Source organism: Pseudomonas sp. 8AS (assembly GCF_902506505.1).
In the GTDB taxonomy this organism is placed as follows: domain Bacteria; phylum Pseudomonadota; class Gammaproteobacteria; order Pseudomonadales; family Pseudomonadaceae; genus Aquipseudomonas.
Genome location: NZ_LR733406.1, coordinates 3,398,509 through 3,453,418, shown reverse-complemented (window position 1 = coordinate 3,453,418; position 54,910 = coordinate 3,398,509). Strand labels below are relative to the sequence as shown.

The window sequence follows — 54,910 nt, the reverse complement described above, 5'->3', positions numbered from 1 at the left end:
GCCGCTGGTCGGTGCCAGGTTCTGCTTCAGAACGTCGGCCGCAGACCGGCGATCGCCACCAGGGTCAGGCCGATCAGCAGGTTGATGCCCACCAGTTTGCGGATGCGTCCCAGCGCTTCACCACCGGCTGGCCAGTTCTGTGCGGCGATGGCACGGCGCAGCTCCGGCAACTGGAGGAACTGGATGCGCAGGAACAGCGCGAGCATGACGATATACAGGCCGATCATGATGTGCACATAGCGCGGCGCGGTCTCGAAGCCGGCGAAGCGCAGGTGCAGCATGCCCACGCCGGATATCGGCAACACCAGCACGGCGAGCCACACCCACTGGAAGAAGCGGCGGAACACCTCGGCCCACAGGGTCAGGCGTGCCGGTGCCTCCAGCACGCTGACGGCAGCGGGGCGGAGAATCATCCAGGCGAAGAACATGCCGCCGACCCAGATCAGGGCGGCCAGCAGGTGCAGGGCGTAAACAGCAGCAAAGGCAGTCATCGGGTTCTCCGTATAAGGGGGCGCTTAAGCATGGCGCGGCATCATAACCTGCCGGTAAACTACTGAGAATTTATCCAGTCTCTATTGCGCGCCCATGCTCAGTCCCGAACTCAAGTCCCAGATCCAGGGCGCTTACAGCCGTTTCCTCGAGGCCAAGAGCCTCAAGCCGCGCTATGGCCAGCGCCTGATGATCGCCGAGATCGCCAAGGTGCTGGGGACGGTCCGGCATAACGACGAAGGCCAGCGCGATGGCGAGGCGGCCGTGGTGGCGGTGGAGGCGGGCACCGGTACCGGCAAGACCGTGGCCTATGCCCTGGCCTCGATTCCCATCGCCAAGGCCGCCGGCAAGCGCCTGGTGATCGCTACTGCGACCGTGGCCCTGCAGGAGCAGATCGTGCACAAGGACCTGCCGGACCTGATGCGTAACAGCGGCCTCAACTTCAGCTTCGCCCTGGCCAAGGGCCGTGGCCGCTACCTGTGCCTGTCCAAGCTCGACATGCTGCTGCAGGAAGGCGAGGCCCAGGGCGCCACTGCGCAGATGTTCGCCGAAGAAGGTTTCCGCCTGGATGTCGACGAGAGCAGCCAGAAGCTGTTTACCGGGATGATCGAGAAGCTTGCCGGCAATCGCTGGGACGGCGACCGCGACAGCTGGAGCGAGGAGCTCGACGATGCAGTGTGGAGCCGCCTGACCACCGACCACAGCCAGTGCACCAACCGCCATTGCCCGAACTTCGGCCAGTGCGCCTTCTACAAGGCGCGCGAGGGCATGACCAAGGTCGACGTGATCGTCACCAACCATGACATGGTTCTGGCCGACCTGGCTCTGGGCGGCGGCGCGGTGCTGCCCGACCCGCGCGAAACCCTCTATGTGTTCGACGAAGGTCATCACCTGCCGGACAAGGCCATCGGCCACTTCGCCCACTTCACCCGTCTGCGCTCCACCGCCGACTGGCTCGGCCAGGTGGAGAAGAACCTGACCAAGCTGCTGGCGCAGAACCCGCTGCCCGGCGACCTCGGCCGGCTGATCGAGACGGTGCCGGAGATGGCCAGGGAGCTCAGGACGCAGCAGCAATTTATGTTCAGCGCCTGCGAGCAGCTGGCCGACTTCAAGGCCGGCGAGGACATGGAAGGCCGCGAGCGCCCGCGCCACCGATTTGTCGGCGGCCTGGTGCCGGAGCACCTGCGCGAGCTGGGCATCGAGCTGAAGAAAGGCTTCTCGCAGCTGACCGACGTGTTCACCCGCCTCACCGAACTGCTCAAGGAAGCCATGGACGGCGAGGGTGCCGTCGGCATCGCCAGCCACCAGGCCGAGGAGTGGTACCCGTTGTTCGGCAGCCTGCTGGCCCGCGCCCAGGGTAACTGGGAGCTGTGGACCGCCTTCACCGTGGAAGATCCGGAAGACAGCCCGCCCATGGCGCGCTGGCTGACCCTGGCCGAGAGCGGCGCGCTGTTCGATATCGAGGTCAACGCCAGCCCGATCCTCGCCGCCGAGACCCTGCGCCGCAACCTGTGGAATGTGGCCTACGGTGCCCTGGTGACCTCGGCCACGCTCACCGCGCTGAACAGCTTCGACCGCTTCCGCATGCGCGCCGGCCTGCCCAAGGCGGCGGTCACCGCGGTGGTGCCCAGCCCCTTCCTGCACGCCGATGCTGGCGTGCTCAAGGTGCCTGACCTCAAGGCAGACCCGCGCGATGCGGCGGCTCACACCGCGGCGATCATTCGCGACCTGGCCGATCTGGTGGCCGGCTCGCGCGGCACCCTGGTGCTGTTCTCCTCGCGCAAACAGATGCAGGACGTGTTCGACGGCCTCGACCGTGACTGGCGCAAGCGCGTGCTGATCCAGGGCAACCTGTCCAAGCAGGAGACCCTGAACAAGCACAAGGCCCGCGTCGACGACGGCGAGGAAAGCGTGCTGTTCGGCCTGGCCAGCTTCGCCGAGGGCGTCGACCTGCCCGGTGCCTACTGCGAGCACGTGGTGATCGCCAAGATTCCCTTCGCCGTGCCGGACGACCCGGTGGAAGCGGCGCTGGCCGAGTGGATCGAGGCGCGAGGCGGCAACCCGTTCATGGAAATCGCCGTGCCCGATGCCTCGCTCAAGCTGGTGCAGGCCTGCGGTCGCTTGCTGCGCACCGAAGAGGATCGCGGCACCATCACCCTGCTGGACCGGCGCGTGGTCACCCAGCGCTATGGCAAGGCGATCCTCAATGCCTTGCCGCCCTTTCGCCGGGAAATCAGCTAACAGGCCGTTTTTAACGCAGTATCGGCAACGCAGGTAGTTTTTCAACGGCCTGCTAACCCCATCGCCTAGGAGAAAGCTCAGTGCCCGAGCTTTGCGGTTCCATCCTGATCACCGGTTGCTCCACGGGCATCGGTTATGCCACTGCCGTGGCCTGCCGTGCCGCGGGTTGGCGGGTCTTCGCCTCGGCGCGGCATGCCGTGGATGTCGCCCGCCTGCAGGCCGAAGGCTTCAACGCCGTCCAGCTCGACCTGAGCGACCCGGCCAGCATCCACAGTGCGCTGGCCGCGGTGCTGGCGCAGACCGACGGCCGCCTCGATGCCCTGTTCAACAACGGCGGCTACGGCCAGCCCGGCGCCATCGAGGACCTGCCGCGGGCTGCCTGGCGCGAGCAGTTCGAGACCAATGTATTCGGCCCGGCCGAGCTGACCGCCGCGGTGCTGCCGGTGATGCGTCGCCAGGGCCACGGGCGCATCCTGTTCAACAGCTCGGTGCTGGGCTATGCCGCCTTGCCGCTGCGCGGTGCCTACAACGCCTCCAAGTTCGCCATCGAAGGGCTGGTCGATACCCTGCGTCTGGAACTCACCGGCAGCGCCATCGAGGCCGTATTGATCGAGCCCGGCCCGATCATCGCGCGCTTTCGCGCCAACAGCCTGCTGGCCCTGCGCAAGCATGTGGATACCAGCCAGGGCGTGCATGTCGCGGCCTATGCGCAGATGGAGGAGCGCCTGGCCAGGGAGGGCGCGGCAGTCAAGTACACCCTGCCGGCCCAGGCGGTGGCCGAAGTGGTCCTGCAGGCGCTGGAGCGCCGCGTGCCGCGCACCCGCTATCCGGTGACGGTGCCGGCCAAGCTGTTCCGCGTACTCAACCGTCTGCTGCCGGATCGCTGGCTCGACCGCATGAAGCGCTCGACCCTCTAGATGCCAGCGGCCTGCCGGCCTGTGACTTGCGCCAAGCCGGCGGCGGCCACGGGCTGCTAATCTGCGCGCAGTCCGACCGGACATGAACGAAGTGTTGGCTGCGCCTGCAGCCCGGGAGCAAGGATGAGCCTGAATGAACTGGCCGCGCGCACGGCCCTGGTACTGGAAACCAACAACCTGCGCGGCGGCGCCGACCTGCAGCGGGTGGCCGCCAGCCTCGCTCGCCTGTTCCAGCACCTGAAGGGGCAAAGCCTGCCGCTGAAGCAGCTGGCCCAGGTGGTGGTGACCCATGACGGCCTGCCCGATGCGATGTGCGAGGAACTGGCCCAGGCCGCCGGCCTGTCGCTGCAGTTCGTCCCGATCGATGCGCAGACCGGCTACTACGCGGCGAAGAACCTCGGTTTTGCCGCGGTACAGTCCGAGCGTTGCGATCACGTGGTGTTCGCCGACGCCGACTGCATCCCGGCCGCCGACTGGCTGGAGCAACTGCTCCTGCCGCTGTGCGCCGAGCAGCCGCCGGCGGTGGTGGCCGGGCGCACCAGCTACAGCAGCAGCCTGGCCGGCACGGCGCTGACCACCATCGACTTCATGTACTTCCCCAGCCCGCTGGCCGCCGGTGCCACGCGCAACTTCTACGCCAACAATGTGGTGTTCCGCCGCGAGGTGTTCGCCGAGCATGCCTATCAGGCCCTGGATGGCGTGTATCGCGCCCATTGCCAGGTGCTCGGTCTCAACCTGCAGGCCGCCGGTATCGCCCTGCACTATGCCGCGACGGCGCATACCGAGCACCGCCTGCCGGATACCCGCGGCGAGGCCCTCAAGCTGCGCTGGATGCGTGGCCAGGACTCGGTCGGCCTGACCCCCTACCTGCTGCGCGCCTACCTGCCGCAACGCCTGCAGTGGCTGGACCGCAGCGGCCCGCTGGCGCCGCTGGGCATCCTCCTGGCGCGTCTGTACTTCAGCCAGCGTGCGCTCAATCACCAGGACCTGCCGGCCCTGCATGGCCTGCGCGGGCTGGGCGCCCGGGGCCTGATCCTGGCGTTCTCCCTGGTCGACATGGCCGGGGCACTGGCTCGCGGTGTAGGCATCAACACCCTGGGGCGCGCCGCGGCCGATGCCCAGGCGCTGTCCTATCACCGGGCCTGAGTGCCCCTCGCGAACGGAAGGGATTACCGTGAACGCATCTTCTACCTCTCGTCTTGTTTTCCCCCAGCTGGCCGTGCTGCTGGCCCTCGGCCTGGGCGGCGGTTCCGCCCAGGCCGAGGAGTTCGGCGGCCGCGGCGTGTTCCAGTTCGCCAGCGCCAGTGGTTGTCCCCTGGCCAGCGCTGCCACGCCGCTGAGCGACTGCAACCGCATCGCCCTGGACGATGGCCATTCCCGCGCGCGGCTGGACAGTGCCGGCAAGACCCTGGTGCTGCGCAACGAGCAGGATTACGCCGATGAGACCGTCATCGCCGATGTCCTGCTGCATGGCCGGGCGCGGGCGCAGAATGGCCAGGCGGTGCCGGTCAGCCTGCATCTGCTGATCAGCAAGGACGGCCAGGCGTGGAACACCAGCCTGCACGCCCATGCGCCGGTGGCGGGCGATCTGCGCGAGGTGCAGGTCGATCTCTATCAGGTGCAGGCCGAGGTGCAAGGCAAGCGCCAGACCTTGCTGCAGCCGGATCATGCCCTGCAGGTGCTGAGCTCGCCTTCGACCGCGGCGCGGCTGGCCAAGCAGTTCGTCCAGGTGCGCGACAACCGGGTCGAGGCGGCCAGGGCCGAGTATGCCGACATCACCATTGCCCTGGGCGTCGGGCCGGCCGCGCTGCCGGCGTTGCGCGCCAGCCTGCATGTGCCGGGCGGCCATGCCGAGCTGGCCAAGACCCTGCACGAGGGCAGCTGGACCCTGGAACTGCAGGTCCTGCGCAGCCGCCTGCCGCTGTCGGTGATCCGCCGCGACCTGTTCCTCTTCGGCCTGGAGCGGGTCGCGCTGCTGCAGCCGCTGCAGGCCGAGGGCTTCGCCAAGCACGAGAAGCTATTGCTCGGCGCGCGGGAGGGCAAGGGCTACCTGAGCTATCGCGGCCAGCGGATCGATTACCCGCAGGCCGGCGCGGCCGCCCAGGCATTCCTCCAGGACAGCTTCATCGGCCTGGTCCTCAGTGCCCAGCAGCACGACGTGGCGCCATGAGCGTCGTGCCCCTGGCCTTGTTCGCCGCGCCGCAGCTGCGCGGCTGGCCACGCCTGCAGGCCTTCCTGGTCGATCGCATCAAGCGTGCCGCCCTGCGCCAGCTGCATGCCAGCCGCGCCGGCGAGCTGCTGTTGCTGCGCATCTACCTGATCGGCGAAGAGGCGACCGAGAAGACCCTGCAGCATGAGCTGCTGGCCAATCCGCCGGCCTGGCTGGAGCGCCAGGTGCAGCAGCACCTGCAGGAGGAACAGGAGCACAGCGCGCTGTTCGCCGCGGCCCTGCGCGAGCGCGGCATGCAGCCGCCCAGCCAGCTGCGCCCCGATCGCCTGAGCCAGGCCAAGATCCGCCGCTGGCAACGCATCGCCCGCCGGCATGCCGCGCATTTCCAGCAGGGCCTGCTGGTGCCGGCCTATGCCATCGGCCTGTGCGCCGAGCAGATGGCCGAGCGGGTACTGAGCCGCCATTGCGCGGTGCTGCCGGCCGAGCATCCGCTGCAGGGCCTGCTCGGCCGCGTGCTCAACGACGAACGCAAGCATGTGCGCATGTGCATGCGCACCCTCGGCCTGAGCGTGGCCGAGCACGAGTTGCCGCGCCTGCAGCAGATGCTGGCCGAGGCCCGCGCGGTGGACCGCGCCTGGGGCGTCAGCGGCGCCCTGGGCCTGTACCTGGCCGGCGTCGCCTTGCGCCTGCGCGCCGCTTGGCGCAGCTGATGGCCGCGCGCATTCTCTACCTGGCCACCGCCGATGCTCGCGGTCACCTGATGCGCGCCCAGCTGCTCGCCCGGGCCCTGGGCGAGCGTGGCGCCGAGGTGGAGCTGCTGACTACCTCCGACGAGGGCGTGGCCTTCCTCGCCGAGTTCGGTAGCGCCGCCGAGGTGCTGTCGCGGCACTACGCCGTGCAGTTCGACGAGCAGCAGAACATGCAGCGCGGGGCGACCGACCGCACTGTCGCCCGCTACCTGTTCGACCCGCGCCACATGCTGCGTGATATCTGGCGGCTGCGCCGGCGCCTGGCCCGCGTTGACCTGCTGGTCAACGACTCCTTCCACCCGGCGCTGCTGGTGATGGGCTGCCTGCCGGTCTGGCGGCGCAAGATCGTCCATGTGTATGGCGCCAGCCTGCGCCAGGCCCTGCAGGACAATTTCCACGGGCGCCTGCCCGGCTGGCTGGCGCGTGCTTTCGCCGCGGCCATCGGCTTCGAACTGGGGCGTGCACGGGCCCGGCTGCAGCATGATTTCGCCTATGCCGAGGCCCGCGAAAGCGCGCCGGCCAGCTTCGAGCTGCCGACTCCGGTGGCCCTGGCAGAGCGCCCGGCGGCCTTGCCGCAGTCTTGCGCGGCGGTCTACCTCAACCCGCATTTTCGCGATCCGGCCCTGGCCGCTGGCCTGGAGCAGGGCCTGGCGCAGGCCGGCCTGGCCAGCCTGCGGGTGGGCGAGGGCTATGCCGGGCGGGACGGCTGGCTGGCGCGCGATCCGCGCTGGATTGATGCGGCGGCGCACAGCGCGCTGATCATCTCGGCGCCGGGCATGGCCGCGCTGTCGGTGGCACAGGTCTACCGGCGGCCGATCCTGCTGCTGGTCAGCGATCAACCGGAGCAGCTGAGCAATGCCCGGCGCGCCGCCGAGCTGGGGTTGCGCCACGAGGTGCTGGTCTGGCGCGGCGATGGGTCGCAGTTTGCCGAGCAACTGGCGGCGGCCAGCCGGCGCCTGCTCGCGGCCGGCGCGGGCGAGCCGGATGATGCGGGGCTGCACCATGCCCGGCGGCGCCTGGAGGCCTGGGTCGAGTGCCTGCTGGCCCTGGCCGGCACGGCGGCGCAACGGGCCGGCTAGAGCGCTACGCAGAATAAAGTCGGGCTGGCATCCGGCGCCCGACCTGTTGTCTACTGGCACGTCGTTTCGGAGTGCTGTCCCATGATTCGCCGCTCGCTGCCTGCCGCTTTTGCCCTGTTGCTGACCCTTCCCGTTGTTGCCGCCCCGGCGGAACCGCAGACCCTGTTCAACTTCGTGCGCCCGCTGGATGCCGTGCAAGTCAGCACCGAGCAGGCCAGCCTGCCGCAACTGACCGCCGAGCCCACCGCCGAAGGCGAGGTGCTGCGCCGCGTGCTGTTCAATGCCGGCGAGCGGCCGACCCTCAGGCTGACGCCGCAGAGCGCCGACTGGGACTGGTCGCAGAGCGGTGCCATGAGCCTGCGCATCCAGAATGCGATGGACTGGGCGATCAGCCTCGATGTGCAAATCACCAGCCGCGACGGCAAGGTCCTGCACAGCCGCATCGCCCTGCCGGCCGGCCCGGCGCAGACCCTGCTGGTGCCGCTGGCGGCCAGCTCGCCGCTGGCCCGCGGCATGCGCGCCGGCCCGCCGATGCCGATCAGCGTCAACGGCCAGCGCATCCTCCTGGCGGAAACCGTAAGTGGGGAGCTGAACGCGGCCCAGGTCAGCTCGGTCAGCCTGTCCCTGGAGCGCCCGAATGCGCCGCAGAGCGTGCTGCTCGGCCGCTTCGGCGTGCAGGCGGCGGATGCCGCGCAGCAGGCCGCCTACCACGGCATCATCGATGCCTGGGGCCAATACAGTCGCGGCCACTGGCCGGAGAAGATCGGCAGCGACCAGCAGCTGCGCGAGGCCGCCAGTCGCGAACAGGCGCAGTTGCAGGCCTGGCTGCAGAAGCGGCCGAACCAGGACCGTTTCGGCGGCCTGCTGGAAGGCCCGCAGTTCGAGGCCAAGGGTTTCTTTCGCACGGAGAAACAGGCGGGCCGCTGGTACCTGGTGACCCCGGAAGGGCACCCGTTCTATTCCCTCGGGGTCAATGCGGTCAGTGCCTGGCAGAGCCGCACCTATGTCGAAGGCCGCGAAGCGATGTTCAGCGCCTTGCCCAAGGACGGCGAAGAGCTGGCCCGCTACTACGGCAAGAGCGACAGCCGCAGCGCCACCGGTGCCAACCGGGGCCGTGACTTCGCCCAGGGCCGCTGGTTCGACTTCTATCAGGCCAACCTGCAGCGCAGTTATGCCCAGCCGTGCCCGCCGCTGGTCACACCGCCGCTGGCCGCCTCGCCGGCCCCGGCCGAGCAGCAGGCTAGCGCATGCCCGCCTGCCGGCCTGGACGCGGCGCGCTGGACCGCGCACAGCCTCGACCGCCTGCAGGCCTGGGGCTTCAACACCCTCGGCAACTGGAGCGACGACACCCTCGGCGCGGCCCAGCGCATGCCCTACACGGTGCCGCTGTCGATCTCCGGTGACTACGCCACCATCAGCACCGGTCTCGACTGGTGGGGCGGGGTGCCCGACCCGTTCGACCCGCGCTTCGCCATGGCCGCCGAACGGGCCATCGCCATCGCCAGCCGCGACCGCCGCGACGACCCCTGGCTGCTCGGCTTCTTCGCCGACAACGAACTGGCCTGGGCCTCGCCCGGCAGCGATGCCAAGGCGCGCTATGCCCTGGCTTACAACACCCTGCGCCTGACCACCGATGTGCCGGCCAAGCGTGCCTTCCTCAAGCTGCTGCGCGACAAGTACCGCAACCAGAACGGCCTGTCCAAGGCCTGGGGCATCCAGCTGAGCGCCTGGGAGCTGATGGAAGACCCGGGTTTCGAGGCGCCGCTGCCGAGCGCCGAGCACCCGCAGATCGAGGTCGACCTGCAGAACTTCCAGCGTCTGTTCGCCGACACCTACTTCAAGACCATCGCCGACTCGCTGAAGTGGCACGCGCCCAACCACATGCTGCTGGGCGGCCGTTTCGCCATCACCACGCCGGAGGCGATTGCCGCCTGCGCCCAGTACTGCGATGTCATGAGCTTCAACTTCTACACCCGCGAACCGCAGCACGGCTACGACTTCGCCACCCTGCGTGCGTTGGACAAACCGCTGCTGATCAGCGAGTTCCATTTCGGCTCCCGTGACCGCGGCCCGTTCTGGGGCGGGGTCAGCGAGGTGTACAAGGAAGAGGAGCGCGGCCCGGCCTATGCGCACTTCCTCGACAAGGCCCTGGAAGAGCCGAGCATCGTCGGCGTGCACTGGTTCCAGTACCTCGATCAGCCGGTCAGCGGACGCCTGCTCGATGGCGAGAACGGCCACCTCGGCCTGCTCGGCATCACCGACCGGCCCTGGCAGGGCTTCGTCGAGGCGGTGCGCAAGAGCAACCTGCAGGTTGCTGCGAAACTGCTCAAGGCCAACCCGGCGCCGACTGCGCCGCAACTTTGAGGGGCACCGTTGGTCTGACCGACGGCGCTGGCTGAAGCGTCAGGATTCACATGCGCGGCTGCGGCTGGAACAATGCCGGCCAGTCTGACCGAGGAGTATCAGGTTGCAGATCCAGGGCCATTTCGACCTGCGTTTCGAAGCGCTGAAAGACGCCTTCGCCGAGTTGTTCAACGATCCCCAGGAACGTGGCGCCGCCCTGTGCGTGCAGATCGGCGGGGACACCGTGGTCGACCTGTGGGCCGGCGTGGCCGACAAGGACGGCGAGCAGGCCTGGCACAGCGACACCATCCTCAACCTGTTTTCCTGCACCAAGGCCGTCGCCGCAGTGGCTGCCCTGCAACTGGTCGGCGAGGGCAAGCTCGACCTGGACGTGCCGGTGGCGCACTACTGGCCGGAGTTCGCTGCGGCCGGCAAGGCGCGCATCACCACGCGCCAGCTGCTGGCCCACACCGCCGGCCTGCCGGCCCTGCGCCAACTGCTGCCGGCCGAAGCCCTGTACGACTGGGCACAGATGACCACGGCCCTGGCCAACGAACAGCCCTGGTGGACCCCCGGCACAGGCCATGGCTACGCGGCCATCACCTACGGCTGGCTGATCGGGGAAGTGCTGCGCCGCATCGATGGCCGCGGCCCCGGCGAGTCCATCGCCGCGCGCATCGCCAAACCCCTGGGTCTGGATTTCCATGTCGGCCTGGCCGACAGCGAGTTCGTCCGCGTCGCCCATATCGCGCGCAAGAAGGGTGAACTGGGCGATGCCGCCGCGCAGCGCCTGCTGCGCTGCATGATGAGCGAGCCGACGGCGATGAGCACGCGGGCTTTTGCCAATCCGCCGTCTATTCTTACCAGCACCAACAAACCCGAGTGGCGGCGCATGCAGCAACCCGCAGCCAATGGCCATGGCCATGCCCGTTCGCTGGCCGGTTTCTATGCCGGCCTGCTGGATGGTCGCCTGCTCGAAGCCGAGCTGCTCAACGAGATGACCCGCGAGCACGCCTGTGGCGAGGACCTGACCCTGCTCACCCGGACCCGCCTGGGTCTGGGCTGCATGCTCGACCAGGCCGAGGTGGCCAACGCCACCTACGGCCTCGGGCGCAAGGCCTTCGGCCACCCCGGCGCGGGCGGTTCGGTGGGTTTTGCCGACCCCGAGCGGGAGGTCGCCTTCGGTTTCGTCACCAACAGCCTCGGCCCCTATGTATTGATGGACCCGCGCGCGCAGAAACTGGCGCGTGCGCTGGGCCAATGCCTTTGAACCCCGTTTCGTGGATACCCGACATGCCTAAACACTCGCTCGCCCTGCTGTTCTGCCTCAGTCTCGCCGCCTGTGCCGGCTCTGCCGACAAGCCCGCGGAAAAAGCTGCCGACAAGTCCAGCGCCGGCAGCTGGTGGTCGTTCGATAGCGCAGAGAAGGCCAAGCAGCCGGCTGCCGTACCGAAGGTCGACCACCGGCTCACCGATGCCTGGCTCGACGAATACGAGCCGCGTCTGCGCGAGGCGCTGAAGGGCAGCAAGCTGCAGCTGGAACGGCAGAAGAACGTGCTGGTGGTGACGGCGCCAGTGCAGAGCTCGTTCAACCCGGACCGCCCGAGCATGCTGATGCCGGCGGTGCTCGGCCCCTTCACCCGGGTGGCCAAGCTGCTGGAGAAGGACCCCAGCACCGCCGTGCTGATTCTCGGCCACGCCGACAGCAGCGGCCAGGTCGAGGCCAACCGCAAGCTCAGCGAAGACCGCGCCCGGGCCGTGGCTTCGATCTTCCGCCTCAGCGGCCTGCAGCGCGACCGCCTGCTGCTCAAGGGCCTGGGCTCGGTGATGCCGCGCGCGGCCAACGACAGCGCCGAGGGCCGGGCCCTCAACCGCCGGGTGGAAATCGTGCTGACGCCGCAGCCGACCCTGGTCGCCTTGCTGGCCAAGTACAGCCAGCCGGCCGCCCCGGCACAAACTGTCGCAGATCAAGGTAAGCAGGTGGCGGTCGAGTAAGCTGGGGCTGTCATTTTCAGGAGGCTTCACCATGGCCCATACCCTGGCCGACATGCGCCGCGATTACACCCGCGATGGTCTCTGCGAGACCCAGGCTCCGGACGAGCCCTATTCCCTGTTCCGCCAGTGGTTCGCCGATGCGGTGAAAACCGAGCAGCCGCCGGTGGAACCCAACGCCATGACCCTGGCCACGGTGGACGAGGGCGGTCGCCCGCATTGCCGCGTGCTGCTGCTCAAGGGCCTGGACGAGCGCGGCTTCACCTTCTTCAGCAACTACGACAGCGCCAAGGGCGAGCAACTGGCCGCCCGGCCGTTCGCCGCGATGACCTTCTTCTGGCCGACCCTGGAGCGCCAGGTGCGCATCGAGGGGCGGGTTGAACGGGTCACGCTTGAGGAGTCGGATGCCTACTTCCAGGTGCGCCCGCTGGGCAGCCGCCTGGGTGCCTGGGCCTCGCCGCAGAGCCGGGTGATCCGCGATCGCGGCGAACTGGAAGGGCTGCTCAGCGAAGCCGAACAGCGTTTCCTCGACAAGGCGCCGCATTGCCCGCCGCACTGGGGCGGCTACCGCCTGCTGGCCGAGCGCATCGAGTTCTGGCAGGGCCGCTCCAGCCGCCTGCATGACCGCCTCAACTATCGCCTGCAGGATGCTGCCTGGCTGCGCGAGCGCCTGGCGCCCTGAGCCGCGTCCGGCGCCTGGTGCGGTTGCCATGAAAATCGTTATCGCTCCCGACTCCTTCAAGGAGAGTCTCGGCGCTGCCGCAGTGGCTGAGGCCATTGGTCGCGGCTGGCGGCAGGTGTTTCCGCAGGCCGAGATGGTCCTGCTGCCCATGGCCGATGGCGGCGAAGGCACGGTCGATGCGCTGCTCGCCGCAGTCGGTGGCGAACGCCGCGAGTGCCAGGTGCGTGGCCCGCTCGGCACGCCGGTACGCGCGCACTGGGGTTGGCTGGACAACGCCACGGCGGTGCTCGAGATGGCTGCGGCCAGCGGCCTGCACTGGGTCGCGCCCGCCCAGCGGGATGTCACCCGTTCCTGTACTTACGGAACCGGCGAACTGATCCGCCAGGCCCTGGATGCGGGCGCCACGCGGATCATTCTTGGCCTGGGCGGCAGCGCCACCAACGACGGCGGTGCCGGTCTGCTGCAGGCGCTAGGCGTGCGCTTGCTCGATCGGCATGGCGGTGAACTGGCACCCGGCGGGGCGGCGCTGGCCGAGTTGGAGCGACTGGACATCAGTGGCCTGGATCCACGCTTGCAGCAGGTGCGGATCGAGGTGGCGGCCGATGTCGACAACCCGCTGTGCGGGCCGCGTGGCGCTTCCCGGGTATTCGGCCCGCAGAAAGGCGCCAGCCCGGCCCAGGTGGAACGCTTGGACGCCGCACTGGCGCACTATGCGCAGTGTGTCGCCACCGTTCTTGGCGAGGATCACCGCGATTTTCCGGGTGTCGGTGCGGCGGGTGGGGTGGGTTTTGCCTGCAAGGCTTTCCTGCACGCCAGCTTTCGTCCCGGCATCGAACTGGTGGCCGAGCTGTCCGGCCTGGCGCAAGCGCTGCAAGGGGCCGATCTGCTGATTACCGGAGAAGGGCGCCTGGATGCGCAGAGCCTGCACGGCAAAACCCCGGTTGGTGTCGCCCGCATCGCCCAAGCCGCCGGAGTCCCGGTGATCGCCCTGGCGGGTAGCCTGGGTGAGGATTACCAGGCGCTGTACGGCGCCGGCATTGCCGCGGCCTTCAGTCTCGCCCCCGGGCCGATTACTCTGGAGCAGGCCTGTGCCCGCACGGCCGCCGAACTGCAGGCGCGCAGTGCCGACCTGGCCCGTCTGTGGCGCCTGGCTCAGGTGGCGCGATAAGCCTCGGCGGCGCGCTGCAGCCAGGCCGGCAGTTCGCCGCGCTTGACCCCGGCGGCCTTGGCCGCGTCGAGGCGTTCGAGCATGTAGGCGCGTTTGGCCGCATCGTCGCCGGCCAGTGACAGGGCCAGGTCGCGGTCGACCCAGCGCTTGATGCGCACGTACAGCCACCAGTGAAAGTACAGGCCGGCGGCGGTGGTAATGAAGATGATGAAGTAATCCATGCGGCGCTCTCGACGTGGCTGATGGCGTCACCTTAGCCAAATCGACGCCCGGCGAGAACCGGACCTATTGTCGCGACCAGCCGCTAAACTAGTGGAACAAGGTGCGAGTGACATCCCTCGGTCGGCAGGGTCTAATGTTCACTGCCTTTCACGGAGAGAATCAAATGCGTAAATCCATGCTGTTGACTGCGACCGTTGCCGCCCTGGCACTGACGCTGGGCGGTTGCGTGTCCAACCTCAGTGGCGACAGCTACAGTCGCGACGAGGCGCGCAAGGTGCAGACCGTGCGCATGGGCACCATCGAGTCGCTGCGCCCGGTGAAGATCGAGGGCACCAAGACGCCGATCGGCACCGGTGCCGGTGCGGTGGTCGGCGGTGTGGCCGCCAGCGGTATCGGCGACGGCCGCAGTTCCGTGGTGGCGGCGGTGATCGGCGCGGTTGCCGGTGGTCTGCTCGGCTCCATGACCGAAGAAGGCCTGACCCGTACCCAGGGTGTGGAAATCACCGTGCGCGAAGACGACGGCACCCTGCGCGCCTATGTGCAGGAAGTGCAGGAGAACGAAATCTTCCGTGTCGGCGAGCGCGTGCGCATCATGAGCGTCGACGGCACCAGCCGCGTCGCCCACTGAGCCTCCGCTGGCGGCGCTTTCAGGGGGCTGCCAAGACGATTCTGAGCAGGCTCTGAGGCCCGGCAAACGCCGGGCCTTTTTCTGTGTGCCGGCAATTTCTGCGGCGTAGACACAGCTTTGGTAATAATTCCTCCATGACGTCGCCGCCGCTGATCGCGATAATCGGCCAATAGTTCTGTGCAGACAAAGGCTTAGGCCAAGCACGGAAACATCTTGGAAGATCCTTCGCCTATTCTGTCGCCATCCACAGGGCGCCTTACGGCGAACCAGTACCGGGGGATTCATGGAGCTCTTGCTCATCGTCGCTTTGCCATTTCTCGGCGCCTTCCTGCCTGTCTTGTGCGAGCGCTTTGGCCGACTGCCCTGTGTCCTGGCTGCGGCCTTGGCGCCCGTGCTGGCGCTGACCCTGTTGCTGTTGCAGGCGCCGCAGGTGTTCTCCGGCGAATTGCTCCTGGTAACCCAGCCCTGGCTGCCGCAGCTGGGGCTGAACCTGGCGCTGCGCCTGGATGGCCTGGGCTTCCTGTTTGCCCTGCTGATCCTCGGCATCGGCCTGCTGGTGATCCTCTACGCCCGCTACTACCTGGCCGAGAATGAGGCCGTCGGCCGTTTCTTCAGCTACCTGCTGCTGTTCATGGGCGCCATGCTCGGCGTGGTGCTGTCGGAAAACCTGCTGCTGATGATGGTGTTCTGGGAGCTGACCAGCCTGTCGTCGTTCCTGCTGATCGGCTTCTGGGGCCAGCGTGGTGATGCCCGCAAGGGCGCGCGCATGGCCCTCACGGTGACCGGTGGGGGAGGCCTGGCCTTGCTCGCCGGCGTGCTGCTGATCGGCCATATCGTCGGCAGCTTCGAGCTCAGCGTGGTGCTGGCGGCTGGCGATGTGATCCGTGCCCACGCCCTCTACCCGGTGGCTCTGGTGCTGGTGCTGCTGGGCGTGTTCACCAAGTCGGCGCAGTTCCCGTTCCACTTCTGGCTGCCCCACGCGATGGCAGCGCCCACCCCGGTTTCCGCCTATCTGCACTCGGCGACCATGGTCAAGGCCGGGGTATTTTTGCTGGCGCGCCTGTACCCGGCGCTGGCCGACTCCGAGCTGTGGTTCTACCTGGTCAGCCTGACCGGCCTGGCGACCCTGCTGGTAGGCGCGGGCATGGCCCTGTTCCAGCATGACCTCAAGGGTCTGCTGGCCTACTCGACCATCAGCCACCTGGGCCTGATTACCCTGCTATTCGGCCTGAATACCCAGTTGGCGACGGTGGCGGCGATCTTCCACATCATCAACCACGCCACCTTCAAGGCCTCGCTGTTCATGGCCGCGGGGATCATCGACCACGAGACCGGCAGCCGCGACATGCGCCGCATCAACGGCATGTGGAAGTACATGCCGCACACCGCCGCGCTGGCCATGGTGGCGTCCCTGGCGATGGCCGGGGTGCCGCTGCTCAACGGCTTCCTGAGCAAGGAGATGTTCTTCAGCGAGACCCTCGGCCAGCACCTGCTGGGCAGCTTCAGCTGGGTGATTCCGGCGGCGGCGACCCTGGCCGGGGTGTTCTCGGTGGCCTATTCGCTGCGCTTCATCCACGACGTGTTCTTCAACGGCGAGCCGATCAACCTGCCGAAGTACCCGCCCCACGAGCCGCCGCGCTACATGAAGGTGCCGGTGGAGATCCTGGTGTTCCTCTGCCTGCTGGTCGGCATGCTGCCGGCTTACACCGTGGCGCCGCTGCTGGCGGTGGCGGCTTCGGCCAGCCTGGACGGCGCACTGCCCGAATACAGCCTGGCGATCTGGCACGGTTTCAACCTGCCGTTGCTGATGAGCGCCGTGGCCACCCTCGGCGGGGTGCTGGTGTATGTCTGCCGCAAGCCGCTGTTCAGCTGGTACGCCGGCTTGCCGGAAGTGGATGCCAAGGAGGTGTTCGAGCGCGGCGTGCGTGTGTTGGTTCGCCTCAGCGCCGCGCTTAGCGGGCGCCTGGAAAGCGGTTCGCTGCAGCGCTACCTGGCCCTGATGCTGCTGGCGGCGCTGGTGGTGCTGGTGTCCGGGCTGACCCCGCTGGAGCGCCTGACCGGCTCCCTGGGCCTCAGCCCGATCGATGGCGCGGCGCTGCTGGGCAGCCTGATTCTCTGCGGCGGCGCGCTGCTCACGGTGATCTTCCATCGCCAGCGCCTGGTGGCCCTGCTGATGCTCAGCGTGGTCGGCCTGATGGTGGCCCTGGTGTTCGTGCGCTACTCGGCGCCGGATCTGGCCCTGACCCAGCTGTCGGTGGAGGTGGTGACCATCATCCTGCTGATGCTGGCGCTGTATTTCCTGCCGGCCCAGACCCCGGCGGAAAGCAGCAGCCTGCGCGGCCTGCGTGATTTCTGCGTGGCGCTGGGCAGCGGCGGGGTGGTGGCGCTGCTGACCTATGCGGTGATGACCCGCCCGCTGCAGAGCATTTCCGGGTTCTTCTTGGAAAACAGCGTGCCGGGCGGTGGTGGCAGCAACGTGGTCAACGTGATTCTGGTGGATTTTCGCGGTTTCGATACCCTCGGCGAGATCAGCGTGCTGGCGATTGCCGGCGTGGGCATCTATGCCTTGCTCGATGGTCTGCGCCTGACCCAGCCCGGCACCGATGCCGCCGGCCACCTGTGGGCGCGGGACCGCCATCCGCTGCTGCTGGCCACCCTGTCGCGGGTGCTGTTGCCGATGGCGCTGCTGATTTCGGTGTTCATCTTCCTGCGCGGCCACAACCTGCCGGGCGGCGGGTTCATCGCCGGGCTGGTCACCGCCGTGGCGCTGATCCTGCAATACGTCGCCAGCGGGGTGAGCTGGACGCAGAGTCGCCTGCCGCTGAATTACCACTACCTGGCCGGCCTCGGTGTGCTGATCGCCAGTCTCACCGGCCTGGGCAGCTGGGCCTTCGGCTATCCCTACCTGACGACATCTTTCGGCCATTTCCACTGGCCGCTGGTGGGCGAATTCGAACTGGCCACCGCCATGCTCTTTGATCTGGGCGTCTACCTCACGGTGGTCGGCGCCACCCTGATGATTCTTGCCAAGCTGGGCAAACTGACCCGCAGCGACAGCACACAGGAGGCACTCTGATATGGAAGCGCTGTATGCGCTGGTTCTGGGCGTGCTGATTGCCAGCGGGGTGTACCTGCTGTTGCGCGCGCGCACCTTCCCGGTGGTCATGGGCCTGACCCTGATCTCCTACGCGGTCAACCTGTTCCTGTTCGCCATGGGCCGCCTGCAGAGCGGCATGCCAGCGGTGATTCGCGAGGGCGGCCAGTACACCGACCCGCTGCCCCAGGCGCTGGTGCTGACGGCCATCGTCATTGGTTTTGCGATGACTGCCTTTGTCGTGGTGCTGGCCCTGCGCAGCCTGGGCGAGCAGGGCAATGACCATGTCGATGGCGAGGAGTCGCCCCGATGAACCATGGCTTGATCCTGCCGATCCTGATCCCGCTGTTTGCCGGCTGCCTGCTGTTGCTCGCCAGCGGCGCCGGCCTGCGTGTGCAGCGCGGCCTGTCGCTGCTGGCGACCCTGGCCCTGTTGCCGTGCAGCCTGTGGCTGCTGGTCCAGGCCGACCTGGGCAGCGTGCAGACCTATGCCCTGGGCAACTGGCCGGCGCCCTTTGGCATCGTCCTGCTGTTCGATCGCCTTAGCGCGCTGATGCTGCTGCTCACCGCCGTGCTGGCCCTGTTTGCCCTGTTGTATGCGCTGCGCGGCGACGACGAGCGCGGGCGCAGTTTCCACGGTCTGTTCCAGTTCCAGTTGCTCGGCATCAACGGCGCCTTCCTCACCGGCGACCTGTTCAACCTGTTCGTGTTCTTCGAGATCCTGCTGATCGCTTCCTACGCGCTGCTGCTGCATGGTGGCGGGCGCGAGCGGGTGCGCGCGGGCCTGCATTACGTGGTGCTCAACCTGCTCGGCTCGGCGTTCTTCCTGATCGCCGTGGGCGCGCTGTATGGCGTCAGCGGCACGCTGAACATGGCCGACCTGGCTGTCAAGGTGGCCGCCGCCGATGCCGACCAGGCGCCGATTCTGGCGGCCGCCGGGTTGTTGCTGCTGGTGGTGTTCGGGCTCAAGGCGGCGTTTCTGCCGCTGTATTTCTGGCTGCCGCGCGCCTATGCGGCGGCGACCGCGCCAGTGGCGGCCCTGTTCGCGATCATGACCAAGGTCGGCCTGTATTCGATCCTGCGCGTCTACACCCTGGTTTTCGGCAGCGAGGCCGGCAGCCTGGCCAACCTGGCCCAGGACTGGCTGTGGCCGCTGGCCCTGCTGACCATCGCCATCGGTGTGCTCGGTGCCTTGGCGGCCAGCAGCCTGCAGCGCCTGGTCGCCTACCTGGTGGTGGTTTCCGTCGGCACGCTGCTGGCCGGCCTGGCGCTGGGTACGGCCGAGGCGCTGCAGGCCGCGCTGTACTACTGGCTGCACAGCACCTGGGTGGCGGCGGCGCTGTTCCTGCTGGCCGACCTGGTGGCGCGTCAGCGCGGGATCAAGGGCGGCGATCTGGTGCAGGGGCCGGCGCTGCAGAATCCGCATCTGCTCGGCGGCCTGTTCTTCCTCGCCGCGATTGCCGTGGCCGGCCTGCCGCCGTTGTCCGGTTTCCTCGGCAAGCTGTTGCTGCTGCAGGCGGTCGAAGGTCAGCAGGCGCTGTGGCTGTGGCCGCTGCTGCTGATCGGCGGGTTGGGCACCCTGGTGGCGCTCAGCCGGGCCGGCAGCACGCTGTTCTGGCGCGTCGGGCTGGATCAGCTGGACAGCGCCGAGCTGGATCATGGTCGGCTGTGCGCCTGCCTCGGCCTGCTCCTGCTCAGCCCGCTGCTGGTGCTGCTGGCCGCGCCGGTGCTGGAGTACCTGGCGGCGACCGTCAGCCAGCTGCATGACCTGGCTGCCTACCGGCAGACCCTGCAAACCGGAGGTGGCCTATGAAAACTTGGCGCTGGTTGCCCCATCCACTGCTCAGCCTGTGCCTGCTGGGGCTCTGGCTGCTGCTGGTGAACCAGTTCAGTGTCGGCCATCTGCTGCTCGGCAGTCTGCTTGGCTGGCTGATTCCCCTGATCAGCCGGGTGTTCTGGATCAACCCGCCGCGGGTCGAGCACCCCTGGTTGCTGTGCAAGTTCCTGCTGCTGGTGCTCGGCGATATCGTGGTCGCCAACCTGCAGGTGGCACGGCTGATCCTCAACCCGCGCAGCCAGCTGTGCCCGGCCTTCGTCGAGATTCCCGTGCTGCTGGAGGATGAACTGGCGCTGACCATGCTCGCCAGCATCATTTCGCTGACCCCGGGCACGGTGTCGGCCGACCTCAGCGACGACCGCCGCACGCTGTTGCTGCACTGCCTGAATGTGCCGGATGAGGAGGCCCTGGTGGCCGAAATCAAACAGCGCTACGAAGCGCCCCTGCGCGAGGTGTTCGCATGCTCGGCTACGTGATTCCGCTGTGTCTGGCGCTGCTCGGGCTGGCCCTGCTGCTGACCCTGGCGCGCCTGGTCAAGGGGCCGAGCCTGCCGGACCGCATCCTCGCCCTCGACACCCTGTACATCAACGCCATCGCCCTGATCGTGCTGCTCGGCATCTGGGAAGGCTCGGACCTGTATTTCGAAGCGGCGCTGCTGATTGCGGTGATGGGCTTCATCGGCACCGTGGCCATCACCAAATACCTGCTGCGCGGCGACATCATCGAATAGGAGAACCGCGATGAACTTGTGGATCGAAGCCCTGGTGGCGTTTTTCCTGTTGAGTGGCAGCGTCTTCACCCTGGTCGGCGCCGTGGGCCTGTACCGCCTGCCGGATTTCTTCACCCGCCTGCATGGCCCGACCAAGGCCACCACCCTCGGGGTCGGCAGCCTGGTGATCGCCTCGCTGGTGTTCTTCGGCAGCCGCGGCGATGGTCTCAGCCTGCATGAGCTGCTGATCACCCTGTTCCTCTTCATCACCGCACCGATCAGCGCGCACATGCTGGCCAAGGCGGCGCTGCAGCAGAAACTGCCGATTCATCCGGATACCCGCGGCAAACCCTGGGAGTCTTGAGCGTTCGGCTGTCAGGTTCTGAGATCACACAGTTTTGCTGCCTGGCTGTGCCTGTCGGCACCGCTGCCGAGCTTCTATGCTGGGCGTTTTCCGATTGGAGCGTGCAATGACGCTGCAGCATAGCCGCGGGCTGGCGATGGGTTGCCTGGTGCTGGCCATGGCCCTGTGGGGCAGCTCGTTCATCGCCCTCAAGTTCGCTTTCAGCGAACTGCCGCCGATGTGGGTGATCTTCGGCCGCATGGCCCTCGGCAGCCTGGTGTTCCTGCTGGCCTGGCGCTGGCGTGGGCGGCTCGACTACCGCGCCGGCGACTGGAAATACCTGCTCGGCCTGACCGCCTGTGAGCCCTGCCTGTACTTCATCTTCGAAGCCCTGGCCCTGCAGAACACCAGCGCTGCCCAGGCCGGCATGATCACCGCGCTTTTGCCGCTTTTAGTGGCCATGGGCGCCTATGTGTTCCTGCACGAGCGCATCACCCGCACCACCCTGGCCGGCTTTCTCCTGGCGGTGGTCGGCGCGGTGTGGCTGAGCCTGGCCGGGGAGGCCAGCAGCAGCGCGCCGGCGCCGCTGCTGGGCAACTTCTACGAATTCCTCGCCATGCTCTGCGCCATGGGCTACACGCTGCTGCTGAAGTTTCTCTCGCAGCGCTACTCGCCGTTCATCCTCACCGCCATGCAGGCCTTCATCGGTTCGCTGTTCTTCCTGCCGCTGGCGCTGGCTACCGAGCCGTTGCCCACTAAGTTCAGTGCCCTGGGCGTCGGTTCGGTGGTGTACCTCGGCCTGCTGGTCACGGTCGGTGCCTATGGCCTGTACAACTACGGGGTGAGCCGCCTGCCGGCCAGCCAGGCGTCGGGGTTCACCAACCTGATCCCGGTGTTCACCCTGATCTTCGCCGCGCTGCTGCTCGGCGAAAGCCTCAGCCCACTGCAGTACCTGGCCGCGGCGCTGGTGTTCGTCGGCGTGGCGCTGAGCCAGTGGCGCAGCAGTGCACCGGCGCCGGCGGGGATTCTTGACTGATGTCGATTGAGGGGGCTGCTCAGGGCTTCGGCCAGGCCAGCAGTACATCCAGCAGACGGTTGGCGAAGGCCCATTCGTTGTCGTACCAGGCCAGCACCTTGACCAGCTCGCCACCCTGCACGCGGGTGTGATTGAGGTCGACCACGCAGGACACCGGGTAGCCGTTGAAGTCGCAGGACACCAGCGGCAGCTCGTTGCATTCCATCACCCCCAGCGGGAACTGGCGGGCGGCTTTCTGCAGGCTGTCGTTGATCGCCGCGCGGCTGGTCGGCCGCTCGCTGTTGAAGGTCAGGTCGAGCAGCGACACGTTGGCGGTCGGCACGCGCACGGCCAGGCCATCCAGGCGTCCGGCCAGTTCCGGGATGACCAGGCCGATGGCCTTGGCCGCGCCGGTGCTGGTGGGAATCATCGACAGTGCCGCGGCGCGGGCGCGGTAGAGATCGTTGTGGGTCTTGTCCAGCAGGTTCTGGTCGTTGGTGTAGGCATGCACGGTGGTCATCAGGCCCTGGCGGATGCCCACGGCGGCGTGCAGCGCCTGGGCCAGCGGGGCCAGGCAGTTGGTGGTGCAGGAGGCGTTGGAGACGATCTGCTGGTTGCCCAGCAGGTGCTGGTTGATGCCGTAGACCACGGTCAGGTCGGCGCTGTCCAGCGGGTGCGAGAGCAGGACCCGGGGCGCCCCGGCGCTCAGGTGCTGTTCGGCCAGCGCGCGTTTCTTCAGCTTGCCGGTGCAGTCGATGACCACGTCGATGCCGAGCTGCTGCCAGGGCAGCCGGCCGATGTCGCGCTCGCCGAGCAGGCGGATCGATTGGTCGCCGATCTGCAGGATGTCGTCGTGCAGCTCGACCTGGCCAGTGAAGCGGCCGAAGGTGGAATCGAAGCGGGTCAGGTGGGCGAGGGTCTGGTACTCGCCGAGGTCATTGATCGCCTCGACCTGCAGCTGGCTTTCCAGCCCGCGCTGGAACAAGGCGCGAACCAGGGCGCGACCGATGCGCCCGTATCCATTCAGGGCAATGTGCAGCATGGCAGTCTCCGACGTGCGGGTTTGCCTTGAGCATAGGCGCCCGCCTGGCGGGCTGCCCCGCCGTGCTGCTAGCGGCGGGGCATAGCGCAGCCTACGCGCGACCCTGAGCTGTTCTCAGCGGCTGCGCGCGCCGCCGATCGAGGCGCAGCCGCGCTGGACCTGGCCATTCAGGCGCAGTTCGGCGCTGAGGTGCTGCACCGTGCCGCTCATGCTGTCGGTGCAGCGTTGCGGGGCGACCCACAGCTCCAGGCGCTGGCCGTTGGCCTCGCTGCTGAGGCTGTAGCGGCCGTCCGGCAGCGCCTCTTCCAGGTAGGGCAGGGCCAGCACCGGCTGGCCGGGGCGCAGCAGGGCCAGGCCCTTGCCGGTGACGCTCAGGCTCCAGTCCGGCTCGTTGCCGCTGGCGCGCAGGAGCAGGCGGTTGAAACCCGGCTCGTCGCAGCCGGGGCCTTCGCGCTGGATGCGGTAGACCTCGCTGAGCTGCAGCTTGCCGTCGCTGCCCGGCTCGCTGCTGCTCGTCAGCTGGCCGCGCAGGTCGGCGAACAGCGGGCCGGGGCCGTCGGCCAGGAGCAGTGCGGCCTCGCGCATGATGTCGCTGTTGCCGTCGTTGCCGATGCTGAGGCGGCGTTGCTCGCCACAGGGGCGAAACTGCAGGGCGCCGTTGCTGGCGCTCAGCTCGCCCTGCAGGCGCAGGGTCGGTGCCGCCGGCTCGGGCTGCGTGGCGAACATCTGGCAGCCGGCGAACAGTGGCAGCAGGGCGAACAGCAGGGAACGGGCAGGCAACATGAGGGGCTCTCCGGGCAAAGTGCGGCCACGTTACCCACAGCCGGCGCGCAGCTCAAGGCCCGCGCCGGGTGGCGGCGTACACGCGGCCGATTCCCAGACCCGGCGACACGTGGCAGGCTAGGTGCCTTTGTCACTGCCAACGGATTTCCCCATGTCCAGCGAAGCGCACAGCACCCCGGGCCAGGCCCCCCTCAGCGCCGTGGAGGCGCGCATCCTCGGTTGCCTGATCGAGAAACAGGCGACCACCCCGGAAACCTACCCCCTGACCCTCAACGCCGTGCTGCTGGCCTGCAACCAGAAGACCAGCCGCGAGCCGCTGATGAACCTCACCGAGGGCCAGGTCGGCCAGGGTCTGCGCAGCCTCGAGGGGCGCGGCCTGAGCCGGCTGGTGATGGGCGGGCGCGCCGACCGCTGGGAGCAGCGCGCGGACAAGGCCCTGGAACTGGTCAAGCCGCAGGTGGCGCTGGTCGGCCTGCTGCTGTTGCGCGGCCCGCAGACCCTCAACGAGCTGCTCACCCGCAGCGCTCGCCTGCATCCGTTCGAGGATGTGGCCGAAGTCCAGCACCAGCTGGAGCGCCTGGCCGCGCGCGAGCTGGCCTGCCTGCTGCCGCGCCAGAGCGGGCAGCGCGAGGACCGCTACATGCACCTGCTCGGCGAGCCGGCCGACCTGGAGGCGCTGCTGGCCCTGCGCAGCCAGGCCGACAGCGCCCCGCGCAGCAGCGGCGCGGATGACGGTCGCATCGCCGAGCTGGAGATGCGGCTGGCGACCCTGGAAGAGCGCCTGGCCCGCCTGGAAGCCGCCCTGGGGCAGTGACCGTAGGATTTCCAAGGGTGCACCGTGCGCACCACAGCCCTGCACAGGATCACTGGTGCGCAGGGCGCACCCTGAGGACGTCCGAGTCCACATCCGTGTGGCCCAACCCCTCATTTGGCGCGGTTGGCAAAGATCGTAAACAGCCTTTGCCCAGCTTCAGGATTCATTAAGACTGGCTGCCGATACTTCCCTCCATGAACTCGCCCCGTGGAGGGAGCCCGATGCGCAATACCGACTGGAACATCCCCTTTCCCCTGCATTTTGGCAGCGATCCGCAGCAGCCGATGAGCCTCGACCTGGCCGGTACCGAGGCCGTCGAGCGGGCGGCACTGGAGCAGTTTATCCAGGCGCGCTTCAGCGAGGCGCATGGCGCCGAGATCGCCCACTTCATGCCCGACCTGCTCGGCCTGTATAGCCAGGACGGCGCCTTGACCGCCGTCTCCGGGGCACGCCTGGCCGCCCAGGAGCCGCTGTTCCTCGAACAGTACCTGGAGGAGCCGGTGCAGCAGGTGATCGGCCGTCTGCAGGGGCGCCCGGTGGCGCGCGCCGACATAGTCGAGGTCGGCAACCTGGCCGCCAGCAGCGCCGGCAGCGCGCGGCTGATCATCGTCGCCATGACCTGCCTGCTGGCCCAGCGCGGCCTGGAGTGGGTGGTATTCACCGGCGCCGCCGGCCTGATCAACAGCTTCCGCCGCCTGGGCCTGGAGCCGCTGCGCCTGTGCGAGGCCGACCCGCTGCGCCTGGGCGATGAGCGGCATGCCTGGGGCGATTACTACGTGCATCGCCCGCAGGTGTTCGCCGGCAATATCCGCTATGGCTACCAGCGTCTGCAGGAGCAGGGCGTGCCGGCGCGCCTGGGTTTTCCTGCGGCCTGTCTGGAGGCCAGCCATGCAGCCTGAATTGCAGCACCTGCACGACGCGCTGACTCGCCATGCCAGTGAGCGCCCGCAGCAGATTGCCCTGTGGGGCGACAGCGTGCAGATCGACTACCAGAGCCTGCTGGCCGACGTGCAGCAGCGCCAGGCCTTGCTGCGCGAGCAGGGCGTCGAGGTGTTCGCCCTGGCCATGGACAACGGCCCCGAGGCCGTGCTCTGGGACCTGGCCGGGCTGTTCGCCGGGATCGCCTGCGTGATCCTGCCGCCGTTCTTCAGCCCGGCCCAGCGCGCCCACTGCCTGCAGCAGAGCGGGGTCAGCCTGGTGCTGGCCGATGCCGGCATGGGTGCCGAGCTGGAGGCCCTGGGATACCGGCGTGACCAGCAGTTCTGGCGCGCCACCCGGCCGGTGCATGGCCTGGCGCTGCCGGCCGGCACGGCGAAGATCACCTACACCTCCGGCACCACCGGCGCCCCGAAAGGCGTGTGCCTGAGCGCCGCGGCACTGCTGCGGGTGGTGCGCGAACTGGAGCAGGCCAGCCGCTCCAGCGCGCCCCAGCATTACCTGGCCGTGCTGCCCCTGGCGGTGCTGCTGGAGAACCTAGGCCTCTACGCCGCCCTGCTGGCCGGCGCCACGCTCAGCGTGCCGTCGCAGCGCCAGCTGGGCATCAGTGGCGCCACCGGGGTCGACTGGCCGCGCCTGTTCGGCATGATGGCGGCACGCCAGACGCAGAGCATGATCCTGGTGCCGCAGCTGCTGCTCGGCCTGGTCGTGGCGGTCGAGCGCGGTGCCTTCCCGGCCGCCGGCCTGCGCTTCGTCGCGGTCGGCGGGGCGCGGGTCTCGGCCGATCTGCTGGCCCGTGCGGCCAAGGTCGGCCTGCCGGTATTCGAGGGCTACGGCCTGTCCGAATGCGCGTCGGTGGTCTGCCTCAATCGTCCCGAGGCCAACCGCCCCGGCACCGTCGGCCGGCCGTTGCCGCATGTGCAGGTGCGCCTGGGCGACGACGGCGAAGTGCTGGTCAAGGGCACGACCCTGCTCGGTTACCTGGGCGAGCCGGCGTTTACCGGCCAGTGGTGGCCGACCGGCGATATCGGCGCGTTCGATGCCGATGGCTACCTGCAGCTGCGCGGGCGCAAGAAGCACCAGTTCGTTACCAGCTTCGGCCGCAACGTCAACCCGGACTGGGTCGAGGCCGAGCTGACCCAGCGCGCCGGCATCGCCCAGGCCTTCGTCTACGGCGAGGGCATGAGCCAGAACGTCGCGCTGCTCTGGCCGCGCGACCCGGCCTGCAGCGATGCGCTGCTGCAGGCGGCGGTGGACGAGGCCAACGCCGGTCTGCCCGATTACGCCCGGGTGCACCACTGGCTGCGCCTGGCCGAACCCTTCACCCCGGACAACGGCCTGCTCACGGCCAATGGCCGGCAGCGCCGCGAGGCCATCCTGGCCCGCTACCGCGAACAGCTTTGCCCATCCCTTTCTTCATCTGTCAGTGCCTGAGGTATTTCCCATGAGTTTCTTCGACCAACTGCAAGCCGCCACCGCCACTGAACGTGAAACCCTGTTCAGCGTGCCGGTGATCCAGGACGCCCTGGCCGGCAAGGTCAGCCTGGACAGCTACATCGCCTTCCTGACCCAGGCCTACTACCACGTGCGCCACACCGTGCCGCTGCTGATGGCCAGTGGCGCGCGCCTGCCGGCCCGCCTGGAATGGCTGCGCCAGGCCGTGTGCGAGTACATCGAGGAGGAGTACGGCCACGAGCAGTGGATCTTGGGCGACATCGCCGCCTGCGGTGGCGACCGCGACGCCGTGCGTGACGGCCAGCCGAGCCAGGCCATCGAGCTGATGGTCAGCTTCCTCTACGACACCATCGCCCGCGGCAACCCGGTCGGGCTGTTCGGCATGGTCAACGTGCTCGAAGGCACCAGCATCGCCCTGGCCAGCCAGGCGGCCGGCACCATCCAGGAGCGCCTGGGCCTGCCCAAGGAAGCCTTCAGCTACCTGTTCTCCCACGGCGCCCTGGACATCGGCCACATGCAGACCTACCGCGGCCTGATGGACCGCCTGGACAACGAGGAAGACCAGGCCGCGGTGATCCACGCCAGCAAGGTGGTCTATCGCCTGTACACCGAGATGTTCCGCGGCCTGCCGCGCAGCAACGAGGTGCAGCATGCGGCTGCCTGAGTGCCGCGCGCTGCTCACCGGGGCCAGCGGCGGCATCGGCCTGGCCCTGGCCGAGCAGCTGTGTGCCGGCGGAGCCCAGCTGCTGGCGGTGTCGCGCCATGTGCAGGGCCTGGAGGCCCTGCAGCAGCGCTATCCCAAGCAGGTGCGCAGCCTGGCCGCGGACCTGACCACCACGGCCGGGCGCCAGGCGGTGATCGAGGCGGCGCGCGCCATGGGCGGGCTCAACCTGCTGATCAATGCCGCCGGGACCAATCGCTTCGCCCTGCTCGAACAGCTGGAAGAGCAGCAAATTGCCGATATGTTCGAGCTCAACGTGGTCGCCACCCTGCAGCTGACCCGCGCCCTGTTGCCGATCCTGCGCCAGCAGCGCCACGCGCTGGTGGTCAACGTCGGCTCCATCTACGGCTCGATCGGCTACCCGGGCTACGCCACCTACTGTGCCAGCAAGTTCGCCCTGCGCGGCTTCTCCGAGGCGCTGCGCCGCGAGCTGGCCGATACCAGTGTCGGCGTGCTCTACGTCGCGCCGCGCGCCACCCGCACCAGCATGAACAGCTCGGCGGCGATGGCGCTCAACGAGGCGCTCAAGGCCGCCACCGACTCGCCCGAACAGGTGGCCGGAGCGGTGATGGCCGCCATCGAGAAGAACCTCAATGAGATTTACCTCGGCTGGCCGGAGAAGTTCTTCGTGCGTCTCAACGGCATGCTGCCGGGGCTGGTCGACCGCGCGCTGCGCAAGCAGTTGCCGCTGATCCGTCATTTCAGTGCCCACACTCCAGACAAGGAAACCACCCGATGAACAAGTTTCTCCTCGTATGCCTGAGCCTGTGCCTCAGCGTGCCGGCCTGGGCCCTGGATGAGGCCGGCAGCCAGCGCCTCAAGCAGGTACAGACGCGCTGGGCCGAGATCCAGTACCAGACGCCGGACGCGCAGAAGGAAAAGGCCTTCGAGCAGCTGGCGGCGCAAACCACCGCCTTCACCCGCGAGCAGCCGCAGGCCGCCGAGGCCTGGGTCTGGCACGGCATCGTCACCAGCAGCTGGGCCGGCGCCCAGGGCGGCCTGGGGGCGCTGGGCAAGGCCAAGAGCGCGCGCGACTCCCTGGAAAAATCCATCCAACTCGACCCGACCGCCCTGCAAGGCTCGGCCTACACCAGCCTGGGCACCCTGTATGCGCGGGTACCGGGCTGGCCGGTCGGTTTCGGCGATGAGGAAAAGGCCGAGCAACTGCTGCAGCAGGCGCTCAAGCTCAACCCCAACGGCATCGACAGCCTGTATTTCTGGGGCGACTACCTTTACCGCCAGGACAAATTCGCCGAAGCTCGTGAGGCGCTGCTCAAGGCCAAGCAGGCACCGGCCCGTCCGGGGCGCGAGCTGGCCGACCAGGGCCGGCAGGGCGAGATCGACAGCCTGCTCAAGAGCGTGGAAGAAGAACTTAAATAAAGAAGGCCATGCCCCCGTCATGGGTTGCACGGAGCCATAGCTCTAGGTAGGAGCCAGCTTGCTGGCGATCCAGAGCACAGCGAAAAGCATCGCCAGCAAGCTGGCTCCTACAGGCGCTGCGTTTTAAAGAAGAACTGAACTAAGGGCACAGCATGCGGTTATTGTTGGTCGAGGATGAACCGGCCCTCGGCGAGGGCCTGCGCCTGGCCTTGCGCCAGGAGGGCTACACCGTGGATTGGCTGCAGGACGGCGCCAGCGCGGCGCACGCCCTGCTCAGCGAAGACTTCGACCTGCTGGTGCTCGACCTCGGCCTGCCGCGCCTCGGCGGCATCCAGGTGCTGCAGCAGCTGCGCAAGAGCGGCTCGGCCCTGCCGGTGCTGATCCTCACGGCGCGCGACGCCACCGAGGACCGCATCGCCGGGCTGGACGCCGGCGCCGACGACTACCTGATCAAGCCCTTCGACCTCGACGAGCTCAAGGCCCGCCTGCGTGCCTTGCTGCGCCGCAGCGCCGGGCGTGCCGAGCTGCGCATCGAACACGCCGGGGTCAGCCTCGACCCCTCCACCCAGCAGGTTTCCTACCTGGGCAAGGCCGTGCCGATGACGCCCAAGGAATACCTGCTGCTGCACGAATTGCTGTCGCAGCCGGGCAAGGTGCTGACCCGCGAGCGCCTGGCCCAGTCGCTCTACGGCTGGGACGAGGAGGCCGAGAGCAACACCCTGGAAGTGCACATCCACCACCTGCGCAAGAAGCTGTTCAACAACCTGATCCGCACCGTGCGCGGGGTCGGCTACCTGGTGGAAGAGCAGCCATGATCTCGATCCGCCGGCGCATCCTGTTCCTGGTGCTCAGCCTGATGCTGCTGGGCACCGCGCTGATCTCGCTGTTCAACTACTGGGACAGCTCCCATGAAGTCGAGGAGGTCTACGACGCCCAGCTGGTGCATACCGCGCGCCTGTTGCAGGGGGTGATGCGCATGCCCCTGGAGAGCGACAAGCGCGGCGCGCTGTATACCGCCTTCAACAGCGCCCTGGGCCAGGCCGGCCAGCGCAAGGCGGGCCACCCGTACGAGAGCAAGCTGGCCTTCCAGGTGTGGAACCGCGCCGGCGAGGTGCTGGTGCGTACCGCCAGCGCCCCGCAGCTGGGCACGCCGCCGCGCCAGGGCTTTGCCGACGTCGACCTGGGCCCGCACCAGTGGCGCGGCTTTGCCCTGGCCGACGAGGAACAGGGGCTGCTGATCTGGATCGGCGAGCGCGACGACGTGCGCCAGGAGCTGGTGACCAGCATCGTGCGCCACACCCTGATGCCCAACTTCATCGGCATCGTGGTGCTCGCCGCGCTGATCTGGTGGGCGATCGGCTGGGGCATGCAGCCGCTGCAGAACATGGCGCGGGTCATTCGCGCGCGCCATCCGGATGCCCTCGAGCCGCTGCAGCTGGACCCGCTGCCCAAGGAACTGGAACCGATGCAGGCGGCGCTCAACCGCCTGCTGTTCCAGATCGACCAGGTGCTGGAGCGCGAGCGGCGCTTCATCGCCGACGCCGCCCACGAGATGCGCACGCCGCTGGCGGTGCTGCGCATCCACGTGCAGAACGCCATGCAGGCCGGCGACGAGGCCCAGCGCAGCGAGTCGCTGGGCTTCCTGATCGGTGGCATCGACCGCGCCACCCGGGTGGTCAACCAGCTGCTGACCATGGCCCGGGTCGAACCGACCCTGGCCAAGGGCGAGTGGCCGGTGATCGACCTGCAGGCGGTGACCCGCGAGACCCTGGCCGAGCTGACCCCCTGGGTGCTCAAGCAGGGCCTGGAGCTGTCCCTGGAGGTGGCCGAGGGCGACTACCGGCTGGCCGCCGACGCCGGGGCCATCGGCATCGCCCTGCAGAACCTGCTGACCAATGCGGTGAACTTCTCGCCGGCCCATGGCCAGCTGCGGGTGCTGCTGAATGGCGACGCCGACAGCCTGTTCCTCAGCGTCGAAGACCAGGGCCCGGGCATCGCCCAGGATCAGCTGGAGCAGGTGTTCGAACGCTTCTACAGCCGCGACAACAGCCAGGGCGCCGGGCTCGGCCTGGCCATCGTGCAGATGATCGCCTCGCGCCTGGGCGGCAGCATCCGCCTGAGCAACCTGCCCCAGGGCGGCCTGCAGGCGCGCCTGGAACTGCCGCGCCACTCGCCGGCCTAGGGCCGCAAACCGGCGCCATGGCTTATCATGGCGCTTTTCCTGCCGGTGACTGCCCGATGACCACGCCCAACCTGCTGACCCAACTGCAAGATGCCGACATGCTGCTGATCGACGGCCTGCATGCCTGGCAGTTCGAACTGAGCGAAGCGCCGGCGCAGCTGCGCGTGGAGTGCATGGATGGCCGCGAACGGCGGGTCTGGGTGTTCGCCGCCGCCGCCCTGGCTGCTGCGAGCCACGATGCTGCCACTGATTGCTGGCGCATCGAGGGTGCTGATGGCCAGCACGAGCTGGTGATCCTCAGTGGGATCACCGCCAGCAATGATGACGACGGCGAGGACGAGCCCGCCGCCAACGACGAGACCCCGGCCGACTGAAACCGAGGAGGGCGCGCATGATCCAGTGCAAGCGCGTGTATGAGCCGGTCGAGGCCGGCGATGGCCAGCGCGTGCTGGTCGACCGCCTGTGGCCGCGCGGCTGCCGCAAGGACGCCCTGGCCCTGAGCGCCTGGCTGCGCGAGGTGGCGCCTTCGGCCGAACTGCGCCAGACCTTCTGCCACGAGCCGGCGCGTTTCGCCGAGTTCCGCCTGCTCTACCGTGGCGAGCTGGCCGCCCACCCCGAGCACTGGCAAGGCCTGCTCGCGGCGGCCGAGCAGGGCACCCTGACCCTGCTGTTCGCCGCCCGCGAGGTGCAGCAGAACAACGCCCGGGTGCTGGCCGAGTTTCTCGAGGAGGAACTGGAGCGCCGCGGCCCGGCCAGTTCGCCGGTGTGCTACCAGGGGCTGATGGAGCCCTGAGCGGCGCCTGGCAGCGTACCCGTCCGGGTGGAGCTGTTCAGTAGGTCGCGGAGTCGTTGCGCAGCAGATCGTCGCTGGCGCTGATCGCATAGCAGAGCATGCGTTTGTTCTTGAACGGCCGCTGCAGCGCATAGCCCGGCGTGCTATTGGCCTGCGTGACCTGCTTGTCTGGCGTCAGGGTGATTTCCCTTGCCCAGCATTTCGCGGCGCGCCTGGGTAGGTTGGCGTTGAGCGCAGCGAAGCCCAGCAACCGGGGCAGGCTCGTTGGGCTTCGTCGCGCGGCTCCTCAACCCAACCTACGACTCATCGCCGTTGCAACAGGCTATTAGGACATAGACCAAAAAACGCCCCGGAGGGCGTTTTTTCGGCAGGAATGCGCGGGCTTCAGCTTGCCTGGCGCTCTTCCCTGGCCAGGCAGGCGGCCGCGGTGAACAGCACGTCGGTGGAGGAGTTCAGCGCGGTCTCGGCGCTGTCCTGCAGGATGCCGATGATGAAGCCGATGGCCACCACCTGCATGGCGGTTTCGCTGGGGATGCCGAACAGGCTGCAGGCCAGCGGGATCAGCAGCAGCGAACCGCCGGCCACGCCCGAGGCGCCGCTGGCGCAGATGGCCGAGACCACGCACAGCAGGATGGCGGTGGGCATGTCCACGACTATGCCCAGGGTATGCACGGCGGCCAGGGTCAGCACGCTGATGGTGATGGCGGCGCCGGCCATGTTGATGGTCGCGCCCAGCGGGATGGACACCGAATAGGTGTCTTCATGCAGGCCCAGGCGTTCGGCCAGCTGCAGGTTGACCGGCACGTTGGCCGCCGAGCTGCGGGTGAAGAAGGCAGTGATGCCGCTTTCGCGCAGGCAGGTCAGCACCAGCGGATAGGGGTTGCGGCGGATCTGGCTGAAGACGATCAGCGGGTTGACCACCAGGGCGACGAACAGCATGCAGCCGACCAGCACGACCAGCAGCTGGGCGTAGCCGAGCAGGGCCTTGAGCCCGGCGTCGGCGAAGGTGGTGGCGACCAGACCGAACACCCCCAGCGGGGCGAAGCGGATGACCACGCGCACGATCAGCGAGACGCCCTCGGCCAGGTCGCCGAACACCGTGCGGGTGGTGTCGCTGCCGTGGCGAATGGCGATGCCCAGGCCGATGGCCCAGGCCAGGATGCCGATGAAGTTGCCTTTGAGCAGGGCATTGACCGGGTTGTCCACCACGTTCAGCGCCAGGGTCTTGAGCACTTCGGCGATACCACCGGGCGGGGTGCTGCCGCTGGCCGCCTCGCTGAGTACCAGGGTCGACGGCCACAGGCTGCTGGCGATCACCGCGACAATGGCGGCGGCCAGGGTGCCAACCAGGTAGAGCACCAGGATCGGGCGGATATGGGTCGGCTGGCCCGGCTTGTGGTTGGCGATCGCCGAGGCCACCAGGATGAACACCAGTACCGGCGCCACGGCTTTCAGGGCGGAGATGAACAGGCTGCCGAGGAAGCCGACTTCGGCGGTGGCCTGGGGCCACAGCAGGGCCAGCAGGATGCCGGCGACCAGGCCGATGATGATCTGGCTGACCAGGCTGGTGCGGGCGAGCAGTTGCAGGATGGGACGATGGATCATGGTCGATGTTCCTGAGGTTCGGCATGCCGCGCCGGTGGGCGCAGTGCATGCGGGGCGACAGCCCGGCCGGGGCAGGGTGGTGACCCGTGCTGGCTGGACGGTCGGATTCCGGGTGCCTGCCGGGTGGCGGCAGGCGCAGAAAACGAGGCGGCGATTCTAAAGGCTCGAAGGAGCGGGTGGCGGCCTTCCGTCAGTTGGTGCCGTGTAGGGTGCGCCGTGCGCACCGACGTCTGTGCGGGTCTTCTGGTGCGCACGGCGCACCCTACGCGATCCGTGTAATGAAAACGGCCCGCGAGGGGCCGTTTTTGTTCAGGCCGGGCGCATCAGCCGCCGAGGTAGGCGTCGCGTACCTTGGGGTCGACCAGCAGGTCGGCACCGCTGCCCTGCATGACGATATGGCCGTTCTCCAGCACATAGGCGCGGTCGGCCAGCCTGAGCGCCTGGTTGGCGTTCTGCTCGACCAGGAACACGGTCACGCCATCCTCGCGCAGCTGTTCGATGATGTCGAAGATCTGCTGGATGATGATCGGCGCCAGGCCCAGCGACGGCTCGTCGAGCAGCAGCAGCTTTGGCTTGCTCATCAGCGCACGGCCGATGGCGAGCATCTGCTGTTCGCCGCCGGACATGGTGCCGGCGCGCTGGTCGAAGCGTTCCTTGAGGCGCGGGAACAGCTGCAGGACCTTGTCCATCTGCGCCTGGTTGTCGGCCTTGCTGCCGAAGAAACCGCCCATGGCCAGGTTCTCTTCCACGGTCAGGCGGGCGAACACGCGGCGGCCTTCCGGCACCACCGCGATGCTCTTGCGCATGATGTCGCAGGAGTCCTGGCCGACCAGTTCTTCGCCCAGGTAGCGGATGCTGCCGCTGGCCGCGCGTGGCGAGCCGCACAGGGTCATCAGCAGGGTCGACTTGCCGGCACCGTTGGCGCCGATCAGGGTGACGATCTCGCCTTGCTGCACTTCGATGCTGACGTTGTGCAGGGCCTGGATCTTGCCGTAGAAGGTGGAGACGTTCTGGAAACTCAGCATGGTTACGCTTCCCCCAGGTAGGCTTTGATCACGTCCGGATTGTTGCGGATCTGCTCCGGCGTGCCGTCCGCCAGGGGGGTGCCCTGGTTGATCACGTAGATGTGGTCGGAAATGCTCATGACCAGCTTCATGTCGTGCTCGATCAGCAGCACGGTGACGTCGTGGTCATTGCGCAGCATGCCGATCAGCGCCTTGAGGTCCTCGGTCTCGCGCGGGTTGAGGCCGGCGGCCGGCTCGTCGAGCATGAGGATGCGCGGGCGGGTCATCATGCAGCGGGCGATTTCCAGGCGCCGCTGCTGGCCGTAGGCCAGGGTGCCGGCCGGGCGGTTGGCCACCTCGGTCAGGTTGACCTGCTCCAGCCAGTGCGCGGCGTACTCCATGGCCTTCTTCTCGCTGCGGCGAAAGGCGGGGGTCTTCAGCAGGCCGGCGAGGAAGTTGGTGTTGAGGTGGCGATGCTGGGCCACCAGCAAGTTCTCCACCGCGGTCATTTCCTTGAACAGGCGAACGTTCTGGAAAGTCCGCACCACGCCCTTGCGGGCAATCCGGTGGCCGGGCAGATGCTGGATCGGCTCGTCGTCCAGCAGGATCACCCCGCCGGTGGGCTGGTAGAAGCCGGTCAGGCAGTTGAATACGGTGGTCTTGCCGGCGCCGTTGGGGCCGATCATCGACACGACTTGCTTGGGCTGCACGCTCAGGGCGACATTGTTGACGGCCAGCAGACCGCCGAAGCGCATGGTCAGCCCGCTGACTTCAAGAATCGGGCGGCTCATGGTTTCAACTCCAGGTGCGGGCGTTGCATGGGCAGCAGGCCCTGCGGACGCCAGATCATCATCAGTACCATCAGGGCGCCGAACATCAGCATGCGGTACTCGCTGAACTCGCGCATCAGCTCCGGCAGCAGGATCATCACCACGGCGGCGAGGATGATGCCCAGTTGCGAGCCCATGCCACCGAGCACGACGATGGCGAGGATGGTTGCCGACTCGATGAAGGTGAAGGATTCAGGCGTGACCAGACCCTGGCGCGCGGCGAAGAAGCTGCCGGCGAAACCGGCGAAGCAGGCACCGAGGGTGAAGGCCGAGAGCTTGATGATGGTCGGGTTCATGCCCAGCGCACGGCAGGCGATCTCGTCTTCGCGCAGGGCTTCCCAGGCGCGGCCGATCGGCATGCGCAGCAGGCGGTTGATCACGAACAGGGTCAGCAGAACCAGCAGCAGGGCGATCAGGTAGAGGAAGATCACCTTGTTGATGCCGTTGTAGGCCACGCCGAAGAACTCGTGGAAGGTCTGCATGCCTTCGGCGGCGCGGCGCTCGAAGGACAGGCCGAACAGGCTCGGTTTCTCGATGTTGCTGATGCCGTTGGGGCCGCCGGTGATCTCGGTCATGTTGCGTAGCAGGATGCGGATGATCTCGCCGAAACCGAGTGTGACGATGGCCAGGTAGTCGCCCCTCAGGCGCAGCACCGGGAAGCCGAGGATGAAGCCGAAGAAGGCCGCCATCAGCCCGGCGATCGGCAGGCACACCCAGAAGCCAAGGCCGTAGTAGTGCGACAGCAGCGCATAGCTGTAGGCGCCGACGGCGTAAAAGCCGACGTAACCCAGATCGAGCAGGCCGGCCAGGCCGACCACGATGTTCAGGCCGAGGCCGAGCATCACGTAGATCAGGATCAGGGTGGCGATGTCCACCGCGCCGCGGCTGCCGAAGAACGGCCAGGCCAGGCCGACCACGATCAGGCCGAGCACCAGCCAGCGCTGGGTCGAGGGCAGAGTGAGGAAGCTGCTGGTGCGTGCCGGCATGCTCGGCAGCGACGGTACCTGGGCCCAGGCCGCGCTGACCTGGCTGCGGAACAGCTGCCAGAAGAACATGGCGATGGCGCATCCGGCGATGGTCCAGAGGATGGCCGGGCTGGCGCCGTGCACTTCCAGCTTGATGCCGACGGTGGTCAGCTTCAGGCCGAGCACCGGGTAGGCCACGGCCAGCACCAGCAGGGCGCTGAAGAAAGCGGTCTTGAGGTTCTTGGCGATCATACTTTTTCAACCTCCGGACGACCGAGGATGCCGGTCGGGCGGAACAACAGGACCAGGACCAGCAGGCCGAAGGCCACCACGTCCTTGTATTGGTCACCGAAGATGTCGGCACCGAAGGCCTCGGCCACGCCGAGTACCAGGCCGCCGAGCATGGCGCCGGGGATGCTGCCGATGCCGCCGAGTACCGCGGCGGTGAACGCCTTGATCCCGGCGAGGAAGCCCAGGTTGGGGTTGATCACCCCGTACTGCATGCCCAGCAGCACCGCGGCCACGGCGGCCAGGGTGGCGCCGATGACGAAGGTCAGGGCGATGATGTTGTTGGTGTTGATGCCCAGCAGGTTGGCCATCTTGATGTCTTCCGCGCAGGCGCGGCAGGCACGGCCGAGGCGCGAGCGGGAGATGAACAGGGTCAGGGCGTACATCACGGCGAAGGTGACCGCGAAGATCAGCACCTGCATGTAGGAGATGGTCACGCTGTGCATGGCGCTCTCGCCGAACACGAAGTTGCCCGGAATCAGGCTGGGGATGGACTTGTCCTTGGAGTCCTGGGCGAGCAGCACCTCGTTTTGCAGGAAGATCGACATGCCGATGGCGGAGATCAGCGGGATCAGCCGGTTGCTGCCGCGCAGGGGGCGGTAGGCGACCCGTTCGATGCTGTAGCCGTAGGCACTGGCGACGATGATGCTGGCGGCGAACGCCGCGACCATCAGCAGGGGGAGGCTGTCCAGCCCCATGTAGGTGAGGCCGGCGATGGCGATGAAGGCTACGTACGAGCCAATCATGTACACCTCGCCGTGGGCGAAGTTGATCATGCCGATGATGCCGTAGACCATGGTGTAGCCGATGGCGATCAGGGCATAGGTACTGCCAACGGTGAGCCCGTTGATCAGCTGCTGCAGGTAGTGATAGAGATCAGGCATTGCCTAGCTCCTGGGTCGCTACGCAAGGCGGCGCTTGTGGCGCAGCGTATGACCGGGATTCTTCGAATAAACAAAGCCCACTGCATGTGCAGTGGGCTCTGGGTTCAGGCGGGAAGCCTTCTCTTTATTTAAGAGGGGCTTCGGTTTTGGTGCCGTCCTGGTGCCACTCGTAAACCACGAAGCTGAAGTCCTTCAGATCGCCCTTCTCGTCGAAGGCCAGGCTACCGGTGGGGGTGTCGAAGCTGTTACTGCGCAGCGCTTCGGCGACTTTGGCGGTGTCGGTGTCGCCCGCCTTCTTGATGCCTTCGGCAATCACTTGCACGGCAGCGTAGGCCGGGAACACGAACGGGCCGCTCGGGTCTTGGTTCTTGGCCTTGAAGCCTTCTACCAGCGCCTGGTTCTTCGGATCCTGGTCGAAGGATTTCGGCAGGGTCACCAGCAGGCCTTCGGAGGCCGGGCCGGCGATGGCGGAGATTTCCTTGTTGCCCACGCCTTCCGGGCCCATGAACTTGATGTTCAGGCCTTTTTCCTTGGTCTGGCGCAGCAGCAGGCCCAGTTCCGGGTGGTAGCCGCCGTAGTAGACGAAATCGACGCCGGCTTGCTTGAGCTTGGCGATCAGGGCGGAGAAGTCCTTGTCGCCGGCGTTGATGCCTTCGAACATGGCGACCTTGGTGCCTTTGCCTTCCAGGGTCTGCTTGACCGCGGTGGCGATGCCTTCACCGTACTGCTGCTTGTCGTGGAGCACGGCAACGGTTTTCGGCTTGACGTGGTCGGCAATGAAGTTGCCGGCGGTCGGGCCCTGCAGGCTGTCCAGACCGATGGTGCGGAACACCAGCTGGTAGCCGCGCGAGGTGATGTCCGGGCTGGTGGAGGCCGCGGTAATCATCAGGATGCCTTCGTCTTCGTAAATGTCGGACGCCGGCTGAGTGGAGCTGGAGCAGAGGTGGCCAACCACGAATTTGACTTCGTCGTTGACGATCTTGTTGGCTACGGCCACGGCCTGTTTCGGGTCGCAGGCGTCGTCGTACTTGACGCCTTCGAGCATCGCGCCGTTCACCCCGCCGGCCTTGTTGATCTGCTCGATGGCCATTTCGGCACCGATGAACTGCATCTCGCCATACTGGGCAACGGCACCGGTAACCGGGCCTGCCAGAGCGATTTTGATGGTATCAGCTGCCATCGAATAGCTGGTCATGCCAGCCAGAGCCATGGCGGCGAACAGCTTGGATACGTGCTTGCTAGCCTTGTTCATAGTGCTCCACTCTTTTATTGGTGTTTTTCGTTGTTGTAATCCATGCGGCCAAAGCTGCAGGACCGGTTGCTACGTCCCGGCCACACCCCTGGCAACTGTACCGGCACAGTGTAGAACTCCGTTTCCTGGCTTGAAAAGCCGGCAGGTCGGGGCAGGGTGGGTGGGTGTCGCTTAATTGAAACAAACATACAGAATAACGGCGTGCTTTTCGCTGGCCCGATGCTCCTCGCCGGGCCTGGACATTGCACCACCGACTTGCCTGGTGGACGACCGACGTTATCATGGCCGCCACACGTTCAACCCAATGATCGAACACGGGCACGTCATGACAGAACAACCTAGCACCCTCTATGCCAAGCTGCTTGGCGAAACCGCGCCGATCACCTGGCAGGAACTGCAGCCTTTCTTCGCCCGTGGGGCTCTGCTGTGGGTCGACGGCGCCCAGGATCTGGTCGAGGTGGCGCTGGCCGTGGCCGAGGATGACCAGGCCAAGGTGGCCGCCTGGCTGCAGGCCGGCCTGCTGGCCAAGGTCGAGGAGGCGTGCGCCGAGGACCTGCTGGCGCGCGACCCGCAGCTGTGGGCGGTCGTCGTCGCCCCCTGGGTGCTGATCCAGGAGCGCAGTGCGGCGCCGAGCGTGCATTGACACCGGGGCGCTGAGAGCGCGCTCTGGCAGCAGAACCGAAGGTTACGGACCCCAAGGAGCATTGCCATGTTTCAACCCGGCCATCTGCATAGAAGCAATCTGCCCGGTCAGCTGCAGTTTGCCATCGACCTCTTCTATGAAGTGCGCCAGGACCCCAAGGAGGGGGCGATGCTGCACTTTCGCATGGTCGGCGAGATCGAAGGCAAGGCGTTTTCCGAGGAGTTCGACCTGCACCGCGATACCGCCTTCAACTTCGCCAGTGTGCTGACGCGCGTGGCGGCCAAGCATGGCCTGCCGACAGGTCACAACCTGATCATGCACGGCCACGACGAGTACGACCGGATGTATCAGGACATCCGCGACAAGCTCGGCGCCCGCCCTGGCGACCCGGTCAACTTCGACCACCTGGCCAAGGACGGCTTCTAGCAGGCCATGTCCCACGGTGCAACGTTACGCAGCATATTGAATGGGGCGAGAGCCTTTTCAGCGGCTATGTCCCAGTAGCGTGTTGCAAAGGCGATGAGTTGTAGGTTGGGTTGAGGAGCAGCGCGACGAAGCCCAACGATCGTGCCCCGGTTGTTGGGCTTCGCTGCGCTCAACGCCAACCTACCCACGCCGGCGCGCCGCACAATCCAACACCCTTAAGAGGGACATAGGCGGGTGCCGGCCCGTCCAATCCCGGGATGGCTGCGGTTAAACTAGCGCCACGATCTTGTGCTGGAGCCTTCTATGTCCACTTCTCTGCCTGCCCTGGCCTTCGCCGGTATCGGCCTGATGGGGTTGCCCATGACCCGTCGCCTGCTGGCGGCGGGCTACCCGCTGCGGGTGTGGAACCGCTCGCCGGGCAAATGCCTGGCGCTGCTCGAACTGGGCGCGCAGCCCGCAGCGGCGCCGCTGCAGCTGTGCGCCGATGCCGACATCGTCATGCTCTGCCTGGCCGATACGGCCGCGGTGCGCGAGGTGGTGTTCGGCCCCGGCGGCATCGTCGAGGGGGCCAGGGCCGGCCAGTTGCTGGTCGATTTTTCCAGCCTGGAGCCCGCCGCGACCCGCGAGATGGCGGCGGAGCTGGAGCGGCGCACGGGCATGCGCTGGGTCGATGCGCCGGTATCCGGCGGCACACCCGGCGCAGAAGCCGGCAGCCTGGCGATCATGGCGGGAGGACGGCTCGAGGACATCGAACGCATCCGCCCGATCCTGGTGCACCTGGGCCAGCGGCTGACCCGCATGGGGGAGGTGGGCGCCGGCCAGGTGACCAAGGTGTGCAACCAGATGATCGTCGCCTGCAATGCCCTGGTGATCGCCGAAGTGGTCGCCCTGGCCGAACAGGCGGGCGTCGATGCCCGTCTGCTCGCGCCAGCCCTGGCCGGCGGCTTCGCCGACTCCAGGCCGCTGCAGATCCTGGCGCCGCAGATGGCCGAGAGCCGCTTCGAGCCGATCAAGTGGCATGTGCGCACCCTGCTCAAGGATCTCGACACCGCCACCAAGCTGTCCCGCGAGCAGGGCAGCGCCACCCCGATCAGCGGCCTGGCCGCCCAGTTGATGCGCCTGCATGGCAGCCAGGGCCATCTCGAGCATGACCCGGCGACGCTGGTGCAGCTCTATCGCGAGGGCCCATGAAGATGGCTCCGTACCTGGCAGCTGTTGCGATCGTAGCTAGCAGTCACAACGCAAAGCCTGTAGGAGCGAGCTTGCTCGCGATGTTTTTGCCGTTGCCGGTTTTCGCCCGCAAGCTGGCTCCTACAGCGAGCAGCCTCTGCGCACAACACATAACCGGGACATGGGTATGAAGATCGCCGCGAACATTTCCCTGCTGTTCACCGAGTTGCCGCTGCTCGAGCGGGTCCAGGCCGCTGCGGCGGCGGGCTTCGACGGGGTGGAAATCCAGTTCCCTTATGCCGTGCCGGCGATCGCCCTGAAGGAAGCCCTGGAGCGCGCGGGCATGCCGCTGGTGCTGATCAACCTGCCGGCCGGCGACCTGATGAACGGCGGCCCCGGTCTGGCAGCAGTGCCCGCACGTCAGGCCGAGTTCGATGCGGCGCTGCAGGAGTCGCTGACTTACGCGGCGATGGTCCGGCCGATGTGTATCAACGTGTTGCCGGGACGATTGGTCGACGGCGTTTCCCGCGAGCAGGCGCTGGCGACCCTGGCCGCCAACTTGCGTAAGGCTGCAGAGGCATTTCAGGTGCTGGGCATTCGTGTGCTGAGCGAGGCGATCAATCCGCTGGATATGCCAGGCTTTCTGATCAACACCCCCGAGCATCTCGATGAACTGCTACGAGCGGTGGACCACCCGAACTGCCTGGCGCAGTTCGACCTCTACCATATGGCCCGGCAGGGTCTGGATATCCAGGCCGGGATACGGCTGCTGGCGGGGCGTATCGGCCATGTGCAGTTTGCCGACTGCCCGGGGCGGGGCGAGCCGGGGAGTGGGGGNTGGTCAACGGCGATTACGGCGTGCTGTCGGTAAACCCGGACGGCAGCTGGCAGTACACCCTGAGCGACAACACCCTGGACCACACCGACACGTCGGTGGTCGATGGCGACCCGGATCGTGGCGCGGCCGACCAGGTGCTCGACCCGTTCCAGGTGCGGGTGACCGACTCGGACGGCGACCTGTCGCCGGAGGCGACCCTGACCATCAAGGTGAACGACGACGGCCCGACGGCGGTGAACGATGGAGCCTTGACCCCGGAAGACACGACGCTGACCGTCAACGTGCTGGCCAACGACACCCGCGGTGCGGATACGCAGACCCAGTTGGTGGCGGTGCAGCTCACTGGCGGCAGCGGCACACTGAGCTTCCAGACGGACGGCACAGTGACCTTCACCCCGGCAGCCGGCTTCGAGGGCCTGGCAACCGTCCTCTACACCATCCGCGATGCCGATGGCGATGAGTCGCAGGCGACGCTGAGCATCACCGTAGGACCGGACTCGACGCCGACGGTGAACACGCCGGACCTCAACGGTGACGGCGACGTAGTGTGGGAGTCGGCGCTGCCTGATGGCAGCGGTGGCGGCACCCTGACCACCAGCGGCAGCTTCGATATCCAGACCGGCAATGACACGCTGCAGCTGCTGGAAGTGCAGGACAAGGATGGCAACTGGATCGCCATCACCGGCAACAACACTCTGGTCAACGGCGATTACGGCGTGCTGTCGGTAAACCCGGACGGCAGCTGGCAGTACACCCTGAGCGACAACACCCTGGACCACACCGACACGTCGGTGGTCGATGGCGACCCGGATCGTGGCGCGGCCGACCAGGTGCTCGACCCGTTCCAGGTGCGGGTGACCGACTCGGACGGCGACCTGTCGCCGGAGGCGACCCTGACCATCAAGGTGAACGACGACGGCCCGGTGAATAACGGCACCACCCTGACGGCGAAGACGGTCTACGAAGACAGCCTGAATACCGCCGGTGCGGTGGGCAATCCCGATGGCGGGGCGCAGCCGGTTACGGCCACGTTGCTGGCCAGCGAGCTGGCGGGTCTGGTGAGTGCCGGTGCGGACGCACCGGTGAGCATCGACTTCAATGCGGCCATTGACGGTGTTGACACAGGCCTGGAGCAAGGCGGCACGGCGATCCTGTGGGACTACGTGGATGCCAATACGGTCAATGGCGTGGTCAGCGGCACGAGCACGGTGGTGTTTACCCTGAGCAAGGGCGTGGATGGCAATTTCACCTTCATCCTGAAGGACAACATCGACCATGACAGCGATGCTGACCTGGGGACGGGCGAAGGTGAGGCCGCGCTGGAGTCGTTGAGCCTGGCCGATGTGTTTGTGGCGAGCGACAGCGACGGCGACCGGGTGGTGATCGACGCCGGTGCGAGCATCAGCATCCAGAACGATGCGCCAGTTGAGTTCTGCCCGGATGGCGCGCATGTCGTGCTGGGGGTTGCCTCGCCTCTGCCTCAGCCTCTGGTGATCGAGCGGGCCCTGAACTTTGCCGCGGGGGCAGGGGCGGACGGGGTCGGCAGTGTCGCGTTCAACCTTAGCCTGACCGTGGATAGCGATGGCGACGAGGAACCGGATGCGCAGGTCTTCAGGGATGCGGATGGTCAGCAGCTCTACATGCGCAACGAGGAGTTGTTCCTGTCCTATGACGGCGACGCCCAGCACCTTGTCGCCAAGACCCTGGACGGCGATGTGGCCTTCACTGCCGTGATAGACGCCGATGGCGATGTGTCCATCACCATGTTCAGCGGCTCCTTCATCAGCAACACGGTCATCACCTCGGTGACGGATCTTAGTGGGGTCGGTGGCGGGGATGTGCCGTTCAAAGGGCTGAATCTCACGATCAAAGAGAATGGCAAGACAGTACCGGATCCGGATGGCAGCAACGATGTGCTGGTGTCCTCGGAAATCCGTCCCTTCAACGATACCAATGCCGGGAGTGTCAACAGTAACGCCAATTCACTGGGGGTCGGCCAGGGCAATGAGGTATCCAATGGCGAGGTCATTCGCTACGACCTGGTGACTGGGCTGAGCATCAACGACCAGCAAAACAATGAGAGCTACAGTTTCGATGGCTATCAGGAGACCTTCGCTTTCCGGCAGAAGATCCTCATCGAGGGCGGTAGCAAGGATGCCGACTTCAAGCTGCGGATCTACAAGGAGTCGGGTGCTGCGACTGGCACTACGTCCCTGGTGGGATCGAGCCTGGTGGCTGAGCAACTGGCGCTGCTCATTGCTGAAATCACCCTGTACGACGCTCTGGGCAACGAACTAAGCGATGCCGACAAGCTGAATCATGTGGCCCTGGACCCGAGCGACAGCAACGGACTGATCCTGTTCAACATGGGGGATGGCTGGACTTTCGAGATCAACAACGCGGAAGCCTTCAACGCCATCGAAATCGAGGCTATCGAGTCCACCAACGGCGTCGTGAACGCCGACGGCACGGTGACCAGCTTCAAGCTGGGCGAGTTCTCCTTTGGCGAGTCGACGGATATCAATCCGGTCTCGTTCGAGTTGCCCGTGATTGGTACCGATGGCGATGGCGATTCGGTGACCAGCTCGATTGACGTGACGGTCTACCCGGACACCAAGAGCCTGGTGGGAACGATAAACGGCGAAACGCTCACCGGCGATGGCGGGGAAAACTATCTCTTCGGGCTTGCCGGCAACGATACCCTGGTGGGCAATGGCGGCGACGACATCCTGCTGGGTGGCTTGGGTAGCGACATTCTGAATGGCGGTGCCGGTAGTGATGTGTTCGTCTGGCAGGCCGGTGAAGGTGTCGGTGGGGGGGTAACCGATACCGTGCTGAACTTCGCCAAGGGCTTCAATAGTGGTGGCGACCAGCTCGACCTGTCGGATCTGCTGACCTGCGAGAATGGCGTGGTGGGCAATCTGGGCAACCTGCTGAAGTACCTCGATATCTCAACGGCCAATATGTCGGGAGACGGTGCGCTGCTGGATACCGTGATCAAGGTCAGCACCACGGGCGACTTCAACCCGCTCGACCCCACCGGGACGGCGCCTGCGGCTGGCCTGGTCGACCAGACCATCGTCCTGCAGGACGTCAACCTGCTGGATCCCGGGTCAGGTTACGGCTCCACCGAAGGCAGCGTGATCCTGGGGATGCTCGGTGACGGTACGTTGAAGATCGATACCGTTTGACCTGCGTGTGTACGATCAGCCCGCTACCCTTGCTGGGGTAGCGGGCTTTTTTATGCGCTATTCCGCAATAGCTGCTGGGCTTTGCCGTGATGCAGCGCTCAAGTGGGACCTGGTTTTCATGCCTGGAGGGCATCGTATGGTTTATGTGCAACGGGACGATGAAGGGCGTTTGCTGCGGGTGGAGCACGATCCTTTCGACGGGATGACCGAAACCCTGGCGATTGAAAGCGCGGAGCTGCATGGCTGGCTGAGCGCCAAGGAGGAAGTGAAGGAACGCCTGGCCAGCCTGAAGGAGTCCGACCTCGAACTGGTGCGCGTTCTGGAGGACGTGGTCGGTGTGCTGGTGGCCAAAGGCGTGATCCGCTACACCGACCTGCCCGAGGCGGCGCGGCGCAAGCTGGACCGGCGCGCGGTGACCCGGGCGGAGATCGAGGGGCTCAGTGGGCTGCTGGGCGAAGACGAGGGGCATCTGATCTGACCGCAGCACCGGCGGTGCGCTCTGCATACCGCACGCCAGCTGCTGCGGGCCGCCTTTTGCCGTACTCCAGGCGGCCTGTCAGCTCCTCCAGGGCGCCGGCGCGCCGATCAGGCGGCCCATGGCGCCCTGGATGCCCAGTTCGCTGAGCACAGCCAGCTCGCCTTCGGTCTCCACCATCTCGGCTATCAGCGGCAGGTCGATGCTGTTGGTGGCGCGGAAGATGGCTTCGATGAACAGGCGCTTGTCGCTTTCCTGGTCGATGGCGCGGATATAGGTGCCGTCGATCTTCAGGTAGGCCAGGCCCAGGTGGGTCAGGTTGCCGATCAGGCTGAAGCGTCCGCCGAAGTGCTGCAGGCCCAGGCTGAAGCCGGCTTCGCGCACGCTCTGGCTGAGCTTCTCCAGTTCCGCGGCAGGCGGCAGGTGGCGTTCGTCCAGCTCCAGGGTCAGCAGCGGGCCTTGCTCCGGGTGCTCCTTGAGTAGGCCGAGCAGCTTCGCCAGGCTGGCCGGCTCGCGCAGGGTCGCGGCGGACAGGCTGAGCGCCAGGGGCTGCGGGTGCTGGGCGAGATGCGCCAGGCTGTGTTCGAGCATGGCCAAGTCGAGGCGCGCGGCCCAGCCCAGGCGTTCGATCCAGGGCAGGAAGCGGCCGGCGACCACGGCTTCGCCCTGCGGGTCGAGCAGGCGGGCGAGCACCTTCTGGTGCAGCGGCTGGTTGCGATCGGCGCAGCGGGTGACCGGCTGGAAGTACAGCTGCAGCTTGCTCTGGCTGAGCGCTGCGTCGATCCAGGTGCGCCAGTCGTGCAGGCCGTGCCCGTTGTTGCTGGTGAAATCGTCCAGGCGCTCCCATGGCTTGCCGGGATTGCTCTGCGCCTGGGCCAGCGCCTGGTCGGTACGGCCGATCACATCGCCGACCGCCTCGCCGGGGCGGAAGGCGGCAATGCCCAGGTGCGCCACCGGCGTGCAGTCGCTGGCACCGGTCTGGCGCAGGCTTTCCAGGCCCTCGATCAGCTCCTGGGCCAGACGGTCGGCGTCCTCGCCGGCCAGGCCGGGGGCGAGCAGGGTGAACTCGCCGCCACGGCTGCGCGAGGCGAGCCAGTCCGGGGTGCCGCGCTCGGCCAGCAGGCGGGTGAGCAATTCGCCGATGGCGCTGATCAGCTGGTCGGTCTTTTGCCCGCCCAGGCGCTGGTTGAGGCCGCCGAGGTCGTTGACGCGCAGGAACATCAGGTAGCCGGCGACATGCTGTTCGGCCACGCTCAGCTGGTTGGCCAGGCGGATGTCGAACAGGCGCCGGTTGGCCAGGCCGGTGAGGCTGTCCTGGTAGGCCTCTTCGCGCAGTTTTTCGCTGCGCGCGGCCTCTTCGGCAAACAGGGTCTTGAGCTTCTCGACCATCTGGTTCATGGCCATGACCACCCGTTTCAGTTCGGGGGTGCGCGGCACCTTGGGCAGGGTGAGGAATTCGCGGCGGGTGATGGCCTGGGCCTGCTGCACCATGGTGTCCAGCGGGCGCAGCTGGGTGCGCAGCAGCCAGCCGCCGAGAATGGCGCTGACCAGGCCGCACAGCAGCAGCCAGAGCAGGCTGCCGATGGCGCTGTCCCAGAGTTTGGCCAGGGCGAACTGCGGGTGGCTGAGTACCTCGACCCGCGCCGCCTGTTCCCAGCCGCGCATGATCAGGGCGTCGCCGCCCTGGGGTTCCAGGTCGACCAGGTCGACGAACCAGGACGGCACCTGGTCCGAGGTCACCGTGGTGCGCCGCTCGACTATGACCTCCTCGCTGGGGATGCGCACCACGCGGATGGTGGCGAAGTAGCCGCTGTCGAAGATCGAGCTGACCATCAGCTCGATCATCGCCGGGTCGTCCACGTGCGGGGTCATCGACAGGCCCAGCGCCGTGGCGGCGTCCTGGGCGTGCGAGCGCAACTGGCTGAGCAACTGCTCGCGGGATGACTCCACGCCGGCGATGAAACTGCCGGTGAAGGCCACCACGAGGAACAGGCAGATGGCGAGAAATAGCTGTTTCAACAAAGACATGGCGTGCTCCTAACCCTCTCCGATGGCGAAGCCTTCGGCCCGCATCTTCTTCAACAGATCCTGCCAGCGCGACAGCTTCTTGGAGTCGCTCTTCTTGCCGGTGGTGCCAGGCAGGTACAGGCCTTCGGCATTGAAGGCATAGACCGGCAGCAGATCCCGGCGCTGGGAGGCCGGGCGGATCTCGCCGATCAGGTTGTCCAGCACCAGGGGCTCGGCGCTCGGGCTGGCGTAATAGGTCAGCACCATGTGCGCCTGGTTGTACTGCAGGGCTTTGACGTAGGTGATGCGCAGCTTCTCGCTGGGTATGCCGAGGCGGCGCAAGGTGAAGTACTTGGCGATGGAGTAGTCCTCGCAGTCGCCGGCGCCCTTGATCAGCGCTTCGAGCGGGGTGGCCCAGTAATCCTCCTGGCGCCAGCTGCGGATGTCGTCGGTGAAGCGGAACTGGCGGTTGAAGAAGCGGTTGACCACGGACAGCTTCTCGCGCTCGGGCAGCTTGGCGCTGCTCTGGATCAGCTCGTCCCAGGCTTCGATGCGGCCCTTGCCGACGCCCAGGTTGCCGTAGCGTTTTTCCGCAGTCTGGATGACCAGGGCGAAATCCCAGTTGGCCCGCGCCGCCACCCCCAGCACCAGGCCCAGCAGCAGGGCGAGCGCCAGCCACGCAGCCGGGCGGCGCGGTGCTCGTCCCTGAAGGCGTGGCCGAGGCGGCATGCGATCAATCCTCGCGGAAAGTTCAGCAAGTCTAGGTGGCGGGTCAGGCTTTTGCCGGCTTTGTTCGCCGGTCAGGCGCGCTGCTCAGCGGCTGGGCAGGGTTTTCTGGCGGAGGATGTACAGGCTGACCAGCACGGCGCTGGCCAGCATGCCGGCGCGCGCCCAGGGCAGCGGCACCAGGTAGCAGGAGAAGGCGATGCTCAGCCACATCAGGCCGATGGCGTAGACCTTGGCCTTGAGCGGGATGCCGTTGCCTTCCAGGTAATCGCGGATCCACGGGCCAAGGTGGCGATGGCCGACCAGCCAGTGATAGAAGCGCCGCGAGCTGCGCACGAAGCAGGCAGCGGCCAGCAGCAGGAAGGGCGTGGTCGGCAGCACCGGGACGAAGATGCCGATCACCCCCAGCAGCACGCTCAGCCAGCCCACCGCCAGCAGTGCATAACGCACGCTGCGGTGACGGCTCTGCTGGATGTCGCTGTGCGCCATCAGCGCGCCTTAGTGGTGGCGGGGCTTGAGCAGCGCCGGCTTCTCTTCCGGCGCGTGGCACAGGAGGAACAGGGCGGTGAGCAGCTCGGGGATCTGGTCGACCATGCTGTCCACCAGGTCGCGATCGCGGGCGATCTCGGCGAACTCGGGTTGTTCGTCGAACAGGCCGGAGGCGACCATGATTGGCAGCAGCAGCTCGCTGACCTCGTCTTCGGCGTCTTCGAACCACACCGACTCGCGCAGGAACACGCCTTCCATGAAGCCGATGCACCAGCCGCGCAGGTCGGAGTCGTCCGGTACTTCGCCGAGGTCGACCTCGCAGGGGAATTCCGGATCGTCGTCGCTGGCCAGCTGGCGGCCGATATGGCCCTTGAGCTGCTGCAGGGTGGCTTCGATTTCCTCGCGTTCGGCGTCGCTGCGGTAGTGCGGCGGCTCGGCGAACAGCGCGTCGATCCACTCGCGCTCCGGCACCGGCTCCGGACAGATCGACAGGGCGGTCAGATAGCCGTGTGCGGCCACGTAGTCCAGGGCCTCCTCATGCAGTTCATCGGCATCGAGAAAGGCTTGCAGGCGGGACAGTTGCTCGGCGAAAGACATCGTGGGCTACCTTGAGAAAATAATCTTTTCGATTCTAGCCCCCTGAGTGGGCAAAAGCACGGCCGACAGGCGTTGGCTGCAGGGGCATGCCGCTCGCGTATACTGCGCGGCTGCATATGGAGACCGGCATGCTCGACCAGGCGCTACGCATTCTCAAAGACGTTTTCGGCTATGACGCCTTCCGTGGCAAGCAGGCGGCGATCATCGAACGCGTGGCCGCGGGCGGTGATGCGTTGGTGCTGATGCCGACCGGCGGTGGCAAGTCGTTGTGCTTCCAGGTGCCGGCGCTGCTGCGCGAAGGCCTGGCCGTGGTGGTGTCGCCGCTGATCGCGCTGATGGAAGACCAGGTCGCCACGCTCGACGAGCTGGGCGTGGCTGCGGTGGCGCTGAACTCCACCCTGAGTGCCGACGAGCAGCGTGATATCGCCGAGCGCATCCGCCGCGGCGAGATCAAGTTCCTCTACGTGGCCCCCGAGCGCCTGGTGCAGCCGCGCATGCTGGACTTCCTGCAGCGCCTGCCGCAGCTGGCCCTGTTCGCCATCGACGAGGCCCATTGCGTGTCGCAGTGGGGCCACGATTTCCGCCCCGAATACTTGCAGCTTGGCCAGCTTGCCGAGCTGTTCCCCAATGTGCCGCGCATCGCCCTGACCGCCACGGCGGACATGCGTACCCGCGAGGAGATCGTCCAGCGCCTGCACCTGGAGAACGCCGAGCGTTTTCTCTCCAGCTTCGACCGGCCGAACATCTTCTACCGCATCCTGCCCAAGGATCAGCCGCGCAAGCAGCTGCTGGCCTTCCTCGCCGCACGCAAGGGCGATGCCGGCATCGTCTACTGCCTGTCGCGCAAGAAGGTCGAGGAGGTCGCGGCCTTCCTCAGCGAGCAGGGCTACCCGGCGCTGCCGTACCACGCCGGCCTGGCCAACGAGCTGCGCGCCTACCACCAGAAGCGCTTCCTCAACGAGGAAGGGCTGATCATGGTTGCCACCATCGCCTTCGGCATGGGCATCGACAAGCCCAACGTGCGCTTCGTCTGCCACCTCGACCTGCCCAAGTCGCTGGAGGCCTACTACCAGGAAACCGGGCGTGCCGGCCGCGACGGCCTGCCGGCGGATGCCTGGATGGCCTACGGCCTGCAGGACGTGATCTTCCTCAAGCAGATGCTCAGCAATTCCGAGGGCGACGAACGGCACAAGCGCGTCGAGCAGCACAAGCTCGATGCCATGCTCGCCCTGTGCGAGGAGACCCGCTGCCGCCGCCAGGCGCTGCTGGCCTACTTCGACGAGGACATGCCGCAGCCCTGCGGGCATTGCGACAACTGCGTCGACGGCGTGCAGACCTGGGATGCCACCGAGCCGGCGCGCCAGGCCCTGTCGGCGATCTACCGCAGCGGCCAGCGCTATGGCGTCGGCCACCTGGTCGACATCCTGCTGGGCCGCGAGAACGACAAGATCCGCGCCCCCGGCCACCAGCACCTGGCCGTGTTCGGCATGGGCAAGGCGCTGGGCGAGGGTGACTGGCGCACCCTGTTCCGCCAGCTGGTGGCGCGCGGCCTGGCCGATGTCGACCTCGACGGCTACGGCGGCCTGCGCCTGTCCGACAGTTGCCGGCCGCTGCTGCGCGGCGAAGTCAGCCTGCAGCTGCGCCGCGACCTCAAGCCGCAGCAGGCGGCCAAGGCCAGCGGCAGCAGTGCCAGCCAGTTGGTGCGGGTTGACGAGCGCGAGCAGTGGGAGGCCCTGCGCGCGCTGCGGCGCAAGCTGGCCGAGGAACACGGCGTGCCGCCTTACGTGATCTTCCCCGATGCCACCCTGCTGGAAATGCTGCGCAGCCGCCCGGCCTCGCTGAGCGACATGGCCCAGGTCAGCGGCGTCGGCGCGCGCAAGCTGGAGCGCTATGGCGAGGCCTTCCTCGAAGTGCTCAATGGCGCCGTGGAGACGGCCCCGGTGGTGGCCGACCTGCGCCACGAGCTGGTCAGCCTGGCGCGCGCCGGGATGACTCCGCTGCAGATCGCCAGCCAGCTCAAGTGCAGCGAGAAGAACGTCTACAGCCTGCTGGCCGAGGCCATCGGCCGCCAGCAGCTGAGCCTGGAGCAGGCGCTGGACCTGCCGGATGACCTGCTCGGCGAGATCCAGGACGCCTTCCTCGATGGCGAGGGCGAACTGCCGCCGGTGGCGGCGATCGCCGCGCAGTTCGCCGGGCGTGTCGAGGACGGTGTGCTGCACTGCGTGCGCGCCGCCCTGCAGGCCGAGTTCGAGGTGTGAGCGGCGGCGCCGGGCTTGTGGCCGGCGCCCCCGCCCTCTAAGGTGGCTGCACAGGTTCGCGTGTCGAGGTGTCGGTGTCGCTGTATCGCACTTGGTTGGCCGATGTGCCCGCAAATCCCTATGCCGAGCAGCTCAAGCAGGGCGTGCAGCGGCTGCGCTTCGCCCGCCCGCTGGAGCGCCAGTACCGCCTGTACCAGCGTCAGGAAAGCTACGGCCTGCGGCGCATAGCCCTGGCCTTCGGCGTGCTGGTCTGGCTGGCATTCGCCGCCCTCGATCAGCTGGTGATCGGTGCGCCGGAGCGCTGGTGGGCGCTGGCCCTGCGCCTGGGCGTGCTGGTCCTGCTGCTGGGCTACGCCTGGCTGCTGCTGCGCCAGCCGCATTCGTCCTGGCTGGGGCCTTTCAGCCTGCTGTGCATCACCGCGCTGGGCGTCTCGGCCACGGCGGTGGTGGGCATCGCCCACCTGCGCCATCCGGACTTCCCCTACGAAGGCCTGCTGCTGATCTGCATGGCCGCCTACTTCCTGGTGGGCCTGCGCCTGAGCGAGGCGCTGCTCAGCTCGGCGATCATGCTGGTCGCCTACCTGGCATTCGACAGCTGGGCCGGCACCGCGCCGGCGCGGCTGGCCAACAACCTGGTGTTCCTGCTGTTCGGCAACCTGATGGGCGCGGTGGGTTGCTACCTGCTGGAGTACCGCTCGCGCGAGCACTTCCTGGTGGGCAACCTGCTGCAGGTGCTCGCCGAGCAGGACAGCCTGACCGGCCTGCACAACCGCCGCAGCTTCGACCGCCAGCTCGACCGCCTGTGGCGCCAGGCCCAGCGCGAGCGGGTGCCGGTCGCGCTGCTGCTCGGCGATGTCGACCACTTCAAGGCCTACAACGACCGCTACGGCCACCAGGCCGGCGATGCGGTACTGCGCCAGGTCGGCCAGGTGTTCCAGCAGGCCGCCCGGCGCCCGCTGGACATGGCCGTGCGCATGGGCGGCGAGGAGTTCGCCGTGCTGCTCTACGGCATCGATGCCGCGCAGACGCAGCAGCGTGCCGAGGCATTGCGCCAGGCCGTCGAGGGCCTGCGGATCGAGCATGCCGGCTCCACCAGCGCCGCCGTGGTGACCCTGTCGATCGGCATGGTCTGCCTGCTGCCGCAGCCCGGCCAGGCCCCGAGCAGCCTGTACCAGCAGGCCGACCGCTGGCTGTACGAGGCCAAGGCCGGCGGCCGCAATCGGGTGCTGAGTTCGGCGCTCTAAGTCCGTCGCTTTGGCGCATTCCGTCGCCAGACGGGCACGGACCGGCTGCTAGCATCGCCGTTTTCGCCGCCGAGCAGTGCCGATGCAACGACTGATCCAGGCCAATGGCCAGCCCCATTACGGCATCTTCGCCGAGGCCCCGGGTCTGGTGAACTACCGCGACTTCGACTTCCGCTCGCCCATGGGCCGGCGCCTGGGGGCCCTGGCCAAGTGGCGGCGCTTCCACCAGTTCCAGTACTTCGGCCTGGTCAGCCACGAGCTGATCGGCGGCTGCGCCTTGGGCAACCTGAGCCTGCTCGGTGTCGGCTTCGTCTATCTGTTCCATCCGTCCAGCGGGCGCCTGATCGAACGCCAGTTCCGCCTGCCCCTGGGCTTTGGCAGCCGCTTCTCGCAGCAGCCAGACGACGGCATCTGCGAGCTGCGCAGCGGCGGCAATCTGCTGCGCCTGGAGAACCGCCTGCAGCCGAAGGAGAAGCGCCTGCTGGTCGAACTGGACGACGGCACGCGCATCGACGCGCACTTCTCCGAGCAGCAGCCGGCCTTCCAACCCATGTGCATCTGCACGCCCACGGCGGTCAACGGCTGGGTCTACGCGCAGAAGGTGGCCGGGGTGCGCTGCCGTGGCTCGGTACAGAGCGCGCTGGGCGATTTCGATCTGCAGGCGCTGGACGCCTTCGCCCACCACGACTGGTCGGCCGGCTACATGCGCCCGGAAACCCACTGGAACTGGGCCTGCCTGTCCGGCGAGGTGGCCGGCGTGCGGGTCGGCCTGAACCTGTCCTGCGGGGTCAACGAAACCAGCTTCAGCGAGAACTGCTACTGGCTGGACGGCGAGCTGGTCCAGGTCGGCGGTGTGCACTTCCAGTTCGACCGCGACGACCCGTTGCAGCCCTGGCACATCCGCTCCGCCGATGGCCAGGTCGAGCTGCGTTTTCGCGGCCACGGCCTGCACCGCGAGCGGCTCGACCTGGGCCTGCTGGCGAGCAACTTCAAGCAGGTCTTCGGCTGCTTCGACGGCGTCCTGCGCCCACCGGGTCGCGCTCCGCTGGTGATCGAGCAGCTCTGGGGCTTCGTCGAGGATCAGTATGTGAAATGGTAACGGCGGGCTTGGCGGGGGCCTGCGGCGGAGTTATGGTTAGGTGACTAATAATTAGGTTTTTCTGCTGTCTGCCCGCCATAGGGGCAGGCGGGCGGTGGCAGGAACCGGGAAATCGTCACTATGAATAACTTTGCGCAACACAGTTTTGGCATGCAGCTGGCTCAACTTTCCCGCGCCTGGCGCGCCGAACTGGATCGCCGCCTGGCCGGCCTCGGCCTGTCCCAGGCGCGCTGGCTGGTACTGCTGCACCTGGCCCTGCACCAGGAGCCGCCGACCCAGCGCGAGCTGGCGAAAACCGTCGGGGTCGAGGGGCCGACCCTGGCCCGCCTGCTCGACGGCCTGGAAGCCCAGGGCCTGGTACAGCGCCAGGCCGTGCCGGAAGACCGGCGGGCGAAGAAGGTGCTGCTCAGCCCCCAGGCCCGCCCGCTGATCGAGCAGATCGAGAGCATCGCCATGGGCCTGCGCAAGGAGCTGTTCGCCGGCGTCAGCGAGGAAGACATGCAACTCTGCCAGCGGGTCCATGCCCAGGTCCTGGCCAATCTGGAAAAGAACTGAGGTGGCCATGAACGAAGCCGCGCGAGCCGCCAAACCCGAGGTGGTGATCACCTACTGCACCCAGTGCCAGTGGCTGTTGCGTGCCGCCTGGCTGGCCCAGGAGCTGCTCAGCACCTTCGCCGACGAGCTGGGCAAGGTCAGCCTGGAACCGGGCAGCGGCGGTGTGTTCCGCATCAGCTGCGATGGCAGCCAGCTGTGGGAACGCAAGGCCGATGGCGGTTTCCCCGAGGCCAAGGTACTCAAGCAGCGCCTGCGCGACCTGATCGACCCGGCCCGCGACCTGGGCCACAACGACCGCTAGCGGTCAGCTGAGGTCGTCGACGCTCGGGCTGTGCTTGCTCAGGCGTGCCGAGAGCACCGTGGCCAGCACGATCAGCGCGCCGCCGCAGAGCATGCGCAGCCCCGGCTGTTCGTGGAACAGCCACCAGGCGAAGGCGATGCCGTAGACCGGCTCCAGGGCGAACACCACCGAGGCGTTGCGCGCGTTGAGCACGCGCAGGCTGGCGACGAACAGGCTGTGCGCCAGCGCCGTGCAGAGCAGGCCGAGCAGGCCGATCCACAGCCAGTCGAGCGGGCGCACC

At 67.3% G+C, this 54,910-nt stretch carries 54 protein-coding genes and 2 pseudogenes (1 of these 56 cut by a window edge); 40 read left to right on the top strand and 16 right to left on the bottom strand.

Going from position 1 to position 54,910, the window contains the following annotated elements; genetic code table 11:
• Positions 1–26 precede the first annotated feature (26 nt).
• Positions 27–491 (bottom strand): CopD family protein, encoded by a 465-nt coding sequence (locus tag GV001_RS16120; RefSeq protein WP_160081619.1) that lies wholly within the window; start codon positions 489–491, stop codon positions 27–29.
• Positions 492–585: 94 nt separating this feature from the next.
• On the opposite strand from GV001_RS16120, the gene dinG reads away from it, so the two are divergent.
• The 11 genes and pseudogenes from dinG to GV001_RS16065 all read left to right on the top strand — a co-directional run bounded on the left by dinG (position 586) and on the right by GV001_RS16065 (position 13,830).
• A complete protein-coding gene (dinG, locus tag GV001_RS16115; protein WP_160081617.1) occupies positions 586–2,730 on the top strand; it encodes an ATP-dependent DNA helicase DinG in 2,145 nt (714 codons plus the stop codon).
• Between the two features lie 80 nt (positions 2,731–2,810).
• The gene (locus tag GV001_RS16110; protein ID WP_160081615.1) at positions 2,811–3,647 is read left to right on the top strand and encodes an SDR family NAD(P)-dependent oxidoreductase; all 837 of its coding nucleotides are present in this window, start codon (positions 2,811–2,813) and stop codon (positions 3,645–3,647) included.
• A gap of 123 nt (positions 3,648–3,770) precedes the next feature.
• A complete protein-coding gene (locus GV001_RS16105; protein ID WP_160081613.1) occupies positions 3,771–4,793 on the top strand; it encodes a glycosyltransferase family 2 protein in 1,023 nt (340 codons plus the stop codon).
• 28 nt (positions 4,794–4,821) lie between these two features.
• The gene (locus tag GV001_RS16100; RefSeq protein ID WP_160081611.1) at positions 4,822–5,817 is read left to right on the top strand and encodes a hypothetical protein; all 996 of its coding nucleotides are present in this window, start codon (positions 4,822–4,824) and stop codon (positions 5,815–5,817) included.
• Entirely contained in the window at positions 5,814–6,527 is a 714-nt protein-coding gene (locus GV001_RS16095; RefSeq protein ID WP_160081609.1) for a hypothetical protein, read from the top strand. Before GV001_RS16100 ends, GV001_RS16095 begins: the two co-directional genes overlap by 4 nt.
• On the top strand, positions 6,527–7,645 hold the full coding sequence (locus tag GV001_RS16090; protein ID WP_160081607.1) for a hypothetical protein: 1,119 nt from the start codon (positions 6,527–6,529) through the stop codon (positions 7,643–7,645). Before GV001_RS16095 ends, GV001_RS16090 begins: the two co-directional genes overlap by 1 nt.
• A gap of 81 nt (positions 7,646–7,726) precedes the next feature.
• Entirely contained in the window at positions 7,727–10,009 is a 2,283-nt protein-coding gene (locus GV001_RS16085) for a beta-galactosidase (RefSeq protein WP_160081605.1), read from the top strand.
• 103 nt (positions 10,010–10,112) lie between these two features.
• The gene (locus GV001_RS16080; RefSeq protein ID WP_160081604.1) at positions 10,113–11,258 is read left to right on the top strand and encodes a serine hydrolase domain-containing protein; all 1,146 of its coding nucleotides are present in this window, start codon (positions 10,113–10,115) and stop codon (positions 11,256–11,258) included.
• A 23-nt stretch (positions 11,259–11,281) separates the two neighbouring features.
• Positions 11,282–11,959, top strand: a pseudogene (locus tag GV001_RS16075) (OmpA family protein); the annotation flags it as partial.
• 55 nt (positions 11,960–12,014) lie between these two features.
• Entirely contained in the window at positions 12,015–12,662 is a 648-nt protein-coding gene (gene pdxH, locus GV001_RS16070) for a pyridoxamine 5'-phosphate oxidase (RefSeq protein WP_160081602.1), read from the top strand.
• Between the two features lie 28 nt (positions 12,663–12,690).
• On the top strand, positions 12,691–13,830 hold the full coding sequence (locus tag GV001_RS16065) for a glycerate kinase (protein ID WP_160081601.1): 1,140 nt from the start codon (positions 12,691–12,693) through the stop codon (positions 13,828–13,830).
• On the opposite strand, the gene GV001_RS16060 is transcribed toward GV001_RS16065, so the two are convergent.
• The gene (locus GV001_RS16060; RefSeq protein ID WP_160081600.1) at positions 13,815–14,051 is read right to left on the bottom strand and encodes a hypothetical protein; all 237 of its coding nucleotides are present in this window, start codon (positions 14,049–14,051) and stop codon (positions 13,815–13,817) included. The two genes, GV001_RS16065 and GV001_RS16060, sit on opposite strands and share 16 nt — an antisense overlap.
• A 164-nt stretch (positions 14,052–14,215) precedes the next feature.
• Here GV001_RS16060 and GV001_RS16055 point away from each other — a divergent pair, with 164 nt between their 5' ends.
• The 8 genes from GV001_RS16055 (at position 14,216) to GV001_RS16020 (ending at position 21,698) form a co-directional block, all read left to right on the top strand.
• Entirely contained in the window at positions 14,216–14,680 is a 465-nt protein-coding gene (locus tag GV001_RS16055) for a glycine zipper 2TM domain-containing protein (protein ID WP_160081599.1), read from the top strand.
• A 283-nt stretch (positions 14,681–14,963) separates the two neighbouring features.
• On the top strand, positions 14,964–17,756 hold the full coding sequence (locus tag GV001_RS16050) for a monovalent cation/H+ antiporter subunit A (RefSeq protein ID WP_160081598.1): 2,793 nt from the start codon (positions 14,964–14,966) through the stop codon (positions 17,754–17,756).
• Between the two features lies 1 nt (position 17,757).
• Positions 17,758–18,087, top strand: a complete 330-nt coding sequence (locus GV001_RS16045) for a Na+/H+ antiporter subunit C (protein ID WP_160081597.1) — start codon at positions 17,758–17,760, stop codon at positions 18,085–18,087.
• A complete protein-coding gene (locus tag GV001_RS16040; RefSeq protein ID WP_160081596.1) occupies positions 18,084–19,586 on the top strand; it encodes a monovalent cation/H+ antiporter subunit D in 1,503 nt (500 codons plus the stop codon). The genes GV001_RS16045 and GV001_RS16040 overlap by 4 nt, the downstream gene beginning before the upstream one ends.
• Complete coding sequence (locus GV001_RS16035; protein ID WP_160081595.1) at positions 19,583–20,086, top strand: Na+/H+ antiporter subunit E; 504 nt, start codon at positions 19,583–19,585, stop codon at positions 20,084–20,086. The genes GV001_RS16040 and GV001_RS16035 overlap by 4 nt, the downstream gene beginning before the upstream one ends.
• Entirely contained in the window at positions 20,071–20,340 is a 270-nt protein-coding gene (locus GV001_RS16030) for a K+/H+ antiporter subunit F (RefSeq protein ID WP_160081594.1), read from the top strand. Before GV001_RS16035 ends, GV001_RS16030 begins: the two co-directional genes overlap by 16 nt.
• 10 nt (positions 20,341–20,350) lie before the next feature.
• Positions 20,351–20,683: a Na+/H+ antiporter subunit G gene (locus GV001_RS16025; RefSeq protein WP_160081593.1), complete on the top strand. Its 333-nt coding sequence runs from the start codon at positions 20,351–20,353 to the stop codon at positions 20,681–20,683.
• A gap of 106 nt (positions 20,684–20,789) precedes the next feature.
• The gene (locus GV001_RS16020; RefSeq protein ID WP_256664944.1) at positions 20,790–21,698 is read left to right on the top strand and encodes a DMT family transporter; all 909 of its coding nucleotides are present in this window, start codon (positions 20,790–20,792) and stop codon (positions 21,696–21,698) included.
• A gap of 19 nt (positions 21,699–21,717) precedes the next feature.
• Here GV001_RS16020 and gap read toward each other — a convergent pair whose 3' ends face one another.
• Complete coding sequence (gene gap, locus GV001_RS16015; RefSeq protein ID WP_160081591.1) at positions 21,718–22,719, bottom strand: type I glyceraldehyde-3-phosphate dehydrogenase; 1,002 nt, start codon at positions 22,717–22,719, stop codon at positions 21,718–21,720.
• Positions 22,720–22,833: 114 nt separating this feature from the next.
• Positions 22,834–23,502 carry a COG3650 family protein gene (locus tag GV001_RS16010; RefSeq protein WP_160081589.1) on the bottom strand — a complete coding sequence of 223 codons (669 nt, stop codon included), beginning with the start codon at positions 23,500–23,502 and terminating at the stop codon, positions 22,834–22,836.
• 151 nt (positions 23,503–23,653) lie between these two features.
• Between GV001_RS16010 and GV001_RS16005 the strand changes: the two genes are divergently transcribed.
• The 10 genes from GV001_RS16005 to GV001_RS15960 all read left to right on the top strand — a co-directional run bounded on the left by GV001_RS16005 (position 23,654) and on the right by GV001_RS15960 (position 31,783).
• On the top strand, positions 23,654–24,316 hold the full coding sequence (locus GV001_RS16005) for a YceH family protein (RefSeq protein WP_160081587.1): 663 nt from the start codon (positions 23,654–23,656) through the stop codon (positions 24,314–24,316).
• A gap of 221 nt (positions 24,317–24,537) precedes the next feature.
• Positions 24,538–25,215 carry a thermostable hemolysin gene (locus tag GV001_RS16000; RefSeq protein ID WP_160081585.1) on the top strand — a complete coding sequence of 226 codons (678 nt, stop codon included), beginning with the start codon at positions 24,538–24,540 and terminating at the stop codon, positions 25,213–25,215.
• Entirely contained in the window at positions 25,205–26,686 is a 1,482-nt protein-coding gene (locus GV001_RS15995) for an AMP-binding protein (protein WP_160081583.1), read from the top strand. Before GV001_RS16000 ends, GV001_RS15995 begins: the two co-directional genes overlap by 11 nt.
• A 10-nt stretch (positions 26,687–26,696) precedes the next feature.
• Positions 26,697–27,371 (top strand): TenA family transcriptional regulator, encoded by a 675-nt coding sequence (locus tag GV001_RS15990; RefSeq protein WP_160081581.1) that lies wholly within the window; start codon positions 26,697–26,699, stop codon positions 27,369–27,371.
• Positions 27,358–28,167, top strand: coding sequence for an SDR family oxidoreductase (locus tag GV001_RS15985; protein WP_160081579.1), 810 nt, complete (start codon positions 27,358–27,360; stop codon positions 28,165–28,167). Before GV001_RS15990 ends, GV001_RS15985 begins: the two co-directional genes overlap by 14 nt.
• Positions 28,164–28,808 carry a hypothetical protein gene (locus tag GV001_RS15980; protein ID WP_160081577.1) on the top strand — a complete coding sequence of 215 codons (645 nt, stop codon included), beginning with the start codon at positions 28,164–28,166 and terminating at the stop codon, positions 28,806–28,808. Before GV001_RS15985 ends, GV001_RS15980 begins: the two co-directional genes overlap by 4 nt.
• A gap of 152 nt (positions 28,809–28,960) precedes the next feature.
• Positions 28,961–29,623 carry a response regulator gene (locus GV001_RS15975; protein WP_160081575.1) on the top strand — a complete coding sequence of 221 codons (663 nt, stop codon included), beginning with the start codon at positions 28,961–28,963 and terminating at the stop codon, positions 29,621–29,623.
• Positions 29,620–30,990 (top strand): ATP-binding protein, encoded by a 1,371-nt coding sequence (locus tag GV001_RS15970; protein WP_160081573.1) that lies wholly within the window; start codon positions 29,620–29,622, stop codon positions 30,988–30,990. The genes GV001_RS15975 and GV001_RS15970 overlap by 4 nt, the downstream gene beginning before the upstream one ends.
• A gap of 56 nt (positions 30,991–31,046) precedes the next feature.
• Positions 31,047–31,364, top strand: a complete 318-nt coding sequence (locus tag GV001_RS15965) for a DUF5629 family protein (protein ID WP_160081571.1) — start codon at positions 31,047–31,049, stop codon at positions 31,362–31,364.
• Between the two features lie 17 nt (positions 31,365–31,381).
• Positions 31,382–31,783, top strand: coding sequence for a DUF488 domain-containing protein (locus GV001_RS15960; protein WP_160081569.1), 402 nt, complete (start codon positions 31,382–31,384; stop codon positions 31,781–31,783).
• Positions 31,784–31,820: 37 nt separating this feature from the next.
• On the opposite strand, the gene GV001_RS15955 is transcribed toward GV001_RS15960, so the two are convergent.
• From GV001_RS15955 to GV001_RS15925, 7 genes are all read right to left on the bottom strand, one after another.
• The gene (locus tag GV001_RS15955) at positions 31,821–32,033 is read right to left on the bottom strand and encodes a hypothetical protein (RefSeq protein WP_160081567.1); all 213 of its coding nucleotides are present in this window, start codon (positions 32,031–32,033) and stop codon (positions 31,821–31,823) included.
• Positions 32,034–32,167: 134 nt separating this feature from the next.
• Positions 32,168–33,388: a serine/threonine transporter SstT gene (gene sstT / locus GV001_RS15950; protein ID WP_160081565.1), complete on the bottom strand. Its 1,221-nt coding sequence runs from the start codon at positions 33,386–33,388 to the stop codon at positions 32,168–32,170.
• A 323-nt stretch (positions 33,389–33,711) separates the two neighbouring features.
• Entirely contained in the window at positions 33,712–34,413 is a 702-nt protein-coding gene (locus GV001_RS15945) for an ABC transporter ATP-binding protein (protein ID WP_160081563.1), read from the bottom strand.
• Positions 34,414–34,415: 2 nt separating this feature from the next.
• On the bottom strand, positions 34,416–35,183 hold the full coding sequence (gene livG / locus GV001_RS15940; RefSeq protein WP_160081561.1) for a high-affinity branched-chain amino acid ABC transporter ATP-binding protein LivG: 768 nt from the start codon (positions 35,181–35,183) through the stop codon (positions 34,416–34,418).
• The gene (locus tag GV001_RS15935) at positions 35,180–36,439 is read right to left on the bottom strand and encodes a high-affinity branched-chain amino acid ABC transporter permease LivM (protein WP_372238550.1); all 1,260 of its coding nucleotides are present in this window, start codon (positions 36,437–36,439) and stop codon (positions 35,180–35,182) included. The genes livG and GV001_RS15935 overlap by 4 nt, the downstream gene beginning before the upstream one ends.
• Positions 36,436–37,359 (bottom strand): high-affinity branched-chain amino acid ABC transporter permease LivH, encoded by a 924-nt coding sequence (livH, locus tag GV001_RS15930; RefSeq protein ID WP_160081559.1) that lies wholly within the window; start codon positions 37,357–37,359, stop codon positions 36,436–36,438. The genes GV001_RS15935 and livH overlap by 4 nt, the downstream gene beginning before the upstream one ends.
• Positions 37,360–37,483: 124 nt before the next feature.
• Positions 37,484–38,611 carry a branched-chain amino acid ABC transporter substrate-binding protein gene (locus GV001_RS15925; RefSeq protein WP_160081557.1) on the bottom strand — a complete coding sequence of 376 codons (1,128 nt, stop codon included), beginning with the start codon at positions 38,609–38,611 and terminating at the stop codon, positions 37,484–37,486.
• Positions 38,612–38,936: 325 nt separating this feature from the next.
• On the opposite strand from GV001_RS15925, the gene GV001_RS15920 reads away from it, so the two are divergent.
• The 6 genes and pseudogenes from GV001_RS15920 (at position 38,937) to GV001_RS15895 (ending at position 45,357) form a co-directional block, all read left to right on the top strand.
• Positions 38,937–39,254 (top strand): DUF2288 domain-containing protein, encoded by a 318-nt coding sequence (locus tag GV001_RS15920; RefSeq protein ID WP_160081555.1) that lies wholly within the window; start codon positions 38,937–38,939, stop codon positions 39,252–39,254.
• A gap of 66 nt (positions 39,255–39,320) precedes the next feature.
• Entirely contained in the window at positions 39,321–39,680 is a 360-nt protein-coding gene (locus tag GV001_RS15915; protein WP_160081553.1) for a DUF5064 family protein, read from the top strand.
• Positions 39,681–39,983: 303 nt separating this feature from the next.
• A complete protein-coding gene (locus tag GV001_RS15910; protein WP_160081551.1) occupies positions 39,984–40,871 on the top strand; it encodes an NAD(P)-dependent oxidoreductase in 888 nt (295 codons plus the stop codon).
• Between the two features lie 166 nt (positions 40,872–41,037).
• Positions 41,038–41,687 (top strand): annotated as a pseudogene (locus tag GV001_RS15905) (hydroxypyruvate isomerase family protein); the annotation flags it as partial.
• A 21-nt stretch (positions 41,688–41,708) separates the two neighbouring features.
• Complete coding sequence (locus GV001_RS20420) at positions 41,709–44,879, top strand: Ig-like domain-containing protein (RefSeq protein WP_160081547.1); 3,171 nt, start codon at positions 41,709–41,711, stop codon at positions 44,877–44,879.
• A gap of 136 nt (positions 44,880–45,015) precedes the next feature.
• Positions 45,016–45,357 (top strand): tryptophan synthase subunit beta, encoded by a 342-nt coding sequence (locus GV001_RS15895; protein ID WP_160081545.1) that lies wholly within the window; start codon positions 45,016–45,018, stop codon positions 45,355–45,357.
• A gap of 78 nt (positions 45,358–45,435) precedes the next feature.
• Here the strand turns inward: GV001_RS15895 and lapD are convergent, their stop codons facing one another.
• The 4 genes from lapD to GV001_RS15875 all read right to left on the bottom strand — a co-directional run bounded on the left by lapD (position 45,436) and on the right by GV001_RS15875 (position 49,173).
• Positions 45,436–47,382, bottom strand: coding sequence for a cyclic di-GMP receptor LapD (gene lapD, locus GV001_RS15890; RefSeq protein ID WP_160081543.1), 1,947 nt, complete (start codon positions 47,380–47,382; stop codon positions 45,436–45,438).
• 9 nt (positions 47,383–47,391) lie between these two features.
• On the bottom strand, positions 47,392–48,090 hold the full coding sequence (gene lapG, locus GV001_RS15885) for a cysteine protease LapG (RefSeq protein WP_160081541.1): 699 nt from the start codon (positions 48,088–48,090) through the stop codon (positions 47,392–47,394).
• Positions 48,091–48,174: 84 nt separating this feature from the next.
• A complete protein-coding gene (locus GV001_RS15880) occupies positions 48,175–48,576 on the bottom strand; it encodes a YbaN family protein (protein WP_160081539.1) in 402 nt (133 codons plus the stop codon).
• Between the two features lie 9 nt (positions 48,577–48,585).
• Complete coding sequence (locus GV001_RS15875; RefSeq protein ID WP_160081537.1) at positions 48,586–49,173, bottom strand: YecA family protein; 588 nt, start codon at positions 49,171–49,173, stop codon at positions 48,586–48,588.
• Between the two features lie 128 nt (positions 49,174–49,301).
• On the opposite strand from GV001_RS15875, the gene recQ reads away from it, so the two are divergent.
• From recQ to GV001_RS15850, 5 genes are all read left to right on the top strand, one after another.
• Positions 49,302–51,431: a DNA helicase RecQ gene (gene recQ, locus GV001_RS15870; RefSeq protein WP_160081535.1), complete on the top strand. Its 2,130-nt coding sequence runs from the start codon at positions 49,302–49,304 to the stop codon at positions 51,429–51,431.
• Between the two features lie 74 nt (positions 51,432–51,505).
• Positions 51,506–52,675, top strand: coding sequence for a diguanylate cyclase domain-containing protein (locus tag GV001_RS15865; RefSeq protein WP_372238548.1), 1,170 nt, complete (start codon positions 51,506–51,508; stop codon positions 52,673–52,675).
• Positions 52,676–52,757: 82 nt separating this feature from the next.
• Positions 52,758–53,774, top strand: coding sequence for a DUF2804 domain-containing protein (locus GV001_RS15860; protein WP_160081533.1), 1,017 nt, complete (start codon positions 52,758–52,760; stop codon positions 53,772–53,774).
• 120 nt (positions 53,775–53,894) lie between these two features.
• A complete protein-coding gene (locus tag GV001_RS15855) occupies positions 53,895–54,329 on the top strand; it encodes a MarR family transcriptional regulator (RefSeq protein WP_160081531.1) in 435 nt (144 codons plus the stop codon).
• Positions 54,330–54,336: 7 nt separating this feature from the next.
• Positions 54,337–54,630, top strand: coding sequence for a SelT/SelW/SelH family protein (locus GV001_RS15850; RefSeq protein ID WP_160081529.1), 294 nt, complete (start codon positions 54,337–54,339; stop codon positions 54,628–54,630).
• Positions 54,631–54,633: 3 nt separating this feature from the next.
• On the opposite strand, the gene GV001_RS15845 is transcribed toward GV001_RS15850, so the two are convergent.
• A protein-coding gene (locus GV001_RS15845; protein ID WP_160081527.1) for a DMT family transporter crosses the window boundary here: on the bottom strand, positions 54,634–54,910 show its 3' end. The gene runs 596 nt beyond the window's last position; 277 of the gene's 873 nt are visible here — the last part of the coding sequence; its start codon lies off the right edge, out of view; its stop codon occupies positions 54,634–54,636.

What these genes read in the sequence shown, in the direction of transcription:
- GV001_RS16120 (WP_160081619.1), bottom strand. Translation starts at nt 491, where the DNA reads ATGACTGCCTTTGCTGCTGTTTACGCCCTGCACCTGCTGGCCGCCCTG.
- dinG (WP_160081617.1), top strand. Translation starts at nt 586, where the DNA reads ATGCTCAGTCCCGAACTCAAGTCCCAGATCCAGGGCGCTTACAGCCGT.
- GV001_RS16105 (WP_160081613.1), top strand. Translation starts at nt 3,771, where the DNA reads ATGAGCCTGAATGAACTGGCCGCGCGCACGGCCCTGGTACTGGAAACC.
- GV001_RS16095 (WP_160081609.1), top strand. Translation starts at nt 5,814, where the DNA reads ATGAGCGTCGTGCCCCTGGCCTTGTTCGCCGCGCCGCAGCTGCGCGGC.
- GV001_RS16090 (WP_160081607.1), top strand. Translation starts at nt 6,527, where the DNA reads ATGGCCGCGCGCATTCTCTACCTGGCCACCGCCGATGCTCGCGGTCAC.
- GV001_RS16085 (WP_160081605.1), top strand. Translation starts at nt 7,727, where the DNA reads ATGATTCGCCGCTCGCTGCCTGCCGCTTTTGCCCTGTTGCTGACCCTT.
- pdxH (WP_160081602.1), top strand. Translation starts at nt 12,015, where the DNA reads ATGGCCCATACCCTGGCCGACATGCGCCGCGATTACACCCGCGATGGT.
- GV001_RS16065 (WP_160081601.1), top strand. Translation starts at nt 12,691, where the DNA reads ATGAAAATCGTTATCGCTCCCGACTCCTTCAAGGAGAGTCTCGGCGCT.
- GV001_RS16060 (WP_160081600.1), bottom strand. Translation starts at nt 14,051, where the DNA reads ATGGATTACTTCATCATCTTCATTACCACCGCCGCCGGCCTGTACTTT.
- GV001_RS16055 (WP_160081599.1), top strand. Translation starts at nt 14,216, where the DNA reads ATGCGTAAATCCATGCTGTTGACTGCGACCGTTGCCGCCCTGGCACTG.
- GV001_RS16050 (WP_160081598.1), top strand. Translation starts at nt 14,964, where the DNA reads ATGGAGCTCTTGCTCATCGTCGCTTTGCCATTTCTCGGCGCCTTCCTG.
- GV001_RS16045 (WP_160081597.1), top strand. Translation starts at nt 17,758, where the DNA reads ATGGAAGCGCTGTATGCGCTGGTTCTGGGCGTGCTGATTGCCAGCGGG.
- GV001_RS16040 (WP_160081596.1), top strand. Translation starts at nt 18,084, where the DNA reads ATGAACCATGGCTTGATCCTGCCGATCCTGATCCCGCTGTTTGCCGGC.
- GV001_RS16035 (WP_160081595.1), top strand. Translation starts at nt 19,583, where the DNA reads ATGAAAACTTGGCGCTGGTTGCCCCATCCACTGCTCAGCCTGTGCCTG.
- GV001_RS16030 (WP_160081594.1), top strand. Translation starts at nt 20,071, where the DNA reads ATGCTCGGCTACGTGATTCCGCTGTGTCTGGCGCTGCTCGGGCTGGCC.
- GV001_RS16025 (WP_160081593.1), top strand. Translation starts at nt 20,351, where the DNA reads ATGAACTTGTGGATCGAAGCCCTGGTGGCGTTTTTCCTGTTGAGTGGC.
- GV001_RS16020 (WP_256664944.1), top strand. Translation starts at nt 20,790, where the DNA reads ATGACGCTGCAGCATAGCCGCGGGCTGGCGATGGGTTGCCTGGTGCTG.
- gap (WP_160081591.1), bottom strand. Translation starts at nt 22,719, where the DNA reads ATGCTGCACATTGCCCTGAATGGATACGGGCGCATCGGTCGCGCCCTG.
- GV001_RS16010 (WP_160081589.1), bottom strand. Translation starts at nt 23,502, where the DNA reads ATGTTGCCTGCCCGTTCCCTGCTGTTCGCCCTGCTGCCACTGTTCGCC.
- GV001_RS16005 (WP_160081587.1), top strand. Translation starts at nt 23,654, where the DNA reads ATGTCCAGCGAAGCGCACAGCACCCCGGGCCAGGCCCCCCTCAGCGCC.
- GV001_RS16000 (WP_160081585.1), top strand. Translation starts at nt 24,538, where the DNA reads ATGCGCAATACCGACTGGAACATCCCCTTTCCCCTGCATTTTGGCAGC.
- GV001_RS15995 (WP_160081583.1), top strand. Translation starts at nt 25,205, where the DNA reads ATGCAGCCTGAATTGCAGCACCTGCACGACGCGCTGACTCGCCATGCC.
- GV001_RS15990 (WP_160081581.1), top strand. Translation starts at nt 26,697, where the DNA reads ATGAGTTTCTTCGACCAACTGCAAGCCGCCACCGCCACTGAACGTGAA.
- GV001_RS15985 (WP_160081579.1), top strand. Translation starts at nt 27,358, where the DNA reads ATGCGGCTGCCTGAGTGCCGCGCGCTGCTCACCGGGGCCAGCGGCGGC.
- GV001_RS15980 (WP_160081577.1), top strand. Translation starts at nt 28,164, where the DNA reads ATGAACAAGTTTCTCCTCGTATGCCTGAGCCTGTGCCTCAGCGTGCCG.
- GV001_RS15975 (WP_160081575.1), top strand. Translation starts at nt 28,961, where the DNA reads ATGCGGTTATTGTTGGTCGAGGATGAACCGGCCCTCGGCGAGGGCCTG.
- GV001_RS15970 (WP_160081573.1), top strand. Translation starts at nt 29,620, where the DNA reads ATGATCTCGATCCGCCGGCGCATCCTGTTCCTGGTGCTCAGCCTGATG.
- GV001_RS15965 (WP_160081571.1), top strand. Translation starts at nt 31,047, where the DNA reads ATGACCACGCCCAACCTGCTGACCCAACTGCAAGATGCCGACATGCTG.
- GV001_RS15960 (WP_160081569.1), top strand. Translation starts at nt 31,382, where the DNA reads ATGATCCAGTGCAAGCGCGTGTATGAGCCGGTCGAGGCCGGCGATGGC.
- sstT (WP_160081565.1), bottom strand. Translation starts at nt 33,388, where the DNA reads ATGATCCATCGTCCCATCCTGCAACTGCTCGCCCGCACCAGCCTGGTC.
- GV001_RS15945 (WP_160081563.1), bottom strand. Translation starts at nt 34,413, where the DNA reads ATGCTGAGTTTCCAGAACGTCTCCACCTTCTACGGCAAGATCCAGGCC.
- livG (WP_160081561.1), bottom strand. Translation starts at nt 35,183, where the DNA reads ATGAGCCGCCCGATTCTTGAAGTCAGCGGGCTGACCATGCGCTTCGGC.
- GV001_RS15935 (WP_372238550.1), bottom strand. Translation starts at nt 36,439, where the DNA reads ATGATCGCCAAGAACCTCAAGACCGCTTTCTTCAGCGCCCTGCTGGTG.
- livH (WP_160081559.1), bottom strand. Translation starts at nt 37,359, where the DNA reads ATGCCTGATCTCTATCACTACCTGCAGCAGCTGATCAACGGGCTCACC.
- GV001_RS15925 (WP_160081557.1), bottom strand. Translation starts at nt 38,611, where the DNA reads ATGAACAAGGCTAGCAAGCACGTATCCAAGCTGTTCGCCGCCATGGCT.
- GV001_RS15920 (WP_160081555.1), top strand. Translation starts at nt 38,937, where the DNA reads ATGACAGAACAACCTAGCACCCTCTATGCCAAGCTGCTTGGCGAAACC.
- GV001_RS15915 (WP_160081553.1), top strand. Translation starts at nt 39,321, where the DNA reads ATGTTTCAACCCGGCCATCTGCATAGAAGCAATCTGCCCGGTCAGCTG.
- GV001_RS15910 (WP_160081551.1), top strand. Translation starts at nt 39,984, where the DNA reads ATGTCCACTTCTCTGCCTGCCCTGGCCTTCGCCGGTATCGGCCTGATG.
- GV001_RS15895 (WP_160081545.1), top strand. Translation starts at nt 45,016, where the DNA reads ATGGTTTATGTGCAACGGGACGATGAAGGGCGTTTGCTGCGGGTGGAG.
- lapD (WP_160081543.1), bottom strand. Translation starts at nt 47,382, where the DNA reads ATGTCTTTGTTGAAACAGCTATTTCTCGCCATCTGCCTGTTCCTCGTG.
- lapG (WP_160081541.1), bottom strand. Translation starts at nt 48,090, where the DNA reads ATGCCGCCTCGGCCACGCCTTCAGGGACGAGCACCGCGCCGCCCGGCT.
- GV001_RS15880 (WP_160081539.1), bottom strand. Translation starts at nt 48,576, where the DNA reads ATGGCGCACAGCGACATCCAGCAGAGCCGTCACCGCAGCGTGCGTTAT.
- GV001_RS15875 (WP_160081537.1), bottom strand. Translation starts at nt 49,173, where the DNA reads ATGTCTTTCGCCGAGCAACTGTCCCGCCTGCAAGCCTTTCTCGATGCC.
- recQ (WP_160081535.1), top strand. Translation starts at nt 49,302, where the DNA reads ATGCTCGACCAGGCGCTACGCATTCTCAAAGACGTTTTCGGCTATGAC.
- GV001_RS15860 (WP_160081533.1), top strand. Translation starts at nt 52,758, where the DNA reads ATGCAACGACTGATCCAGGCCAATGGCCAGCCCCATTACGGCATCTTC.
- GV001_RS15855 (WP_160081531.1), top strand. Translation starts at nt 53,895, where the DNA reads ATGAATAACTTTGCGCAACACAGTTTTGGCATGCAGCTGGCTCAACTT.
- GV001_RS15850 (WP_160081529.1), top strand. Translation starts at nt 54,337, where the DNA reads ATGAACGAAGCCGCGCGAGCCGCCAAACCCGAGGTGGTGATCACCTAC.